Annotated in this window: 51 protein-coding genes, 1 other RNA gene and 1 pseudogene (1 of these 53 running past the window's edge); 26 read left to right on the forward strand and 27 right to left on the reverse strand. The window is 47.0% G+C overall.

Translation table 11 applies throughout. The annotated features are described in order from the left end of the window. Positions 1-149 precede the first annotated feature (149 nt). The 8 genes from HMPREF2700_RS10350 to bioH all read right to left on the reverse strand — a co-directional run bounded on the left by HMPREF2700_RS10350 (position 150) and on the right by bioH (position 11,869). Positions 150-944: a class I SAM-dependent methyltransferase gene (locus tag HMPREF2700_RS10350; protein WP_070591933.1), complete on the reverse strand. Its 795-nt coding sequence runs from the start codon at positions 942-944 to the stop codon at positions 150-152. 86 nt (positions 945-1,030) lie between these two features. Then, positions 1,031-1,618, reverse strand: a complete 588-nt coding sequence (locus HMPREF2700_RS10355; protein WP_283129708.1) for a 4Fe-4S single cluster domain-containing protein — start codon at positions 1,616-1,618, stop codon at positions 1,031-1,033. Continuing rightward, a complete protein-coding gene (locus tag HMPREF2700_RS10360; protein ID WP_070591934.1) occupies positions 1,615-3,450 on the reverse strand; it encodes an AAA family ATPase in 1,836 nt (611 codons plus the stop codon). Before HMPREF2700_RS10360 ends, HMPREF2700_RS10355 begins: the two co-directional genes overlap by 4 nt. A gap of 9 nt (positions 3,451-3,459) precedes the next feature. Beyond that, a complete protein-coding gene (locus tag HMPREF2700_RS10365) occupies positions 3,460-4,566 on the reverse strand; it encodes a coiled-coil domain-containing protein (RefSeq protein ID WP_070591936.1) in 1,107 nt (368 codons plus the stop codon). A gap of 39 nt (positions 4,567-4,605) precedes the next feature. Beyond that, positions 4,606-5,103 (reverse strand): PIN domain-containing protein, encoded by a 498-nt coding sequence (locus HMPREF2700_RS10370; RefSeq protein WP_070591937.1) that lies wholly within the window; start codon positions 5,101-5,103, stop codon positions 4,606-4,608. Then, positions 5,096-7,099, reverse strand: a complete 2,004-nt coding sequence (locus tag HMPREF2700_RS10375; RefSeq protein WP_070591938.1) for a PIN domain-containing protein — start codon at positions 7,097-7,099, stop codon at positions 5,096-5,098. Before HMPREF2700_RS10375 ends, HMPREF2700_RS10370 begins: the two co-directional genes overlap by 8 nt. Next, positions 7,099-11,031: a DEAD/DEAH box helicase gene (locus tag HMPREF2700_RS10380; protein WP_070591940.1), complete on the reverse strand. Its 3,933-nt coding sequence runs from the start codon at positions 11,029-11,031 to the stop codon at positions 7,099-7,101. The genes HMPREF2700_RS10375 and HMPREF2700_RS10380 overlap by 1 nt, the downstream gene beginning before the upstream one ends. A gap of 91 nt (positions 11,032-11,122) precedes the next feature. Further along, on the reverse strand, positions 11,123-11,869 hold the full coding sequence (gene bioH, locus HMPREF2700_RS10385; RefSeq protein ID WP_070591941.1) for a pimeloyl-ACP methyl ester esterase BioH: 747 nt from the start codon (positions 11,867-11,869) through the stop codon (positions 11,123-11,125). Between bioH and HMPREF2700_RS10390 the strand changes: the two genes are divergently transcribed. From HMPREF2700_RS10390 to rnpB, 7 genes are all read left to right on the forward strand, one after another. Then, a complete protein-coding gene (locus HMPREF2700_RS10390) occupies positions 11,868-12,584 on the forward strand; it encodes a ComF family protein (RefSeq protein ID WP_070591943.1) in 717 nt (238 codons plus the stop codon). The two genes, bioH and HMPREF2700_RS10390, sit on opposite strands and share 2 nt — an antisense overlap. A 64-nt stretch (positions 12,585-12,648) precedes the next feature. Next, on the forward strand, positions 12,649-13,113 hold the full coding sequence (gene trmL / locus HMPREF2700_RS10395; RefSeq protein ID WP_070461542.1) for a tRNA (uridine(34)/cytosine(34)/5-carboxymethylaminomethyluridine(34)-2'-O)-methyltransferase TrmL: 465 nt from the start codon (positions 12,649-12,651) through the stop codon (positions 13,111-13,113). A 48-nt stretch (positions 13,114-13,161) separates the two neighbouring features. Next, positions 13,162-13,881 carry a septal ring lytic transglycosylase RlpA family protein gene (locus tag HMPREF2700_RS10400; RefSeq protein WP_070591944.1) on the forward strand — a complete coding sequence of 240 codons (720 nt, stop codon included), beginning with the start codon at positions 13,162-13,164 and terminating at the stop codon, positions 13,879-13,881. Between the two features lie 98 nt (positions 13,882-13,979). Next, positions 13,980-14,564, forward strand: coding sequence for a Holliday junction branch migration protein RuvA (gene ruvA / locus HMPREF2700_RS10405; RefSeq protein WP_070591945.1), 585 nt, complete (start codon positions 13,980-13,982; stop codon positions 14,562-14,564). A gap of 13 nt (positions 14,565-14,577) precedes the next feature. Continuing rightward, positions 14,578-14,811 carry a methionine-binding protein gene (locus HMPREF2700_RS11565; RefSeq protein ID WP_083303990.1) on the forward strand — a complete coding sequence of 78 codons (234 nt, stop codon included), beginning with the start codon at positions 14,578-14,580 and terminating at the stop codon, positions 14,809-14,811. A gap of 54 nt (positions 14,812-14,865) precedes the next feature. Continuing rightward, complete coding sequence (locus tag HMPREF2700_RS10415; RefSeq protein WP_049322988.1) at positions 14,866-15,573, forward strand: hypothetical protein; 708 nt, start codon at positions 14,866-14,868, stop codon at positions 15,571-15,573. 53 nt (positions 15,574-15,626) lie between these two features. Continuing rightward, positions 15,627-15,988, forward strand: an RNA gene (gene rnpB, locus HMPREF2700_RS10420) — RNase P RNA component class A. Between the two features lie 107 nt (positions 15,989-16,095). Here the strand turns inward: rnpB and HMPREF2700_RS10425 are convergent. Next, positions 16,096-17,418: a murein transglycosylase A gene (locus HMPREF2700_RS10425; protein WP_070591949.1), complete on the reverse strand. Its 1,323-nt coding sequence runs from the start codon at positions 17,416-17,418 to the stop codon at positions 16,096-16,098. A gap of 89 nt (positions 17,419-17,507) precedes the next feature. Continuing rightward, on the reverse strand, positions 17,508-18,080 hold the full coding sequence (locus HMPREF2700_RS10430; protein WP_070591950.1) for an RDD family protein: 573 nt from the start codon (positions 18,078-18,080) through the stop codon (positions 17,508-17,510). Between the two features lie 243 nt (positions 18,081-18,323). Between HMPREF2700_RS10430 and asd the strand changes: the two genes are divergently transcribed. After that, positions 18,324-19,439: an aspartate-semialdehyde dehydrogenase gene (gene asd, locus HMPREF2700_RS10435; protein ID WP_070591953.1), complete on the forward strand. Its 1,116-nt coding sequence runs from the start codon at positions 18,324-18,326 to the stop codon at positions 19,437-19,439. An 88-nt stretch (positions 19,440-19,527) separates the two neighbouring features. Here the strand turns inward: asd and HMPREF2700_RS10440 are convergent, their stop codons facing one another. Further along, positions 19,528-20,325: a factor H-binding protein gene (locus tag HMPREF2700_RS10440; RefSeq protein WP_070591955.1), complete on the reverse strand. Its 798-nt coding sequence runs from the start codon at positions 20,323-20,325 to the stop codon at positions 19,528-19,530. A gap of 197 nt (positions 20,326-20,522) precedes the next feature. Here HMPREF2700_RS10440 and HMPREF2700_RS10445 point away from each other — a divergent pair, with 197 nt between their 5' ends. Continuing rightward, the gene (locus tag HMPREF2700_RS10445) at positions 20,523-21,005 is read left to right on the forward strand and encodes a dihydrofolate reductase (protein ID WP_070591957.1); all 483 of its coding nucleotides are present in this window, start codon (positions 20,523-20,525) and stop codon (positions 21,003-21,005) included. Between the two features lie 84 nt (positions 21,006-21,089). On the opposite strand, the gene HMPREF2700_RS10450 is transcribed toward HMPREF2700_RS10445, so the two are convergent. Beyond that, a complete protein-coding gene (locus HMPREF2700_RS10450; protein WP_003686685.1) occupies positions 21,090-21,356 on the reverse strand; it encodes a DUF3079 domain-containing protein in 267 nt (88 codons plus the stop codon). Between the two features lie 167 nt (positions 21,357-21,523). Here HMPREF2700_RS10450 and HMPREF2700_RS10455 point away from each other — a divergent pair, with 167 nt between their 5' ends. Further along, complete coding sequence (locus tag HMPREF2700_RS10455) at positions 21,524-21,979, forward strand: GNAT family N-acetyltransferase (protein ID WP_070591959.1); 456 nt, start codon at positions 21,524-21,526, stop codon at positions 21,977-21,979. A gap of 64 nt (positions 21,980-22,043) precedes the next feature. On the opposite strand, the gene dinG is transcribed toward HMPREF2700_RS10455, so the two are convergent. Beyond that, a complete protein-coding gene (gene dinG, locus HMPREF2700_RS10460) occupies positions 22,044-24,194 on the reverse strand; it encodes an ATP-dependent DNA helicase DinG (protein WP_070591960.1) in 2,151 nt (716 codons plus the stop codon). 88 nt (positions 24,195-24,282) lie between these two features. Between dinG and HMPREF2700_RS11850 the strand changes: the two genes are divergently transcribed. Then, positions 24,283-24,519 carry a hypothetical protein gene (locus HMPREF2700_RS11850; protein WP_168162746.1) on the forward strand — a complete coding sequence of 79 codons (237 nt, stop codon included), beginning with the start codon at positions 24,283-24,285 and terminating at the stop codon, positions 24,517-24,519. Between the two features lie 82 nt (positions 24,520-24,601). Here the strand turns inward: HMPREF2700_RS11850 and HMPREF2700_RS10470 are convergent. Further along, positions 24,602-24,772 (reverse strand): annotated as a pseudogene (locus HMPREF2700_RS10470) (IS5/IS1182 family transposase); the annotation flags it as partial. Between the two features lie 153 nt (positions 24,773-24,925). On the opposite strand from HMPREF2700_RS10470, the gene dcm reads away from it, so the two are divergent. Together dcm and HMPREF2700_RS10480 are read left to right on the forward strand one after the other, a co-directional pair. Continuing rightward, a complete protein-coding gene (gene dcm / locus HMPREF2700_RS10475) occupies positions 24,926-27,514 on the forward strand; it encodes a DNA (cytosine-5-)-methyltransferase (protein WP_083303991.1) in 2,589 nt (862 codons plus the stop codon). An 11-nt stretch (positions 27,515-27,525) separates the two neighbouring features. Further along, positions 27,526-28,686, forward strand: a complete 1,161-nt coding sequence (locus HMPREF2700_RS10480) for a restriction endonuclease (RefSeq protein WP_070591963.1) — start codon at positions 27,526-27,528, stop codon at positions 28,684-28,686. A 63-nt stretch (positions 28,687-28,749) separates the two neighbouring features. Here the strand turns inward: HMPREF2700_RS10480 and HMPREF2700_RS10485 are convergent, their stop codons facing one another. After that, on the reverse strand, positions 28,750-29,121 hold the full coding sequence (locus HMPREF2700_RS10485; RefSeq protein WP_002215695.1) for a hypothetical protein: 372 nt from the start codon (positions 29,119-29,121) through the stop codon (positions 28,750-28,752). Between the two features lie 538 nt (positions 29,122-29,659). Between HMPREF2700_RS10485 and HMPREF2700_RS10490 the strand changes: the two genes are divergently transcribed. Then, positions 29,660-30,610, forward strand: a complete 951-nt coding sequence (locus tag HMPREF2700_RS10490; protein ID WP_070591964.1) for a D-2-hydroxyacid dehydrogenase — start codon at positions 29,660-29,662, stop codon at positions 30,608-30,610. Positions 30,611-30,805: 195 nt separating this feature from the next. Here the strand turns inward: HMPREF2700_RS10490 and gnd are convergent, their stop codons facing one another. Continuing rightward, positions 30,806-32,254: a decarboxylating NADP(+)-dependent phosphogluconate dehydrogenase gene (gene gnd, locus HMPREF2700_RS10495; RefSeq protein ID WP_070591966.1), complete on the reverse strand. Its 1,449-nt coding sequence runs from the start codon at positions 32,252-32,254 to the stop codon at positions 30,806-30,808. Positions 32,255-32,736: 482 nt separating this feature from the next. Here gnd and ggt point away from each other — a divergent pair, with 482 nt between their 5' ends. Beyond that, positions 32,737-34,506, forward strand: a complete 1,770-nt coding sequence (gene ggt, locus HMPREF2700_RS10500; protein ID WP_070591967.1) for a gamma-glutamyltransferase — start codon at positions 32,737-32,739, stop codon at positions 34,504-34,506. A 236-nt stretch (positions 34,507-34,742) separates the two neighbouring features. Here ggt and lpxC read toward each other — a convergent pair whose 3' ends face one another. Then, complete coding sequence (lpxC, locus tag HMPREF2700_RS10505; protein WP_070591969.1) at positions 34,743-35,657, reverse strand: UDP-3-O-acyl-N-acetylglucosamine deacetylase; 915 nt, start codon at positions 35,655-35,657, stop codon at positions 34,743-34,745. A gap of 648 nt (positions 35,658-36,305) precedes the next feature. Between lpxC and gap the strand changes: the two genes are divergently transcribed. Further along, entirely contained in the window at positions 36,306-37,310 is a 1,005-nt protein-coding gene (gap, locus tag HMPREF2700_RS10510; RefSeq protein WP_070591971.1) for a type I glyceraldehyde-3-phosphate dehydrogenase, read from the forward strand. A 95-nt stretch (positions 37,311-37,405) separates the two neighbouring features. On the opposite strand, the gene tsaA is transcribed toward gap, so the two are convergent. Next, positions 37,406-38,080 (reverse strand): tRNA (N6-threonylcarbamoyladenosine(37)-N6)-methyltransferase TrmO, encoded by a 675-nt coding sequence (gene tsaA, locus HMPREF2700_RS10515; protein ID WP_070591973.1) that lies wholly within the window; start codon positions 38,078-38,080, stop codon positions 37,406-37,408. 170 nt (positions 38,081-38,250) lie between these two features. Between tsaA and HMPREF2700_RS10520 the strand changes: the two genes are divergently transcribed. From HMPREF2700_RS10520 to HMPREF2700_RS10540, 5 genes are all read left to right on the forward strand, one after another. Continuing rightward, positions 38,251-38,886 carry a nicotinamidase gene (locus HMPREF2700_RS10520; RefSeq protein WP_070591975.1) on the forward strand — a complete coding sequence of 212 codons (636 nt, stop codon included), beginning with the start codon at positions 38,251-38,253 and terminating at the stop codon, positions 38,884-38,886. Positions 38,887-38,933: 47 nt separating this feature from the next. Further along, the gene (gene waaC / locus HMPREF2700_RS10525) at positions 38,934-39,902 is read left to right on the forward strand and encodes a lipopolysaccharide heptosyltransferase I (RefSeq protein WP_070591977.1); all 969 of its coding nucleotides are present in this window, start codon (positions 38,934-38,936) and stop codon (positions 39,900-39,902) included. A gap of 186 nt (positions 39,903-40,088) precedes the next feature. After that, a complete protein-coding gene (locus HMPREF2700_RS10530) occupies positions 40,089-40,838 on the forward strand; it encodes an electron transfer flavoprotein subunit beta/FixA family protein (RefSeq protein ID WP_070591978.1) in 750 nt (249 codons plus the stop codon). A gap of 10 nt (positions 40,839-40,848) precedes the next feature. Further along, a complete protein-coding gene (locus HMPREF2700_RS10535) occupies positions 40,849-41,781 on the forward strand; it encodes an electron transfer flavoprotein subunit alpha/FixB family protein (RefSeq protein WP_070591980.1) in 933 nt (310 codons plus the stop codon). 61 nt (positions 41,782-41,842) lie between these two features. After that, positions 41,843-42,454: an IMPACT family protein gene (locus HMPREF2700_RS10540; protein WP_070591982.1), complete on the forward strand. Its 612-nt coding sequence runs from the start codon at positions 41,843-41,845 to the stop codon at positions 42,452-42,454. A gap of 54 nt (positions 42,455-42,508) precedes the next feature. Here the strand turns inward: HMPREF2700_RS10540 and HMPREF2700_RS10545 are convergent, their stop codons facing one another. Then, on the reverse strand, positions 42,509-42,820 hold the full coding sequence (locus tag HMPREF2700_RS10545; RefSeq protein ID WP_070591984.1) for a DUF4298 domain-containing protein: 312 nt from the start codon (positions 42,818-42,820) through the stop codon (positions 42,509-42,511). A 140-nt stretch (positions 42,821-42,960) separates the two neighbouring features. Here HMPREF2700_RS10545 and purD point away from each other — a divergent pair, with 140 nt between their 5' ends. Next, complete coding sequence (gene purD, locus HMPREF2700_RS10550; protein ID WP_070591985.1) at positions 42,961-44,232, forward strand: phosphoribosylamine--glycine ligase; 1,272 nt, start codon at positions 42,961-42,963, stop codon at positions 44,230-44,232. 71 nt (positions 44,233-44,303) lie between these two features. Then, positions 44,304-44,873: an L-threonylcarbamoyladenylate synthase gene (locus HMPREF2700_RS10555; RefSeq protein WP_070592022.1), complete on the forward strand. Its 570-nt coding sequence runs from the start codon at positions 44,304-44,306 to the stop codon at positions 44,871-44,873. 385 nt (positions 44,874-45,258) lie between these two features. Here the strand turns inward: HMPREF2700_RS10555 and HMPREF2700_RS10560 are convergent, their stop codons facing one another. Continuing rightward, positions 45,259-45,699 (reverse strand): surface-adhesin E family protein, encoded by a 441-nt coding sequence (locus tag HMPREF2700_RS10560; RefSeq protein ID WP_070591987.1) that lies wholly within the window; start codon positions 45,697-45,699, stop codon positions 45,259-45,261. 210 nt (positions 45,700-45,909) lie between these two features. On the opposite strand from HMPREF2700_RS10560, the gene purB reads away from it, so the two are divergent. After that, positions 45,910-47,280, forward strand: a complete 1,371-nt coding sequence (gene purB / locus HMPREF2700_RS10565) for an adenylosuccinate lyase (protein WP_070591989.1) — start codon at positions 45,910-45,912, stop codon at positions 47,278-47,280. A 131-nt stretch (positions 47,281-47,411) separates the two neighbouring features. On the opposite strand, the gene msrAB is transcribed toward purB, so the two are convergent. Continuing rightward, complete coding sequence (gene msrAB, locus HMPREF2700_RS10570) at positions 47,412-48,980, reverse strand: bifunctional peptide-methionine (S)-S-oxide reductase MsrA/peptide-methionine (R)-S-oxide reductase MsrB (RefSeq protein WP_070591991.1); 1,569 nt, start codon at positions 48,978-48,980, stop codon at positions 47,412-47,414. 145 nt (positions 48,981-49,125) lie between these two features. Here msrAB and ftsY point away from each other — a divergent pair, with 145 nt between their 5' ends. Beyond that, the gene (ftsY, locus tag HMPREF2700_RS10575; protein WP_070591992.1) at positions 49,126-50,658 is read left to right on the forward strand and encodes a signal recognition particle-docking protein FtsY; all 1,533 of its coding nucleotides are present in this window, start codon (positions 49,126-49,128) and stop codon (positions 50,656-50,658) included. 157 nt (positions 50,659-50,815) lie between these two features. Here the strand turns inward: ftsY and HMPREF2700_RS10580 are convergent, their stop codons facing one another. From HMPREF2700_RS10580 to HMPREF2700_RS10600, 5 genes are all read right to left on the reverse strand, one after another. After that, positions 50,816-51,712, reverse strand: a complete 897-nt coding sequence (locus tag HMPREF2700_RS10580) for a polyprenyl synthetase family protein (RefSeq protein WP_070591994.1) — start codon at positions 51,710-51,712, stop codon at positions 50,816-50,818. Continuing rightward, positions 51,696-51,923, reverse strand: coding sequence for an exodeoxyribonuclease VII small subunit (locus tag HMPREF2700_RS10585; RefSeq protein WP_070591996.1), 228 nt, complete (start codon positions 51,921-51,923; stop codon positions 51,696-51,698). Before HMPREF2700_RS10585 ends, HMPREF2700_RS10580 begins: the two co-directional genes overlap by 17 nt. Positions 51,924-52,058: 135 nt before the next feature. Further along, complete coding sequence (locus HMPREF2700_RS10590) at positions 52,059-53,915, reverse strand: ribonuclease catalytic domain-containing protein (RefSeq protein ID WP_070591998.1); 1,857 nt, start codon at positions 53,913-53,915, stop codon at positions 52,059-52,061. Positions 53,916-54,023: 108 nt separating this feature from the next. Then, entirely contained in the window at positions 54,024-54,944 is a 921-nt protein-coding gene (locus HMPREF2700_RS10595; protein WP_070591999.1) for a patatin-like phospholipase family protein, read from the reverse strand. 99 nt (positions 54,945-55,043) lie between these two features. Next, a complete protein-coding gene (locus HMPREF2700_RS10600; protein ID WP_070592001.1) occupies positions 55,044-55,661 on the reverse strand; it encodes a tellurite resistance TerB family protein in 618 nt (205 codons plus the stop codon). 150 nt (positions 55,662-55,811) lie between these two features. Between HMPREF2700_RS10600 and rsgA the strand changes: the two genes are divergently transcribed. Continuing rightward, complete coding sequence (gene rsgA / locus HMPREF2700_RS10605) at positions 55,812-56,678, forward strand: ribosome small subunit-dependent GTPase A (RefSeq protein ID WP_070592002.1); 867 nt, start codon at positions 55,812-55,814, stop codon at positions 56,676-56,678. 74 nt (positions 56,679-56,752) lie between these two features. On the opposite strand, the gene csm6 is transcribed toward rsgA, so the two are convergent. Beyond that, on the reverse strand, positions 56,753-57,671 hold the 3' portion of the coding sequence (csm6, locus tag HMPREF2700_RS10610) for a CRISPR-associated ring nuclease Csm6 (RefSeq protein WP_168162747.1). Its footprint extends 170 nt past the window's final position; 919 of the gene's 1,089 nt are visible here — the last part of the coding sequence; its start codon lies off the right edge, out of view — the gene reads right to left on this strand; it ends in the stop codon at positions 56,753-56,755.

Below are 57,671 nucleotides of genomic sequence, written 5' to 3' on the forward strand. Positions count from 1 at the left end.
GGGAATTTTGCAAAGGTCTCAGGCCGTCTGAAAACTTTTCAGACGGCCTTTTTCATACATGTCAAACAGCGTAGGCAATCGATACAAACGCCAAACCGCATTCCACAATACGCAATCGCGGTGTAAACCCTACCGGCACAACCGCCAAACTAGCCCTGCCGTTTCGGGAAAAACTGCACCACATTCTCCCCTTGCGGCAACACCAATTTCTTCACGGCATGACCGTACACGGTTTCAAGCGTGATGTTCAGACGGCCTTCGTTGGCAAAAATCTTATCCACACATTCCTTGGCCGCTTGCGGATTGCTGAACTTCAACGCATTCCACAATCCCAAGGTTTCCATGTCCTGCCAAAACGTCCCGGCTTTTTTATAGCTCAACTCAAGCTTGGCCGTGTCGGTCACCGGATCGTAAAAGCCGTTGTCGGCGAGCATATCGCCCAAGTCGTGCATATCAATCAGCGTGGGCGCTTCGCATTTAATGCCTTCATGGTTCAGACGGCCTGTCAGCTCGCTCAGGCTGTCGCGGCCAAAGTGCGTGAAAAACAATAATCCGTCGGTTTTCAAAGCAACGGCCCAGTTTTTCAATACCGGCAAAATATCGTCGGCGCGGCTGAGGCTGAGGTTGGCCCACAACATATCGGCGGATGCTTCGGGCAACGGCGCGGTCAGGGCTTGGCAATGCTGCGGAATGGTTTTCCCCGTCAGCTTCTGCCAGAAACCGCCTTTGCGCGCGGCGGCGGCGGTTTTTAAAAAATCGGCATTCGGATCGTATTCTTCAAACACGGCGTCGGGATAACGCGCGGCCAGCAGGCTGCGGCTGATGTCGGCATCGGCACCAATCAGCATGATGCGTTTGGGTGCATTACGGACCAGCTGCAGGCGCTCGTCGGTGTCTTGGGCGAGATGGCGGTGAATCTGCCAGCGTTTGTCTTGGGAGTTCATGTTTCAGACGACCTTTTTCTATTTATCATTTTATAGCATAAGTATTCGTATAATAAGTAAAAATATATTATTTTAATGCTGTTAAATTAATATGTATAAAATTTAATAGGTAATCCATTACTTTGAATATTATTACAACTATCCACTCTCCATTCATTAGTTACCGATAATTCTTGAGTCTCAATCCCATCTGAATAACGATTTGTCAAATAATAGAATTTTTGGTTTGTCGAACCCACCCAATTTCTTGTTGTTTCTATTTGTGTATTATCAAATTCTCCGTCGATCAATAGGTCTGTAGAGTTTAATAGTCTTTTGCTGCCTGAAAATTTATTTTCTGACAGTTCGGTATATTCGTAGCCGGAAAAAATCATTACGGACAGATTTAAATTATGAGCATACTCCGCAATGTCCGCCAAGCCTTCCGCTTGTAAAAAAGGCTCTCCACCAAGAAAGGTAAGACCTTCCAGTGGATATTTTTCTGTTGCGTTTTTAAGTAATTGGATGATTTCATTCGATCGCATAAGGTGGGCAGGTTTTATTTTCAGTAATTCACCATTGCAACAACCTTTGCACCGTTTCAGACATCCTTGAACCCAAATTACAAAACGCAGACCCGGTCCTTCGGCTTCAGTAGCTTCAACAATATGGGATATATTCAGCCAGTGCATCATTCCAACTCGAAATCAAAATATTTTCCTGCCTGCAAGACTTTTAATGTCCTGCCTTTTAATTTATGGGGCTGTTCTACTTGCTCAAAGAGAAATTCTGCCAGTGGGTCGAATAAATATTTTGTTAACACGTTTAATACGCCACGCCCTCCGTGTTGGTAATTTACTTGTTTGATTAATGCATTTAGTGCTTTATCCTCATTTTCAAATACCAGTTTTTCAAGCCCCCATTTTTCTTTCAGACGGCCTGTCAACGGTTTAAGTTTTGCGCGGGCTATATCTTTTAATACAGCATTATCCTGTATGAAGTTAAACGGGATAATGTTTGCATCGCCTATACGTCCTAATAATTCTGGGCGGTTTAGTTCGTCTCTAAAATGAGATTGCACTGCCTGCTTAAATTGTTCTGCAATATTTTCTTTATTATCTTCGTCAGGTCGAATATTAGTTGCACCGATATTGGAAGTGAAAACAATAAAGGTATCAGCAAAAGAAATGGTTTCGCCTTTGCCGTCGGTCAATCGGCCATCTTCTAATATTTGTAGAAATTTATCTAAAATCCGCGGATGGGCTTTTTCGATTTCATCGAACAAGAGCAGGGAAAATGGGCGTGTTTTCACTGCATTGGTCAATTGACCTCCTTCTTCAAAACCGACATATCCCGGCGGTGCGCCGACTAAGCGTTGATCGGCGTGTTCGTGATTAAATTCGGACATATCGAAGCGGATGCAGGCATCCTCATCACCAAATAGAAATTGTGCCAATGATTTTGCTAATTCGGTTTTGCCTACACCTGTCGGTCCGACAAAAAACAGCGAGCCTTTAGGCATACGGGCTTTAACTGAATGTTGCAACCCTGAAAGCCCGGTATAGGCCCGTATCAAAATCTTGTTTACGGCTCCAATTGCCGATTCTTGTCCTTTGACTCGCCTTTGCAGCGTGATTTGGGCATCTTTCAATCTTTGATAATTCAATTTTTCCCAAGGGGATTGGCGTTTACCATAACGGTACAGCGATACTAAATTCTGTATATTGATAGGTGCCTGCTGTTGTCTGGATAAGCGGACAAGGTTATCTATATCGCGTAAAGTCAGGGTGTCGGTCAACGTAACAAAATCTGCCAACGATTGACTTCCCGCACTCAAATTATCACTAACCTTCCACTGTGTTTGTCTTGCCAAAATAGCGGCTTCGCGTTCGGAAATATTAGGTAGGGGGATGGTTATTTCGGCAAATAAAGGATTGTTCAGATAAACGGATGGCGGTAAGGCGGTATTGCCCGAGCACAGAAAAACCAACAGGCTTTGCGGTTGGCCCATCGCTTCTGCGGTTGTTGTTTGTTCGGCATCCCGTAGGCCAGTAGCGATTTGTTGCAACCAAGCCCGTTCCGTTTCACTCAAGGCATTGATTTGCCCGAACAGATAATTTGACCAATCTACGATAAAGGCGGCTTTTTTCTGTGTTTTGGTCATGACTTGTTCAACGGTAGCAAAAAAATCCTGAGGCTGAATGGGAATGCATCCGGATATTGCTTTATTATCTTCACCGTCATCGTCAAAATCGTAAGCTTCACCGACTTCGGCCTGCATGCCGAGCCGGTTCAATCCATCCCATTCCTGAGAGGAAACACCTGATATCCCATTCAAACGGGAGTAAAATACAACCTGTTCGAAACCTTGTGCTTTTAAACTTTCTTCAATAATTCTGTTTATCGGCATTAATTTGTTATAACGGTTGAAACCTAAGTCAATGATGTTTCCGCTGATGATTAAAGCCCGACGTATCATGGATTGACGTTCAAAGTTTTCTAGCCATGTATTGATGTATTCGTTCATTTTTTTACCTTAGTGCGATTTTGCCGTATGTGTTGGATTGATGGGTTTGGCATCGGCATGTTCGTCATCCGGATTTTCCCAAAGAACACGTTCATCAGATAAATTTACACCATAAACTTCGGATAGTTTCGGTAATACTTTTTGCATATCTTCTTTACAGCGCTGCCCTTTATAGTTATCAAATTCATAGTGAACCGCACCATCTAAACGTACACGGAATTTTGCCCTGTTTCCTTGCGGACGGCTTGCTTGGATGACAACCACGCTGTCTTCGCCGACACCTTGTTTGATGGGGGTTAAGACAGTAAAACCGGCTTGCTTCAGCGATTGATATACGGCTTTGACCATTTCCTTACGGACTGCTTCGTTTTCAATCACCGTATCTTCGATTCGGTGGGCTTCTTGGATGATTTCTGTCAAATCTTTTTGATTTTCTTGCTCAATTTTTTGTTTTAACCGCTCGGATTCCGATTGTGGCAGATTGGCCGTTTCAATAAATCTTAAAAGATCGGACTTTTGTGTTTGTGCAACTTCGTCTTGTACGGTTTTAGCAAAATTTTTCCGAATTTCTTCGGCTTGTTGTTCTGCCGATTGTTTAATTTCGCGAATCGCCGATTTTATGTCAGCAATACTTAGATTTTCCTCCGTAATACGTTTTCGAAGTATTGCTAAAGGTTTGAATGCCAAATTTCGTGCCTGCTTATTTTCCCAATTACTTGTTTCCTGTATCCATACGTTTTTTATTTCAGCACGCAAACGTTCCACCGCACGTTCCGCCTCTTCACGCAACAGGCGTTGGTGTTCTTCCGCTACCCTTTTATTTTCCTGTGCTTCGTAACGTATGGCTTGTACAAGCTGACCAATAGCAAAACTGCGGTTACGTCCGTCATAAGCGTTCATATGCCGTACCCGTTGAATCTCAGTGCGTATGGTAGCGATGTTCTGCAAAGCAAATTCAGCCAGATCGCTGTTTTCCAAATCGTTTAGCTGCTGTTCGTAACGGCGCAGATAAATTTCCGTTGTTTGGCTGATTTCGGCTTCCCTTGCCTTGCGTGCGGCTTCGCGGATTTCCCGTTCGCGTTCCAATTGCCAAAGGTTTTCGCTGATTTGACTCATTTTATTCGTCTCCTAAATCGTTTTCAGACGACTTACGGTTCAGATGGTTTTAATGCCGACAGCCGTAGCGTGATTTTTAAGGTTTTTATCTTCCGTATAAAGCACAACATCATTCAACTTATATCGTGCGGCAACAGCCAGGATGGCTTGATCGTTTTGTCCGTTGCGGTTTTGCCCGTCTGCTTTTGCACCCATCAATGCCAAAATTTCCGGTTCGGCGGATTCCGTATGCTGCGCCAGTTTCAATTCTTCAATTTTGCGTATGGCTGCGCGTATTTCGGCGGCTTCCCGTTCCAGCCGCTCAACGCTTTTTTCCGCTTGGATTTTTTCCTTTTCCGCCTGTTGCCGCTTTAAATCCAAATCACGTTTTTCTTTTTCCAATCTGGCTTTTTGGTTTTGGACTTGCAGGATTTGCGCATTCAATTCATCGCGCTGTTTCTCCAATGCCAGCCTTGCGGGCGATTTTTCTACCGCCGGTTTGGCTTGTCCGTCAATTTGGTTTTGCTGTTTTTGGTTGTTGTTGTTCTTTTTAGCCATTTGGCCGCTCCTTGTCGTTTAATTGGGTCAATTGCGTTCTGACCGCATCTAACTCTGCTTTCAGACGGCCTAAACGGGCATCGCAATCTGCAATTTGTGCATCAATGTCGACTGAAACAATGGCTTCACATTGCTCGGTTTTTTCCACTAAGGTTTGTTTGGCGGTAGCTAAATCCCGTTTGAACTTCTCTTTTTGATAATCCAATTCGTTTAACACGGTTTGAGGAAGGATTACCGTGCCTTCCGTTTGGATTGCAGACAGCCTACCGGGACGGTTGCGGACAAAGTTGGTGTCCAATACGGCAAATTTTCGAGTTTCATCTAGGGGTTCGAAAAGTCGGAATACCGCTGTTTGCCATTGTTTTAGCTGCTCCGACAGTTTGGCAATGCCGTTTGAAGCGGAAATTGCAGGAAAAGTACGGTTGATTTCTTCGACGTTTTTCTGCCATAGACTGATTTTTTCCAGGCTATTCGGCTTGATGTCCTTTAATTCCAATGCGGTAGGATTCAGACGGCCTAATGCTTTGTGCAACGCCAGCAGTTCGGACAATTCGGGAATTTTATGCACTGTCGATTTTTCATTATTGACAGCCCAATCAAAGGCTTGCCGTTGCGCTTCTGCTGACAGTCGAGCCAAACCCAATTCCACTTTTGGAAAGTATTCTGTAAATTGTCTCAAGTCATCTTCATTGTTAAGCGGCTTGATCATTTCCGCCCAACCTTCGGGTTTAAACGGCTTGTTCCAAGTCTTTTTGATGAGTTCTGCAAAGTCAGATGCCTGAGTTATCGTCATCTCAGGTAACTTTTTCAGAATATCGGCTGCGGGGACAAAATTTGCCATAAATGCCAAAACTGCCATATTTGGCTGAGAAAGGGCGGGCAGGTCGGCAAGCCAATTTTCAGATTCTTGATATAAAATTTTTGCCGGTAACGGATACGGCTGATGATCGAAATAGCACTCGAGATAACCTGTTTCCTCCACAAAAAGCGTATTATCCGAAAAACGGAAAAATATGCGGGTCAGGCCGTCTGAATCTTTTAACAGGGCAGGAATGGAAAGATGTTTACCGTCTAATTTGGCTTCGGCAATATCGGCGAAGACAATCAGCGGCATTTTATCGTCAATTTCCTGATTTCCATTGAATTTGACTTCAACCGCATCGCCGATTTGACGTATATCGGATTCCTGATCCGCCAGAACTAATGACAGTAAGTCGTTTTCAGGGTAATACAAGAATGCCTCGCCTTGGAGTGCATTCTTAGCGTTGGAAATCATAGGCTTAAGCAAATGCTCTTTGATGACTTGCGGATCGCGCGTATTTATCCATTGGGAAAACAGCTTGTCTGAGCTGTCAATATTCAAATAACGGTTGCCATCCAGCGTGAGCTTGACAGGGACGATTTGCGGTAAAGATGTATCTTTATCGCACGCTACACTGATGCCGTCATGCTCCAATTCGGTTTCGGCATTAAACCATTTTTGATTTACGGACTCCTGTCCGCTCAACTCCAGCAACAAACCTTCATCAACAGGAAAAAGGAAACAATCCAGCCTAAAATCTGCATTGTTTACACTCTGCTTGGGGTTGCTAATATATTGATTCAATAAAGGATTAAACCAAAATATGGCATTTTCTGTTCTACGCCGTCCCGGCATTTTTTTATCACGGTAAAACTTTTTGCCATTGTCGGTCAGTTTTAAATCTGCTAGAGATAACTTGGCTAAATCATCTTCAGTATCGGGTAAATCAATATGTTCAATCAGTCCCGTATCATTAAGGTTTTCCAGCGTATAGCGGACAAAGGTGAAATCCAGCTTCAATACACGGGCAATTTGCGCCAAGCTGTTATTTGCCAATTGCGGAAAATCATTATGGGCAAGACCCATCAACAACTCGGCAAATACGGTCGGCGTACCAATTTTACGGTAGCGATACTCTGTATCCGCGCGGTAAATCGGATAGGAAAAGGTCTTTTTTGCCAGCAATTTATCCATTATCTACGCCCTTTTTGCTGAGGTTGTATGTTTGGCAGGATGGCGGAAAATTTTTTCGCATCGCAAATTCCGCCTGTTTCTGCCCAATGTTCTAAATATTTGAACATATTCTTATAAACCATTTTTTTATCATATCCTGCTTTATCCATTCGAGGCAGTTTGACTTCCCGGTTTTCCAGCATATTTCTTGCACCGAATATCAATAAAAGATTTTGTGCGCGAGACATTGCCACATTGATAAATTCAAAACGGGCGATGTTTGCTCTGCCGGCTCGGAATTTTTGTGTTCTATCACCACCATTGTTTTTTACCAGGCTTAGTAAAATAATCGGTTTTTCTTTGCCTTGATAGCGGATAACCGTATTGATTTCTACATCAATGGCGGAAAACGATAATTTATCTTTATTGATTTTTCGAATTTCATCACGAATGACGCGGCATTGAGGCTGGTAAAATGAAACGACACCTACTTTCATTTTGTTGTCCTTGCCATAACCCAATGTCTCAAGCTGGCGGTTCATATCCACCAATGTTTTGGCAATCATTCTTGCCTCTAATACGTTGATATTGCTTTGCCCGTCATTAATCGAAAAACGCTTTCCTTTTTCATCATCTGTCGTATCAATCCACAGCACATGGTCTTTTTGGGACAATAGTCCTTTAAACTCAATCCCATGAGGCCGCTTGGCATCCGGATTGCCGCAGGTCAATTGCCCTTCATAAAAGTAGTTGATCATCTTCATGATGTCAGGGTGCATGCGAAATTGAATATTTAAGCGTTCGCGTAAACTTTCCGGTGCCTTTTCAAACAATTCTTTAAACAGACTCGCCGTGACCATTTTTTCGAATTTATGCAGATTATCCTCGGTCAAATCCGTATCGGAATCTTGCTTGTTTTCCTGTGCTTCGTTTTGTTCGACTTCATCTTCAAATGTCAGTCCGTCGGCTTCATTGAATATCGGTGGCAATTGACGATGGTCACCCACCAAAATGGCTTTTTTGGCACGCATAAGAGGCAGCAACATTTCCAACGGTGTAGCTTTGGATACCTCGTCGATAATGACTACATCAAAACCGTCAAAATCATTATCGGTTAGTGTCCGCTCGTTTTCGTTGCAGGTAATGGCAACCAGATTGCAACTTTCCACAAATGGCTTTTCCAATTCGCTCCAATCTTTTTCCGCTCTTTTTTCCGGCTCTTTCAGGATTTCCTGCCAATGGGAGAATAAAGGCATAAAATCTTGGTTTTGTGTTTGCAGGGTTTGCAGTTCTCTTTCTAATAAGTTCAAACGGCTTTGCTGTGTGGCAAATTCTGCCAAAAAGTCTGCTTCGGCAGAAAACCCGCCATCGATAAGTATTTGTGCTGACTGTTGTTTTTTCAGACGACCTCGTTCGGTAATTTGATATTTAATCTCTTCTAGTGACTCAAGGTCAGCTTGCTTTTCCTGTATGGTTTTATCACTTGGCGGTTGCAAATCATAGCCTTGCAACTGATTGTTCAAATCCCAAACTGTGGCTTGTACCAATGTCTGATATTTCTGTTGGAATATGGTTAGATTTTGAACGCGCTGTATCAGCAGCGGTTTGAGTATTTCTGGATTATTTTGTGCGAAGCGTTCTGCATCATTAAAAATTTGGTAAGGTTCGAGATTTAGACCGTCCGACGGTTTCTCTTTCAAAAGGCGCAATGCTTTTCGTTTTTCTTTCCATAGGGCGGAAAGTTCATTGCTGTCGTCATTTTCCATTTGATCAGCGATTTCATCGATTTCCTGTTGTAACTGTTCTATTTCCAGCAGGGTTTTCGTATCTGCCCCCATTGTGCCATTGCCACCGTTCAATCGTGCTAAATCTGCTTCCATTTTCGGCAAAACTGCCTGAATACGCTGATAAAGTTGAATCAGTTTATAAAGAATGGCAGCTTGGTTTTCTCTTTCGGCAAGAAACCGCTCGTAAGAAAACTTTTGGCTGATATGCAGATGTTCAAGGTTAGTAAGGTGTTCTGCCAATGGATAAAGTGTTTCGGGTAAAACAAAATTGCTGTTACACAAGGCTTCACCGGAATTTTTCTCATTGAGTAAGCCGATAAGCTGTGCAATGTTTTCTATATCGCGGCTATGTCGTCTGAAAATATCCTGCTGTTCATCAAACTCAATTTTGGCTTGGATAAATGCCTGCTCTGCTTGTTTCAGACGACCTTGATTGGTACGGTATTCTGCACGAAGCTGTTGCAAATCATGTGCCACAAATTCAGCCTGTCGTACCCATTCGCGCAGTTTTTCAGTTTCACCCGACAACTCATTAAACGGTTGCAGGTATTCTTTGGCTACATAATTGCGCAACGATACATAATGTTTGCTCAATATACTTTCGCCGGTAAATTGTTTGCCTTCTTCCGTAATGCGGTTGGCACTTTTTGCCAAACGGACTGCCCTTAATTCAGGATGGTTTTGCAGGCGTGACAAAGCATTATCCAATGCGTCGTGAGCTTGGCTTGCAAGTAAGACCGTTTCTCCGCGCTTGGCAAATTGCAGGCAGGCCTCGGCGATGACCGTGGTTTTGCCGGTTCCCGGTGGCCCCTGAATCAAACAAATATCAGGTGCCGCCAGCATTTTTTGTACGGCAGATTTTTGTTTGTCATTCAGATTTTTATTTTCCCATTCGGTAATTTCGGGAATCTCGTTCGGCCGGTTGGCATTTTCAATATCAAACAGATAACTTGAAAGATACGGCGCATAACAACCTTCATTTTGTTGCAGGTTTTTTACCGCCCGGCGATGACGCTCAATCAACGCTAAATCACCGACTAAAGAAATAGACAAGAAACCGTTTTTGGGAAGATTTCGGAATAAATGATCAATTTTATCTTGGCGGGAATGTTGATTACCGTCCTGCTTATCTGAATTGGTATTATCTTCAAATTGGGAAATTTTGTTACTCAGCTCCTCGGAAATATCGACAAAAACATCGGCAAATACTGCCTTGCTGAAATCAAATTGATTTTTTTCCCTCGCATTTTCTTGTTGCAACGTTTTACGATAATCCTCACAAGCCTTCACCTTGGCTTTATCTGAATGGTTGAATTGGATAATTTTGACACCGTCTTTCGCAAGTTGCCCTAATTGTGAGAAAGCACTCTCCACACGCGAGGCGTCTTTTTGAGGTAGTAAAAAACGGAAGGGTTGATCGGAAGTTTCTCTTTTAAAAGTATGCAGGTTTTGACGGCTAAATGCGACACGTGCTTTTTTCAATACCTGTTCATCTTCCGCAATGACCAAAAAGTGTACCTGCCCTGTTTGTTCATTGAACTGCCAATTCAGGTATCGTAGCCCCTGAGTTTTGTGTTTGATTAACTTATTTTTAAAGGTCAAAAAGTCTAACCAACCTGACAAGCGTTCTTTAGTTTTAGCGGCATATGCCGGTAGGGATCTTGTAAAATCAGAGGAAAGCAAATTAGTTTGACTGCGAGGCGGATATGAATTTTCCTGTAACCGATAAAAATGAGTTTCAACTTGTTTTTCATAAGCAGTCGCATCCATTCCTCCATGTGTAAGAAATACTCGTTCAGGAATAAAAACAGGACTACCAGTTGCTGTCGGACAATATCCGATAACTGCTACCGCGATGTTATGAGGAATATGTTGATTGAAAACAGGATGGGAAGAAATTCGAATAGATAAAGAAATTTTTTTTTCCGAATTATCTTGCAAAGAAAGATTGGCAAAGTTAGCAACTATTGCTTCATCGGCTAAGAAGAAATCTTCGCAAAACTGTTTTGCAACAGTCTCATATTCTTCGCTTGAATATTGCGGAAATTGTGCTTTGTAGGAACGAAAAGCACGAGAAATGCTTTTCCCAAGCATTTCTTGTGTTACAGAATTTTTATGTTTTTGTTCGGTTTCGGGTAGGCGAAAATAAACAGTCTTTCCAGTCATGTTTAATAGTCCCTTTAAGATAAAATTTAAAGATAAAACTTATTAAATTGCAATGCAATTGTATTTTAATATTTTGTAATATAGATATTTTTCAGACAACCTTCTCAACAAAACCGCGGTAGGTTTCGGCAAATTCGTCGGCATGGCTTAAAAAGGGTGCGTGTGCGGCTTTGTCGATAAGGACCAGCTCGCTGTCGCTCAAATGGCGGTGCAAATATTCGCCCATGCGCGGCGGCGTGATCGCGTCTTTCCGTCCAAACACCAGCAATGACGGCGTTTGAATAAGCGGCAACAACGGACGCGCGTCGGCATGGTTGACGGCTTCAAGCGCGGCCTGTAAGGCGGAAGGCGTGCCGCAGCGCGCCAAATCGGGCAGCACCCGGTTTAAGATTTCGCCTGAATGCGGCGTGTGCAGCAGTTGCAGTTGTAGAAACTGTTTAATATGTTTGGCATAATCCTGCTGGAATGCGCCGACCATCTTGCCCAGGGCAGGTTGCGCCAAGCCTTCGGGATAATCCGTGTCGGCAGTCAATCGGGCAAAACTTGCCGTCAGGCAGAGCGATTGAATTTTGTCGGGATAAAGCGCGGTCAGATACAGGGCAACCAGTCCGCCCAGCGACCAGCCGAGAATGTGTGCCGGCGTGTCGATTTGTCCGGCGAAGGCTTCGGCAACGGCGGCAATATCAAACGGTTCGGCAAAAGGCGCATCGCCGTGTCCGGGCAAATCCAGCGCGCGAACGTCCCAATCGGCAGGCAGGCGCGGTATCAAATCGTCGAATACATGGCGGTTCGCCGCCCAACCGTGTATCAGATAAACTTTTTTGGCGGAGTGTGGCATGAATGTTCTTTCTTGGTGGCGCAGTTTGAAACAGCTCAATGCGCGACATTGCGTATTATGCCACGATTCCGTTTCAGACGGCCTTTGCCGAGGCTGCGCAAACGATTTGACGGAATATTTTATCGACGCGGCACAAAGCTGTCCTTTGTGTTTCCGCCATGTCGCAGGCGGGGCAGTGTGCGGCAGTTGTCAGAAAAAGCCGCCCGCATTTGATAGAATGTGGGCCTCGCTGTATTACGAACCGCCCGTCAGCAGCATGATACGCGAGCTGAAACACTTGGCTGACTTGGGCATGAGCCGGCCGTTGGCGGATTTAATGTGCCAAAACGCACCGGACTGGCTGGCGACGGAACACTTCGATTTCGTCCTGCCCATGCCTTTGAGCAAAGAGCGGCGGCTCAAGCGCGGATTCAACCAAAGTGAGGCGTTGACGGATATTTTGGCGAAACGCTACGGCTGGATGCTGCTGCCGCGCCACACAGTTTTCAGACGGCATGGCGAGCCGCAAAGTACGCTGAAAAGCGACGAACGTCTGCGAAATATCAAGAATGCATTTAAAATCCAAGCCGAATTGCCGAAGGCGTGTAATATTCTGTTAATTGATGATGTCTTCACCACCGGCTCGACTTTAAACGAATTGGCGAAAACGCTGAAAAAATCAGGCGCAGGTAAGATTTTTTGCTGGAGTTTGGCGCGGCCGCCAATGAAAAAATAGCTTAAAGTTTTTGACACCCATGGAACATTTCGGCATTATGCCACTCTATAAGTGATTGATTTATATGTTTACCATAGTTTTGTACCAACCCGAAATCCCGCCCAACACGGGCAATATCATCCGCCTGTGCGCCAATACCGGTGCTGATTTGCACTTGGTCAAGCCGCTTGGTTTCCCTCTGGATTCGTCCAAAATGAAGCGTGCGGGCTTGGATTATCACGAGTTTGCCAAACTAACGGTACATGAGAATTTCGATGATTGCCTCAAAGCACTTGAAGGCCGCCGCATTTTCGCGCTGACCACCAAAGGCTCCACCCGCCCCGACGAAGTTTCCTTCCGCGAAGGCGACGTGTTGCTGTTTGGTCCCGAAACGCGCGGCCTGCCTGCCGAAGTTCTCGACAGCCTGCCTGCCGGACAAAAAATCCGCCTGCCGATGATGCCCGACAGCAGGAGCATGAATCTTTCCAATACCGTCGCCGTCATTCTGTTTGAAGCATGGCGACAAAACGGTTTTGCCGGCGGCGTATAACAGGCCGTCTGAAACCGCTGCGTTATCAACTCAAGAACAGAACCCGTTTTGACTTTTACTAAAAAAACCCTCCTTTCCTTAGCTGCCGCCACCATCGGCGTCCTTTCCATCAATGCCGCCGTCGCCGACAGCGTGGTCCGAGTCGAAAAACTGCATCCTTCTGCCAACCGCAGTTACAAAGTTGCCGGCAAACGCTACACGCCGCTGACCAAAGTTTCCTATTTCAGCCAAACCGGCAAAGCCTCATGGTACGGTAGCCAATTCCACGGCCGTAAAACTTCCAGTGGCGAGCGTTACAATATGAACGCCCTCTCCGCCGCCCACAAAACCCTCCCTATTCCCAGCTACGCACGCGTGACCAATATGCAAAACGGCAAAAGCGTCATCGTCCGCGTCAACGACCGCGGCCCTTTCCATGGCAACCGCGTCATCGATGTTTCCAAAGCCGCCGCCCAACAATTGGGTTTCATCAACCAAGGCACAGCCAACGTCAAAGTTGAACAAATCATCCCCGGCCAAACCGCCGCTCAAACCATTATTACCCCAAACAACAAAGAATTTTTTGTTGATTTGAAATCCTTCGGTACCGAACGCGAAGCGCAAGCCTATTTGAACCAAACCGCACAAAGCCTGCCATCCGACAGCAAAATCACGCTTGAAAAACGCAACTACGAATACGTTGTCAAAATGGGTCCGTTCAGCAGCCAAGAACGTGCCGCCGAAGCAGGCGAACGCGCCCGTCATCTGAACCTGGCATCCGCCATCTGATTTCGTCCGCGTTACCGCTGAAGTTTGATACAATACAAGGCCGTCTGAAACCCGATTGCAAGGTTTCAGACGGCCTTTTTTAATCACAGGGGAACACCATGATCAGCAGGCTCACAGGAAAATTGATTGAGAAAAATCCGCCGCAGGTCGTTATCGACGTCAACGGCGTCGGTTATGAAGCCGACGTTTCCATGCAGACTTTCTACAACCTGCCCTCCGTTGGCGAAACCGTCCATCTCTACACCCAGCTTGTTGTCCGCGAAGACGCACATTTGCTGTTTGGTTTCGCCTCAGCCGAGGAACGCGCCACCTTCCGCCAACTGGTCAAAGTCAGCGGCATCGGTGCCAAAACCGCATTGGGCATTTTGTCGGCCATGAATGCCGACGAGCTGGCGCAAGCCATCGCCGAAGAAGACGTCAAACGCCTCTCCTCCGCCCCCGGCATCGGCAAGAAAACTGCCGAACGCATGGTGTTGGAACTGCGCGGCAAACTCGTATCTCATACCGTTTCAGACGGCCTTTTTGCGCCTGATGCCATTGCCGACGAAAGCCAAGACATCATCAACACCCTGCTTGCCCTCGGTTATAACGAACGCGAAGCCAAAGCCGCCACCAAAGGCATTCCCAAAGGCACGGAAGTCGGCGAAGGCGTACGCCTGGCCTTGAAAAACCTGCTCAAATAAGGCCGTCTGAAACATGAAGGCATTGGCCCTGAGCATCACCCTCTTTCTCAGTGCGTGCGTCTATACTGAGACTCCGTATGGGCGCACCGCCGTCTTGGACCTGCCCGTCCACTCGCAAACCACCGTCAACAAAACCGTGACCATCAACGCCCCGCCCGGGACGACCGTCATCTATCAAGACAGCGAACCCGTCCGCAATTACCCGGCCTATCCCATTTATCCCCGCCGGGTTTATCGTTATCGATAAACAACGCTGACCGTTTGAAACCATATATTCAGACAGCCTGTTGAAAGACCAACCATGAAATACATCCTTCCCCTGCTTTTACTCCTGAGCGCCTGCACACCGGACACTAAGACCACGGATGCCGCATCCGCCCCCAAAACACACGGCTTTGCACACCGCCTGACCGAAGGCGAAAAACTACTGACCCAAGCCCTCATCAAACAAGACCTCGCCGCCTACTTCAAACACGAAACCGGCGGCGCATTTGCCGAACAAGCCCCCTTATTCTCGGCCCAACAACTTGCCGAACAGAAAAACATCCCCAAAAACGATGCCATCGGCGTTTACGGCAAAATCATCAAAACCCAAGGCCGCACCGCCTGGCTGCAAACCGACAAGCAAACCCTCAAACTCGATTTGGCCGAACCGCTGCAAGAAGCGGAAGGCGAAGTTACCCTTGTCTGCCAACACGAAAACACCGCATTCCAAGACTGCCAAACAGAAGAAAACTTCGCCCGACGCTTTACCGAACAAATCTTCTCGGCGGTCGAGTCCGGACGCGTATCCGCCCAAACAGACGCACCGGCCGAAGAAATCATGGCCGGCCGCCTCATCCCGTTTTTAAGTGCCGCCAGCGACTTTACCGGTAACTTCAAAGCCTGCGCCACCACCATGACCGAATACTGCACCAGCCGCCTGGCACGCGAAATGCCCGAATCCGCAGTCCGCAAAAAAGCACAGGAATTGGGTTTGACCGAAATAGCATTTAAAAAGAAAAAATAAATATTTAGGCCGTCTGAACCCTATGGCGGCTGTGTTATAATCCGCACCTCATACAGGTCGGACAGACAGTCGCCGCGTATCGCGTAAGGCATACGGGGAGGAAAGTCCGGGCTCCACAGAGCAGAATGCCGGCTAACGGCCGGGCGCGGCAACGCGACGGAAAGTGGAACAGAAAGCAATACCGCCGATGATTGCCTTCGGGCAAAACAGGTAAGGGTGAAAAGGTGCGGTAAGAGCGCACCGTGCATTTGGTAACAAAGCGCAGCAGGCTAAACCCCATTCGGAGCAAGACCAAACAGAACGCGATGACGCTGCTCGCCGAGCGTTCGGGTAGGTTGCTTGAGCACACCAGCAATGATGTGCCTAGAGGAATGACTGTCCGCGACAGAACCCGGCTTACCGTCCGAGCTGTATGTCCCCATACCGCGGCAGGTTTTAAAAACCTGCCGCATTTTTATAGAAATAAAAAGGCCGTCTGAAACCTCAATCTTGGTTTCAGACGGCCTTTTTTTAAACCGCTGTTTATGGACGGTATTCCGGTTTCATGCCGTTAGGCAGAAGCTGCCATACATAGCCGGTGGTTTTCATTTTGCCGGCCACTTCGCCTGCTTCGTCGCCATAGCCCCAGAAATAATCCACACGGACCGCGCCTTTAATCGCGCTGCCGGTGTCTTGCGCCATAATCAGGCGGTTGAGGGCTTTTTTGGTGGTCGGGTGGGCAGTGGCGACAAATAATGGTGCGCCAAGCGTGATGTAGTGACGGTCGATGGCACCGGCGTATTCGCCCATCAACGGCGTACCCAATGCACCCACCGGGCCGGAATCACTGCTGCCGGTCAGTTCGCGGAAGAAGATGTAGCTGGGATTTTGTCCCAAAACTTCGGCGAGGCGGCCGGGGTTTTGTTTCATGTAGGCTTTGATGCCCTGCATGCTGGTTTGTGCGAGGGGGAGGTAGCCTTTGTCTGCCATGTAGCGTCCAATGGAGACGTAGGGGTGTTCGTTTTTGTCGGCGAATCCGACGCGGATGTATTTGCCGGACGGGGTTTTCAGACGACCTGAACCTTGGATGTGCATGAAGAAGAGTTCGACGGGGTCTTCTGCGTAACCGAGGATGGGGGCTTTACCGTTGAGCGCGCCGCCGTTGATTTGGTTGCGGGTGTAGTAAGGAACGAAACGGCTGCCTTCAAAACGGCCTTTCAGCGCAGTGCTGCGTGCTGTAATCGGGAATCTGGACAAGTCGGCCGTATATGTGCCGCTGTTGTCGATGACGCCGCTGTTTGGGCCGGTTTGGCGGATGCGGACGGTGGCTTTGCTGCCCCTCAAGTTTGCAGCCAATGGAACGGAAACAAAATCGTTCGGAATGCCGTAAATAGGGAAACGGGATTGGCTCGTGGATTTGTCGTCGCCGTGCAGGACCGGTTCGTAATAGCCGGTAATGGTGCCGGCAGGATTGCCGCCGTTATCGACGCGCCATGCGGTGAAATAGCGTTCAAAGAAGTGTTTGGCTTGGAAATGGTGCGCCGGCGTTTGCATGGCTTGGATACAAACGTCCTGCCAGCCTTGGCGGTTTTTAAGTTTTTCACAGCCTAAGCGGAAAGACTGCAGGCTTTTGGCGAAGTGTTGGGTGCTCCAGTGCGGCAGTTCGTTGTAGGAAACAACGGTGTAGTTTGCTCCTCCCCCGCTCACTGTCGTACCGATAGGGTCAGGCGTACCGGCAGGGCGGTCAGGGCCTTTGATAACGCTGGTGTCGGTTTCGGGAAGATTTTTAATGCTTTTGCTCGGACAGGCGGCAAGAATGGCCGCGGCAATGCTGACGAGCGTAATGCGGTACAGGTGTTTTTTCATGGAATCAATAACGTGTCGAAAGGCCGTCTGAAAAATAGCTTTCAGACGGCCTATGTTGGAAAGTGCTGATTTTAACACAAAAAAGCCATTTATCGGCGCGGCGGTAATTGGACGACAACCGTATCGGCCAGCATATCGTAGAGCGTGCGGCGGTCGCGTTTGACGGAGAAGAGCATGATGAAGTTGATGAAAGTCATAAGCAGAGAAACCAAATCTCCACCTGTTTCATTTACTGCCAACATTACTGCAATGACTATAATACCGACAATAAATGACCAAGCCACTTCGCGTATCAAAACCGTACCACCAAAACCCGGATTGCTCCCGTCACTTTTTAACACCCGTATGCCCATAATTTTTTTACCTAAAGACTGACCGTCCCGGCTCATGTAATACAGTTGGAAGATACCAAAAACCAAATAGACAGCCAAAGAAATAAAAAATGTTATGACAGCATATTCAGGGGTATTAGAAAGAGAAGATTCCGAAACCAATTCTTCGCTTTCATCAAAAGTGAAAACTACCATCACAATGAATGGTACCCATATCAAAACATTAAATAAATAATTCAACAAATATGCCGTAACCCTCGCCCCCGGCGAAGCAATATGGACATCTACTATTTCCGTTTTAGACAAATCCGACAAATTGATTTCGCTCATTTCATCTTCCTCTGTGCTATTTTAATGAGATGCAATTTCATTGCCATCTTAACCTATTTTTCCATCATTCTAAAAAATTTCGATAAAAACCTTTACATTTTCCGCAGACGGCGTTAAAACATTTGTTTTCCCCTTTTTTATAGTGGGTTAACAAAAATCTGAACAAAGTGGCAGGCGATGCCGTTCCGGTTTTTGTTAATGCACTATAAAACTTATCAGGATTTTCTTCTCAAGGAGTAGCACATGAAAGTAGGTTTTGTCGGCTGGCGCGGTATGGTCGGCTCTGTTTTGATGCAGCGTATGAAAGAAGAAAACGACTTCGCCCACATTCCCGAAGCGTTTTTCTTTACCACTTCCAATGTCGGCGGCGCTGCCCCTGATTTCGGTCAGGCAGCCAAAACATTGTTGGATGCCAACGATGTTGCCGAATTGGCAAAAATGGACATCATCGTTACCTGTCAGGGTGGCGATTACACCAAATCCGTCTTCCAACCCCTGCGCGACAGCGGCTGGAACGGCTACTGGGTTGACGCGGCTTCTTCCCTGCGCATGAAAGACGATGCGATTATCGTCCTCGACCCTGTCAACCGCAACGTCATCGACAACGGCCTCAAAAACGGCGTGAAAAACTACATCGGCGGCAACTGTACCGTTTCCCTGATGCTGATGGCTTTGGGCGGTTTGTTCCAAAACGATTTGGTCGAGTGGGCAACCAGCATGACCTATCAAGCCGCTTCCGGCGCGGGTGCGAAAAACATGCGCGAACTCATCAGCGGTATGGGTGCGATTCACGCCAAAGTGGCAGACGAGCTTGCCGATCCTTCCAGCGCGATTCTCGACATCGACCGCAAAGTGTCCGATTTCCTGCGTAGCGAAGACTATCCGAAAGCCAACTTCGGCGTACCGCTCGCCGGCAGCCTGATTCCGTGGATTGACGTGGACTTGGGCAACGGCCAGTCCAAAGAAGAATGGAAGGGCGGCGTGGAAACCAACAAAATCCTCGGCCGCAGCGACAATCCGACCGTAATCGACGGCTTGTGCGTGCGCATCGGCTCTATGCGCTGCCACAGCCAAGCCCTCACCCTGAAGCTGAAAAAAGACCTGCCTGTTTCTGAAATCGAAGCCATCTTGGCAGGTGCAAACAACTGGGTGAAAGTCATCCCTAACGAAAAAGAAGCCAGCATCCACGAGCTGACTCCTGCCAAAGTTACCGGTACGCTGTCTGTTCCTGTCGGCCGTATCCGCAAACTGGAGATGGGCGGCGAATACATCAGCGCGTTCACCGTCGGCGACCAACTCTTGTGGGGTGCTGCCGAGCCGTTGCGCCGCGTATTGCGCATTATCTTGGGCAGCCTGTAATTTAGGTTGGCATGAAAAAAGCAACGGTTTGAGCCGTTGCTTTTTTGTTACGAAAAGGCCGTCTGAACCTTTCAGACGGCCTTGTTACCTATTCTTTCTTACCGGCCAAACCGATTTCTTTGGTAGAGTCACCAACTTTGATTTGCGCTTTACCGGCAATTTCTTCAGCCTGCGGGCCGAAGAGTTTCAAATCATAACGGCCGTTTTCGATACCGTTCAAACTGGTTTTACCGCTGATGGCGGCTTTGCCATTGTTATTGGCAATACCTGCGGCAATCAGGTCGACATTATTGTGGGAAGCCATGCTGCTGATTTTGCCGTAACCTTGTTTTTTATCGAAATCGACGGTGTATTTCAGACGGCCGCTGCGGTCGTCGCCGTTAAACGCGATACCTGAATACTGATAGCTGCCTTGTTTGGGCAAATTGCGGTAAGCGGTTTCATCGCCTTGGACTTCGCCGACGGTAAATGTGTATGTATCGAGGTTTTGCAGCTTGCCTGCATCATCGGCTTTTTGTTTGGCGTAACGCGCGGCAACAGTAGAATAATTTTGTTTATACACTTGGAAGTCGCCTGTTTCCAAAGTGATGACTTGGCCGTTTACCTTGATTTTTTGGGCGTAGTCGTAAGAGGATACTTTATCGGTTTTCAAAAAGCCGGTATCGAGTTTGTCGCCCTTTTTCAGGGTTTGCGTTTTACCGTTGGCCGTCAGCTCCAACGTACCGTTTTCAGGGACGGATTCGTTCAATTCAACGGACAGCACGCCTTTCGGATGCGGATTGAGCGGTTCGGTCACGGCATTCGACAAACCGCTTGTTGCGCCGCCGCAGGCAGCCAGCATCAAAGACAGGGAAGCAGTTAAAGCAGAAATACGGAGGGTTCTCATCATTTTTTCCTTTCCTTTTTTATTTGGTATGATATTTATCATATACCTAGAAAAATAAACAATAAATGATTTTTGTCAAAATTAAGCATTTTAAATATCTATTTCATAAATATTGAAACATTTTTAGAATATCGGGCATTCAGTCCTTCCCGCCTCCCTTCCGCTATAATCATTTTATTTTGCAAACGGATTTCATCATGCCGAAAATCACCCTTATCGCCGCCTACGCCGCCCGCCGCTGTATCGGCATCAACAACACCATGCCTTGGCATTTGCCCGAGGATTTTGCCTTTTTCAAATCCTACACCACCGGCAAACCCGTCATTATGGGCCGCAAAACATGGGAATCGCTGCCGCGCAAACCGCTGCCCGGCCGTCAAAATATCGTCATCACCCGCCAAGATTATCAGGCCGAAGGTGCGCAAACGGCGGCTTCTTTGGAAGATGCGCTGGCTTTGTGTCAGGGGGCTGAAGAAGTCATCATCATGGGCGGCGCGCAAATTTATGCACAAGCCCTGCCGATTGCCACCGATTTGCGTTTGACCGAAGTCGGTTTGGATGTGGACGGTGATGCGTTTTTTCCTGAGTTTTCCACAGAAATATGGCAAGAAGCCTCTCGGGAAAACCATGTTTCCGCCAAAGGCATCGAATACGCGTTTGTGCATTATGTGAAGGTATAATCCGACAACGCAAAGGCCGTCTGAAACCCTGTTTTTCAGGTTTCAGACGGCCTTTTTTTATCTCGTTTGTTTACGGCATGCTGTTTAAGCCGTTTTGTTTTTCAAAGGCAACTTGATATGCGGTTTGGCCGGCTTGGGCGCTTCCTTCAGTCCAAGTTCGATTTGCTGCTCTTCGCTCAACAAATTGCTCCAGTCGCCTTTTTTATACCAGTCGCGGCCGTCCAACTCGATAGGATGTTGGATGCGCTCGCAACCGTTGCCGCATTGCAAATCGTCTTCTTTGCAGTATTTGTCGCAACCCCAGCAGATACGCTCGGGATTTTTCGGAAAAATGGGAAATTTCTTGGCCATGATGTTCTTCTTTTGTTTGTGTGCGGTACGGGCAGAATTATAAGTGATTTGAATGGGGCTGGCGGCGGGTTTATCGTGTTTTACGCTGATTTTTTAAGATGTGTTAACCTTTCAGACGGCCTATACTGTAAAAACTATCCCTATGCGGTACAACAAGAGGAGCCAATATGAACATATGCCGTCTGAAGCCTGAATTTGTTGAGCCTTTAGCCCTCGCACTGTTTGAGGAATGGCACGATTTTGCGCCATGGTCGTCTCTGGATAAAATCCGTGCGTACTATGCGCAGTGCCTCGATGGGGATAACTTGCCGCTGGCGTTTGCGGCTGTGGATAAGGAAGGGAGGCTGATGGGTTCAGCGGCATTGAAGCGGTTTGATATGGCGTGTTTTCCTGAATACGAATATTGGTTGGGCGATGTGTTCGTTTTGCCGCAATTTCGCGGTTTGGGCGTGGGCAGGCAGCTGGTTTCGTTTTGTCTGGATAAAGCACGCGAACTGGGTTTGCCGCATCTGTTTCTCTATACACCGGATGTGCAGGCCGTGTATGAAAAGTTCGGCTGGAAAGAAATCATGCAGACTTGGCACAACGGGGAAACCGTATCCGTCATGAAATTGGATTTATAGCTTGAAATAAATAAAAGGCCGTCTGAACATTTGGTTTCAGACGGCCTTTTTTAATTATCCACAACTACCCTATCCGTTTAAACGGCGGTAAACAGGCCAATAATTGCTGGCCGTAGCGTTGCGTTTTGACGCGGTTGTCGAGGATGGTGACGCGGCCGTAATCCTGTTCGGTACGGATAAGGCGGCCGACGGCTTGGATTAATTTGATGCTGGCTTCAGGCACCGTAATTTCGATAAAAGGATTGCCGCCGCGTTGTTCAATCCAACGGTTTTGGGTTTTCTCGATGGGATTGTCCGGCATGGCAAACGGTAGCTTGGCAATAATGACTTGCACGCAGGCCGTGCCGGGCAGGTCGAGGCCTTCGGCAAAACTGTCGAGGCCGAAAATAATGCTGGCTTTGCCTTCGGCAATGGCTTGATGGTGCCTTTGTAAAAGAACAGCCTTGGGCAACTCGCCCTGCACAAGCAGAAGCGGCAAATATTCGTCAGGCAGTCGTAAGGCGACATCCTGCATTTGCTTGCGCGAGGAAAACAACACCAGCGTGCCGATGGCTTCAACCGGCGAAACCAGCTTCGGCAACCATTCGACAATGGCGGCCGTATGCGCATCAGGGTCTTTGGGGCTGGCATGAACCGGCGGAATATACAGCTCGCCTTGCGTATCGAAATTAAACGGGCTTTCCAAAGCAAGCGTGGTAGTTTCGGGCAACCATAATAGGCCGGTTTGGCGCAAAATCAGGTTGAAGCTGCCGAGCGATTGCAGGGTGGCCGAAGTCAACACCGCGCCCGCCGCGCGCCGCCACAGGCTGTTGGCAAGGTGGGATGCGCTGCTGATGGGGCTGGCGTTGAAAATGTAGTCGTTTTTGTCGTCGGCACGGCGGGTTATCCATTTCGCCAACGGCTCTTCGCCTTCAATGGGAACGGTGGAGAGTAAATCCCAAACCGCACTGATTTGTTCGATACGGGCAATAAAAAGGCCGAACTCGCTGGTCAGGCGGTCGAGGAGCGCGCCGTCCTGCTCTTTTTCGCGGCGCGCGGCAGAAAGCGCATCGTTCAAGCCGACAACGTGCTTGAGCAGGCTGCGTGCAGCAATGGCCGTATTGGAAACTGTGGTTTCCAGGCCTTCGGGAATTTTGCCGTCTTCCCACAGCCAAGTCGGTTCGTTGTGTTTCCGCCTATCGTTTTCAGACGACCCCAAACTTAAAGACGGCTCTTCCGCCAAATGGAACTGCCATTCATGCAGGCTGTCGAGCAAAGATGTAGCAGCTTCGTCGGCGAGGTTGGCAAGTTCGGCTTTATCGGTAAGCGCGGCAATTTTGCCGGTAAGCTGCGGCAATTTTTCCAGCATCCAAACGGCAATATTCCATGAATGTTCGGCGGCAAAACGGCTGAGGGCTTTTTTGGGCAGGTGGTGCGCTTCGTCTATGCAATAGAAACTGTTTTCGGGCGCAGGCAGAATCACGCCGCCCCCCATGCTGATGTCGGCAAGCAGAAGATCATGGTTGGCAACGACGACATCGACGGTTTCCAAGACATCGCGCGCCAGGTAAAACGGACATTCCGCACGGTTGGGACAGGCGGATTTCAGGCAGCCGTGGCGGTCGTTGGTAACTTTGAGCCAAATCGCGTCATCGATTTTTTCCGGCCAAGCGTCGCGGTCACCATTAAAACGGCGGGCAGAAAATTCATCGGCAATGTTGCGCAGCAGGTTCAATTCTTCCGGCTTGGGTTTGCTGTCCCACAACACTTCCGTCGCTTCAAAACCAAGCAGGTTTTGCTGGGCGTTGTTTTGCGTCAGTTGATAGAGTTTGTAAGGGCAAAGATAACGGCCGCGCCCTTTGGCAAGCGCAAAGGTCAGCTCCAAACCGCTTTTTTCGACCAGAAACGGCAAATCGCGGTCAACCAACTGCTCCTGCAAGGCCACCGTCGCGCTGCTGACAATCAACCGTTTGCCGCGTGTTTGCGCCATAATGCCGCCGGCCAAAAGGTAGGCCAATGATTTACCCACGCCGGTCGGCCCTTCGATCACGGCAATGCTCTCGCCCTCGCGTTTGGGCGCTTCTTCGCCTTCTTCACGCGTCAACGTCCGCGAAAAAGCGTTGGCAATCGCCGCAATCATTTCCCGCTGCGAAGCACGCGGACGGAAACCGGGCAGGTTTTTGCCGATGTTTTGGTAATGGTCGCGGATGGCGTTTTTTTCTAAATCGGTGAGCATGGTGTTTTGTACGGCGGTAGAAGTGGGCTTATTTTAACATTGCACGGAAGCGGTACAATATCGTTGTCGGAATAGGGGAAGGTAAACCGTGTGGACGTGGTTGGTTTTTTGGTTGCAGCGTTTGAAATACCCGTTGTTGCTTTGGATTGCGGATATGCTGCTGTACCGGTTGTTGGGCGGTGCGGAAATCGAATGCAGCCGTTGCCCTGTGCCGCCAATGACGGATTGGCAGCATTTTTTGCTGGCGATGGGAACGGTGTCGGCTTGGGTGGCGGTGATTTGGGCATATCTGATTATTGAAAGTGAAAAAAGCGGAAGATATTGAGTCATTCGGACACAATGCCGTCTGAAACGGAAGTTCAGACGGCATTTGTTTTAGGTTGCCGTACCGCTTAGGGAATACCGGCGACAGGATAGGCGGGACGGCTGCGATGGCCTCTAAGGTAACGGGTTCTTTGACGATTCAGGTACTGTTCGATCAGCTGCCAATCAATCACTTGATCCAGCTTCAATAGTGGGAAGCGGTCGATGTGTTTGGCAATCATGGCTTGGGCGGTTTGCTGGAAGAAAGTGGTCATGAGAAATCCCCTAAATGTCTTGGTGGGGATTTAGGGGATTTTGCAAAGGTCTCAGGTTGGCGTTCAGACGGTGTTTCTATTAAAAACGTACCTCAAGTTTGAAACGCATTGCAAAAAACACCGCTGTATATCCGTTCAAACAGCACTTTTTTGATGAAAAATCAATATAGTAAATCATTGCATGGCGTGTTTTACCTTGCCTTCTATGATAAAATACACGCATTTTTTGCAGAGCAGTTGTTTCAACTCATCATAAATATGAACAAAAAACCCACCTACATCAGTTTATTTAGCAGTGCAGGCGTTGGTTGCTATGGTTTTAAAACCAATGGTTTTGAATGCGTAGCAACCAACGAACTTTTAGAAAAACGCCTAAAAATCCAAAAATATAATCAAAAATGCCGCTTTGATTCAGGTTATATTGCTGGCGATATTACCCTGCCTGAAACCCAAGCCAAACTGTTTGCCGAAATTCGACGCTGGAATACTGAAATTGATGTTGTGATTGCCACACCACCTTGCCAAGGAATGTCGGTTGCCAACCATAAAAAAAATAATGAAATGGCAAGAAATTCTTTGGTCGTGGAATCAATCAAAATCGTTCGGGAAGTTCAGCCCAAATTTTTTATTTTTGAAAACGTCAAAGCCTTTTTAAATACACCCTGCACCGATACCGATCATCAAGAAAAGCCGATTGAGGAAGCCATTTGGTCAAATTTGGGCGGACATTACAACATTCTATCCAACGTACTAAATTTTAAAGATTATGGTGCAAATTCCAGTCGTACCAGAACGCTGGTGATTGGCGTGCGAAAAGATATTCATCACATTACGCCGTACGATATTTTCCCCAAGCAAACACCGCCAAAAACCTTGCGTACATTGCTGGCTGACCTGCCGCCTTTAATGCAAATGGGCGAAATTAGCGATGATGATATTTACCATAGCTATCGCGAATTTGATCGCCGTATGTTGCCGTGGATTGCACAGCTTAAAGAAGGCGAGTCAGCTTTCCAAAATACTGATCCTGCACGCATTCCCCATCAAATTAAAAATGGTGAAATTATCTACAATCAAAACAAAAATGGAGACAAATACGCCCGTTGGTTTTTAGATCGTGAGGGTCCGTGCATCCATACCCGTAATGACATTTTAGCCAGCCAAAACACCATCCACCCCACTGAAAACCGTGTATTTTCCGTACGTGAACTCATGCGTATGATGTCAATTCCGCCATCATTTAAATGGACGGCACAAGATGAAAAACAGCTTAATGCACTGTCATTTGATGAGAAAAAAACCTTTTTGAAAAAAGAAGAGCTGAATATCCGCCATTGTATCGGTGAATCTGTGCCAACCGCTGTTTTGGCCAATGTCGCACAAAACATTCAGGCAGCCTTGCAACAGTCCGAACTGTCAATGACGGAAATTCAAAATTTAATCAAACGAGAAAATTTATCCCTTGCCGATAATCTCTACCGATTTATTGAGCAACATTTTGACGCATATCCATTCAGTCGGCTTTTGCAAATTGCTGAATACGCTAATGCTGCCCGTAGCGAAACGGCTGCTTATTTTACCCGTATTGATATTGCTTTCGGACTGGTTAATGCTCTTCCTGATTTCAAAAAGAAAAAAAACTTACGGATTTTAGAACCCTCTGTCGGCATTGGTAATTTCATTCCACTACTGGCAAAAAAATATGCAGACAAAGAAAAAGTTATTTTTGATTTGGTGGATATTGACTCAAACAGTTTAAATCTCCTGTCATTGCTGCTGAAAAAATTAAATTTAGGCAGTAAATTTGAGTTCAATATTATTCATCAGGATTTTTTAACCGCAACGCTGCCTGAAAACTATGATCTAGTCATCGGCAATCCACCATACGGCAAAGTTAAGGCAAGTGATAAAAATTTGGCACTATACCGTAAAAATGCTACCAATAAAGATACGCAAAATATTTTTTCATTTTTTATTGATAAGGCTCTGACGCTCAGTAAAACCGTGGCTTTGGTTGTTCCCAAAAGTGTGATTAACGCCCCCGAGTTTCAAATAACCCGACAACAACTTATCACAGCCAATATCAACCGCATTATTGATTACGGCGAGAAAGCATTTAAAGGCGTAAAAATAGAGACGATTGCCTTTATTGCCGATCAAACCGACAAAGACAATCAACATATTACGATAGAAAGCCATATCCAAGAAACGTTGATACAAAACTGTAAAAACTATTTTTTTTCTGATAATTTCCCTTATTGGTTGATTTATCGTAATAGTGAATTTGATCAAATTGCACAAAAATTGGAATTTAATGTATTTCAATCATTCCGAGATCGCCAAATTACCAAATCGCATACACAGAATAGTGGCAATGTTCGGGTTTTAAAATCCCGTAATATCGGTAACAACGAGATTATTGATATTGAGGGCTATGATAGTTATGTGGATTCAGTTGCCCCTTTTTCTGTCGGCAAATTTATTAACCGTAAAAATGTCGTGATGATTCCCAATCTGACTTACAAACCTCGGGCAGCATTTTTGCCTGAAAACAGTATTGCTGATGGCTCGGTTGCCCTACTGACAATGAAAAAACACGGAAAAATCCTAACCCAACGAGATCTCGCATACTATGCAACTCCCGAATTTGAGCAGTTTTACCGTGTTGCCCGTAATTATGGTTCTCGTTCAATGAATATAGACAATCATTCCGTGTTTTTTTTCGGATTGCTAAAAGATTAGAGGAGTAAAAAATGAATATGGAAAATTATTTTTCTAACTTAAATTTAGATATCAGAACACATAAACTCGGCACATTTACCGATCAAAAAGTAACCCCGGATGTATTATGTGCCGTAGCAGAATGTATCAGCGAATATGTTGAAAAGATTGGAGAAATATTTAGCATTAACGATATTCGTTATTCAGATTATGCCGAATATATCGCCACCGCCGTATTTAAAAAACCATCCATTGAAAATGCCGGTAGCGAATACAATAAATTTTTTTCACAACCGATTAAAATGCTGAGCTATTGTGGCGTATTAAGCGAAGAAAAGTTTTCTAGATACTATCGGTACGGCGTACAGAATAATAAAATCCTGCAATATATTGCCAATCGTGAAAGAAATGCCCTAAATTTCATCCAAGCATTTAGTGAAAAATTATTAAAAGACAGTGGTATTTATCCAAAATTTGCCGATTTTTTTGCCCAGCCTAATAAAAATACGTTTGAAAGTATGAAAACGGCGTTTACCGATCTTGTTATCCAAAACACACCCAAAAATACCGAAGTAGAAGTTCGCCGTATTTTTACCAAAATCATTAATCCATTGGCTTATAAACATAATACTTTTGGCACAAGAAAAGGGAGTATTTCCAATACCCCCATTACATTAGACGAGCTTTATTACAATCGCCTAAACTGGCGAGATAAAGGCAAAGAAAAATCGCTCACTCGCAAAGAAGCTCAAGCTCTATTTGCCGATAGTGCAAATGCCGCAAATTTGAATTATTTAGTTAATAAAGCCAAAAAATTTGTCAAAACGCTACACAAAACCAGCGAAGTTCAACGTTTTGATCCCACAGAAGCCAATCAGGCACATCATATTTTTATGGCAAGCGAATTTCCTGATTTAGCATCGCTGCCTGAAAATCTGATTTGCCTGACACCAAACCAGCATTTCAATTTGGCTCACCTAAGCAATAAAACCGCCGTTATTGACAAACATTACCAGCGTATTTGCCTGATGGCGAAATTGGACAGTATTGAGCAAGATAACCGTGCTAATACAGGCAATTACGATTACCATGAATTTATTCATGTACTCAATACAGGATTTAATACAGATCAGTTTGATGTTTCTATGAGTTACGAAACATTGAAGCATCGTATTTTAATGTTTGATTTTTAAATAAATATTTTAAAAATAAAAAACACGAATCTCATGAAGCAGATTCGTGTTTTAAATTAGAATTTACATATTCGCACCAGCATCAAATTCTGCATGAAATTGAGACGGAATATTTGCTTTTATTGTTGAAAGATTTTGTTTTCCACCAGAAACAAAACCTAACTGAGATAGCATTTCAAAAAGCTCATTACAATTTAGCCTATATGCAATATTACCTACGCCTGCCGTAAATTTAAATCCTAGTGGCACAAAAATATTTTGTGCTTTACTTGAGAAAAACTGTATACGTCCCTCATCACCCCAAGCACCTTGCACACTATTTTTTTCAAAAACCAAATTTACATCATTAGGATGATTTGCCAAATAGCCGATAAACTTGTAAAGGTCCTTTTCATCACAATTGATTTGATGATTTCGACCTAATGTAATATTCATTAATTATCTCCTTAATAAATTAATTTTAATGATATATTCCCCAAGATTTTCATCTTATCAGTATCTATTGCTGAATTATAAGAATTGAAACTCCTATGTCAACGTCCGACCAAAAAATTCTCCGAGCTTGTCGCTGATTTGGTTGACATATTCAGGTTGAGACCTTTGCAAAGTACCTCTCTTCACCTTTTCGCTGACAGTCGAAACCCAAACACAGGTTTTCGGCTGTTTTCGCCACAAATCACTCCTAATTCTACCTAAATACCCCCTTAATCCTCCCCGGATACCTGATAATCAGGCATCCAAGGGGGATTAGGGTAGAATCAGTGGATATTTGAAACAAAAACAGCCGAAAACCTGTGTTTGGGGTTTCGGCTGTTGGAAGGAAAGGAATTTTGCAAAGGTCTCATGCTGTTTTCCTAATACATTGATGTTTGAATCGCTATATAATAATTATTATCAACTAACGCGTATATTTTAAATCCTTTATTCTGATTTAGATTTTATAAATTGATATTTTATTTCTGATAGGAATTTTATGAACCCACTCCATATTGTCGTCCTCGACCGCGATACCCTCGTCAACCGCCCGTTTGATTTCGATTTTCCACATACATTGAGCAGCTACGGCACAACCGAAGCGCACGAAACGCTGGAGCGCATCCGCGGCGCAGACATTGTGATTACCAATAAAGTCGTGATTTCCGCCCAAGCATTTGCCAAAAATCCACAACTCAAGCTGGTTGCCGTTACCGCGACAGGCGTCAATAATGTGGACGTTGAAGCTGCCAAACAAAACGGCACAGCAGTGTGCAATATCCGCGCTTACGGCAATGAATCCGTGGCGGAACACGCGTTTATGATGATGATTACCCTGATGCGCAACCTGCCTGCCTACCAGCGCGACGTTGCGGCAGGCTTGTGGGAAAACTCGCCGTTTTTCTGCCATCTCGGCGCCCCGATGCGCGATTTAAACGGCAAAACGCTGGCGATTTTCGGACGCGGCAATATCGGTAAAACGCTGGCAACTTATGCTCAGGCTTTCAAAATGAATGTCGTGTTCGCCGAACATAAAAATGCCCAAAGCATCCGAGATGGCTATGTTTCCTTTGACGAAGCCATCCGCTCCGCCGATGTCGTGTCGCTTAATTGCCCGCTCACGCCGCAAACGGCCAATATGATAGGCGAAGCCGAATTGCAGCAAATGAAACCCGGCGCCATCCTCATCAACTGCGGACGCGGCGGCTTGGTTGATGAAGCCGCTTTGGTTGCAGCGTTGAAATACGGCCAAATCGGCGGGGCAGGTTTTGACGTATTGACACAAGAGCCGCCACGCGACGGCAACCCTCTGCTGAAAGCCCGACTGCCCAACCTCATCGTCACGCCACATATTGCATGGGCAAGCCAAGAGGCCGCCAACCGTCTGTTTGACATCCTTTTGGACAACATCAACCGCTTCGTGGCCGGCAATCCGCAAAATCTAGTTTAATCTATGGAAAACCTGTTGATAAGGTTGTGAACAATTTTAAAGGCCGTCTGAAATATTCAGACGGCCTTTATTAATATTTATTTATTTCATAAAGTTATCTATCAAATACTTTAAACCTTTTCATTCTTCATTGTGGATAACCCTATAAAAAGGCCGTCTGAAATACTCAGACGGCCTTTTGTTTGCTCTGGCAAATTAGATATCGTATGTGGTTGAAGCGGTATCGCCGCCCTTGCCTGTCCAGTTGGTATGGAAGAATTCGCCGCGCGGTTTGTCGGTACGCTCGTAAGTGTGTGCGCCGAAGTAGTCGCGTTGCGCTTGCAGCAGGTTGGCCGGCAGACGCTCGGAAGTGTAGCCGTCAAGGAAGGTAATGGCGGAAGCCATGCAAGGCATCGGAATACCGCACTCAATCGCTTTGGCCACCACTTTACGCCATGCAGGCAGACAGGTTTCCAATACGCCTTTGAAATAAGGATCGGAACCCAAGAATACCAAATCAGGATTGGCTTCGTATGCGTCGCGGATATTGCCCAAGAAGGCGCTGCGGATGATGCAGCCTTCGCGCCACAAGAGGGCAGTATTGCCGTAATTCAATGCCCAATCGTTATTTTCGCTAGCTTCGCGGATCAGCATAAAGCCTTGTGCATAAGAAATGATTTTGGATGCCAACAAGGCTTGGCGCAAAGCATCCACCCATGCGGCTTTGTCGCCTTCAATTGGGGTAATGGTTTTACCAAACAGGCTGTTTGCTTGGGCGCGTTGGTCTTTAAACGCAGACACGCAACGTGCAAACACGGCTTCGGAAATCAGGGTCAACGGGATACCCAAATCGAGGGCATTGATGCCGGTCCATTTACCTGTGCCCTTTTGACCTGCGGTATCAAGGATTTTTTCGACCAAAGGTTCACCGTTTTCATCTCTGTAACCCAAAATCGCGGCGGTAATTTCAACCAAATAAGAATCCAGTTCGGTTTTGTTCCACTCGTTGAAGATTTGGTGCATTTCGTCATAAGACAGGCCCAAACCGTCTTTCATGAATTGGTACGCTTCACAAATCAGCTGCATATCGCCGTATTCGATGCCGTTGTGCACCATTTTGACGAAGTGGCCCGCACCGTCACGGCCGACCCAGTCGCAGCAAGGCTCGCCTTGAGGCGTTTTGGCGGAGATGGCTTGGAAAATCGGCTTAACGGCAGGCCATGCGGCTTCATCGCCGCCGGGCATGATAGAAGGGCCGTGACGCGCACCTTCTTCGCCGCCGGATACGCCGGCACCGATAAAGCGGATGCCTTTTGCGGCTAGCTCATGTGTACGGCGGGTGGAATCAGGATAGTTGGCATTACCGCCGTCAATAATGATGTCGCCTTCGTCCAAAAGCGGAACGAGTTGCTCGATAAAATCGTCAACAACAGAACCAGCGCGAACCATCATCATGATTTTGCGCGGTTTTTCTAATTTATCAACCAGATCTTGCAGTGAATATGCGCCGATAATATTGGTATTTTTGGCTGCGCCGTTTAAAAAATCATCTACTTTGCTGGTCGTACGGTTGAATGCGACAACTTTAAAACCGTTGTCGTTCATGTTGAGAATCAGGTTCTGCCCCATCACGGCAAGGCCGATAACGCCAATGTCGCCTTTCATTTGGTGAAACTCCATTATTAATTAAATTTATCAAGCGTAACTCTAGCTGATTTACAACTTTTTAACAATCCTTAACTTTTTAATTTTTTGAAAAGATGCCTTTACGTTTCAGATGGCCTTTGCCTTTGGGAAAACAAACTATAAATTAGATTTTAAATAATAAATAGAAGATGATATTGAGTGCTGCCCCAGCGTGTTGATAAGTTTTATTACAAAATTTTTTCAAATACTTAGCTGATATTTTTTGATGAGGATAAAGTATGGTCAGCCTTGTTTGCAGATGTGGATAAATTTTTCCTTCTGCTTCATTCTGTGGGTAATTTTTTGCCTGTGCACAATCTTAGCTTGTTTTATACTTCTCCAATTGGAACTGATTGACTAGAGAAATAGTCAAATGGTTTTTTATTTCAAGCTATTTTCATATTTCCTTTTATTTAAGCCGGGAAAAGGCCGTCTGAAAATATTTCAATAAGGGTGTGTATATGAAGTTTTCCTTTAGTATTAATCTGTTATCCGTTTTGATTTTGGCCGCTTGTGCGCAACAGCCGGTTAAAAAGCCTCAAGTTGCCCTGCCCGCTGTATCTGTGGATAACCATGCGCCGGAGCAAGGGACGGGGCTGACGGAGCAGAAATTGATCCGCGCCAAACATTTTATGGCGGCGTCTGCCAATCCGTTGGCGACCGAAGCGGGTTACGAGATTTTGAAACGCGGCGGTAGCGCGATAGATGCGATGATTGCCATGCAGACAACTTTGGGATTGGTTGAGCCGCAATCTTCCGGATTGGGCGGTGGCGCGTTTTTAGTGTATTGGGACAATAAGGCGAAAAAGCTGACGACGTTTGATGCCCGTGAAACAGCGCCGAAAGCGGCAACACCGGAACTTTTCTTGGATGAAAACGGCAAACCGATGGGCTTTATGAAAGCGGTGGTCGGCGGCCGTTCGGTCGGTGTGCCGGGGATTCCGAAGCTGCTGGAAGATGTCCATAAGCGTTACGGCAAATTGCCGTGGGCAAGCCTGTTTGAGAAACCGATTACTTTGGCGGAACAAGGTTTTGCCGTTTCACCGCGCATGGCGAAATCCATCGAGCAAAATTTGGAGCCTTTGAAACGTTATCCGCAAACCGCCGCGTATTTCCTGCCCGACGGCAAGCCTTTGGCAGCGGGAACGGTGTTGAAAAACCCTGAATTTGCCCGCTCCGTACGCCTGTTGGCGGAAAAAGGCAGCGCGCCGTTTTATCAGGGGGCGCAGGCGCAGAATATTGTCCGTGCCGTTACCGGCGCTGTGGATAACCCCGGCAAAATCAGTATGGCGGATTTGAAAAACTACCGCGTTATCGAGCGCGAACCGGTTTGCGCGCCGTATCGCGAATATGAAGTCTGCGGCATGGGCGCGCCAAGTTCCGGCGCGATTGCTTTGGGCGAGATTTTAGGCGTCTTGCAAAATCAGGATATGAAGGCGTTGGGGTCGGAAAATATCCACAGTTGGCGCTGGATAGGCGATGCGTCGCGGATTGCTTTTGCCGACCGTGATTATTATGTCGGCGATCCTGCGTTTGTGAACGTTCCGACCCGAGCCATGATTTCTCAGGCTTATTTGAAACCGCGTGCCGAAGAAATCCGCAAAGCTGACAAGGCGTTGGAAAACATTCAGGCGGGCAAGTTTGGTAAGAAATACGCGCAGGGTATGGCGATCGAGCTGCCGTCTACCAGCCATTTGGTGGTTGTGGATAAAGACGGCAACGTCGTGTCAATGACGACTTCGATTGAAAATGCGTTCGGTTCGGGGCTGATGGCAAACGGCTATCTGCTCAACAATGAATTGACCGATTTTGCTTTCAATCCTGTCGGAGAAGACGGTAAAACGGTGGCAAACAGCGTGGCAGGCGGCAAACGGCCGCGTTCTTCGATGGCGCCGACCATTGTGATGAAAGACGGAAAACCTTATATGGCGGTCGGTTCGCCCGGCGGCAGCCGTATTATCGGTTTCGTCGCCAAAACGCTGGTGGCGCATATCGACTGGGGTATGGACATTCAGACGGCAATTTCACTGCCGAATATGCTCAATCGTGGCAGCCAGTATGAAATCGAGGAAAAAACTGCAGCGGCGGACAAAGCGGCAGCGTTGGAACAACTGGGCTACAAAGTCCAAATCCGCGATTTGAATTCCGGCGTACAAGGGATTGTAATTGGCAAAGACGGTTTGCTCGGCGGCGCCGACCCGCGTCGTGAAGGCAAAGTCATGGGCGATTGATATTGTCGGTTTGACATGCAAAGGCCGTCTGAAACCTAGTTGTTCAGACGGTCTTTTAGTTTGGGAAAATATATGGATAAGATGTGTATAAGAATAATGTTAAATTTTAATATTTTTATTTTTCAATAAGATAAAAGGGATGAATATGTGGATAATTACTTGTGGAAAACGACATGATTTAGGCCGTCTGAAAGGTTCAGACGGCCTTTTCATTGGACTGCTTTATCTATTTTCTATCAGGCTGCCGGCAGCTCGTGAAAAGCGGTGGGCAAGTCTTCGTCATCGGCAAACTCAACCCATTCGTAAGCGCTTTCATCTGCCAAAACGGCGCGCAACAGCGCATTATTGATGGCATGACCTGATTTGTAACCTTCAAATGCGCCGATAATCGGATGGCCGACAATGTACAAATCGCCAATCGCATCAAGGATTTTGTGGCGGACAAATTCATCGGGATAGCGCAAACCTTCCGGATTCAAGACATCCATATCGTCAATCACGATAGCATTGTTCAAATTGCCGCCCAGTCCGAGATTGTGGGCGCGCATCATTTCCACTTCGTGCATAAAGCCGAAGGTACGGGCGCGGGCAATCTCATCGATATAGGATTTTCCTGCAAAATCAATCTCAAAAGTAGGTGCGCTGCGGTTGAATACGGGATGGTCAAATTCGATGGTTAAAGTCACTTTAAAGCCGTCATAAGGCGTAAAGCGCACCCATTTTCCGGTTTCTTTGATTTCAACCGGTTTGAGGATTCTCAAAAAACGTTTTTGGGCTTTTTGATCCACCACGCCTGCATCTTGTAAAAGGTAAATAAACGGCAGGCTGGAGCCGTCCATAATCGGAATTTCAGGCGCGTTCAATTCAATCAAGGCATTGTCGATGCCGTAGGCAGACAGTGCCGACATAATGTGTTCAATCGTGCCGATGCGCACGCCTTTATCGGTAACGATGGTTGAAGAGAGGCGGGTATCGTTGATCAAATAAGGATTCAATTTGATTACTTCGCCCATTTCTCCACTTAAATCAGTACGGCGGAACGAAATACCGCTGTTTTCTTCGGCAGGATGCAAAGTCAGAGCGACCCTTTCGCCCGAATGCAGGCCGACGCCGGTAACGCTTACTGATTTGGCTAAAGTCCGTTGCAGCATAATTGCTTCCTTTTAAAAAGTCTGATGGATATGATACGTTAAAAAGGAAAAAACAAGCCATCATTTTTAATAGTATTTGCTAATATGGATATTTTGCGGGTGTGAATTTCAAAATTTTAATTATCCACAATAGTATGTGAAATTGAAGTGGGTAATTTGGGTTTTATCCACAGCTAAATAGGAAAACTAAGATTCTATCCTTTTTTATTCCGGCATTCAGTTGAGGTTGGCCTCAAAGATAAAAATTAATTATCAAATTGGTTTTAAAGAAAGTTATTCCGTTATCCACAGATAGTTTGGTTCTTCATCAAAATTATCATTTTAAAAATTAAAATATTATGATTTGAAAAAAATACTGAATTATCAACACAAAATCGGCAAAATATGGAGGAATAGAACTAAGCTTATGATTTCCATAAACTTATGAAACTTTTAAGATTGGAAAACAGTTTTTATGAAATAAAATATCAAAAGTCAGGACTGGTTCGATTTGTCTGATATTTTCCTACAAACAAGAATTTCATGTTTTCTTTATTTAAATCAAACAACTTAAAAGTAATTATCTGTAATCCTAGAAAGTAATTTTATTTCAGGATACAATGGACTTACTGAAAAATTTTTCCCATTCCATCTAATAGGAGTAGCAAAATGAGTATTAAAGTAGCGATTAATGGTTTTGGCCGCATCGGTCGTCTGGCATTGCGTCAAATTGAAAAAGCCCAAGGTATCGAAGTCGTTGCTGTTAACGACTTGACTCCTGCCGATATGCTGCTGCACCTCTTTAAATACGACAGTACTCAAGGCCGCTTTGAAGGCTCTGCCGAATTGAAAGATGATGCGATTGTTGTTAACGGCAAAGAAATCAAAGTATTTGCCAATCCTAATCCTGAAGAATTGCCTTGGGGCGAGCTGGGTGTGGACGTTGTTCTCGAATGTACCGGTTTCTTTACCAGCAAAACCAAAGCTGAAGCCCATATCCGTGCCGGTGCGCGCAAAGTTGTAATTTCCGCACCTGGCGGCAATGATGTGAAAACCGTTGTATACGGCGTAAACCAAGATATTTTGGACGGCAGTGAAACCGTTATCTCTGCCGCTTCTTGTACGACTAACTGTTTGGCCCCTATGGCTGCGGTATTGCAAAAAGAGTTCGGTATTGTTGAAGGCCTGATGACCACCATCCACGCTTATACCGGCGACCAAAACACCCTTGACGCGCCACACCGCAAAGGCGACTTCCGCCGTGCCCGTGCCGCTGCCTTGAATATCGTACCGAACAGCACCGGTGCCGCGAAAGCCATCGGCTTGGTTATTCCTGAGTTGAACGGCAAACTTGATGGTTCTGCCCAACGCGTTCCTGTTGCTACCGGCTCTTTGACCGAACTGGTTTCTGTTCTCGAACGTCCTGTTACCAAAGAAGAAATCAATGCAGCCATGAAGGCTGCTGCCAACGATGCTTTAGGCTACACTGAAGATCAAATCGTTTCTTCCGACGTCATCGGTATTGAATACGGCTCACTTTTCGATGCAACTCAAACCCGCGTGATGACAGTTGGCGACAAACAATTGGTGAAAACTGTTGCTTGGTACGACAATGAAATGTCTTACACTTGCCAATTGGTTCGTACCTTGGAATTCTTTGCCAGCAAAATCTAAAGGATAACAGGTTGAATCAATCAGTCTGTGAATAATTCAAAGGCCGTCTGAATATTTCAGACGGCCTTTTGTGTGTAGATAGATTCAATTTGCAATCAGGTTGTGGATAGTTTAATCACTGTGGCACATTTGTTTTCTATCCTAAACTGTACTTCATAATCCGCAATATTCATCACATAAATCCGTTCGGGAATATCTTGATAGGCAGGACGAGGATCTTGGGCGATGCTTTGCTCAATGAGATGTTTTTTTTCTGTGGATAAATGTTCCGCAAGCGTACTTTCTGCCCAGACAACGTTCAATTCTTCAGGTTTGCCGCTGACAAAGCCTGATGATGCGTCAGGTTTGGATTCGACAAAGGGGATGTAGGGTTTGATATCCACTATCGGAGTACCGTCCAACAGGTCTGCACCGCTGCAATAGATGCGGACAGGTTTTCCTGTTTCAATGCGTTCGAGTTTCAGCAGGGATAAACCGAGATGGTTGGGGCGGTGCGGGCTGCGCGTGGCAAATACGCCCATTTTTTGTTTGCCTCCAAGCCGTGGCGGACGCACCATTTGCGCCCAACCTTCATCCAATACGCCGTGAAAAATAAAGCTTATCCACACATAGTCGAAATCTTCCAAGCCCCGAACGCTGTCTGCGGTAAATTCAGGAGTGAGTTCAATGCAAATTTCTGCTGCAGGAACCAAACCGGGTTGGCGGGCAATGCCGAATTTTTGTTTGTAGGGAGAATGAACGGTTGCAATAGGCGTAATCGAATAGGACATAATTTGTGGATAAATATTCTGTGCAAACTGTCATCATATCACAGATGTTTTCCCACATTTTGCGGTAGTAATTTGTTATAATACAAAGCATTTATTCCAAATGTCCGTACATTGGCAATAAATGCTTAATTCGAATAATATAAAATAAAATCAATAGGTTATGTTAATCCATGATTGTTTCTATCGATGTAGATGCACAAAAAACGTTTACGCCTTTGTGCCCGAAAGAATTGCCCGTTGCCGAAGGTCATCTGATTGCGGATGAACTCAATGCCCAAGCTGCATTGGCAGATTTACGCGTAATGACGAAAGATGCGCATCATGCCGCGGCAAAATGGCTTGTGGATAATCCTGTTGATATGTTAAAACTGACGGGTTTACCCGATGCGGATTTGACTTGGGTATCGCATGCGATGGTTGGAACATATGGCTATGATTTGTTGGATGGCCTGCCTTTAGCCAAAGAATACGATTATTGCGTTTGGAAAGGCGTTGATCCTGAGTTACACCCTTACGGTGCATGTTTTCACGATATTGAAGAAAAGCTCAGTACAGGTTTGATAGAATGGTTGCGCTGTCAAAATGCAGATACAGTTATTGTCGGCGGTTTGGCAACGGATTATTGTGTGAAGACAACAGTTTTACAGTTGCTTAAAGGGGGTGCTTGGAAAGTCATTGTCAATCAGGCTGCTTGCCGTGGCATTGCTCCGAAAACGGTTGAATCTGCATGGCAGGAAATGCATTCTGCCGGGGCTATTATTTTAGAAAACGCCGAAGAAATAAGAAAATATATTAATAATCAATAAATTATATTTTTAAATTCTGTTGTTTCACGTGAAACATTTTCCAAAATATGAAGATTTTACTTGTCCGCTTGTCCAGTATGGGCGATTTAATTCATACGTTGCCCGCAGTTGAAGATTTGGCGCGACAATGTCCTGATGTGGAGCTCCATTGGCTGTGTGAGGCAGGGTTTGCAGATATCGCCCGCTTACATCCTTTTGTCAAAAAGGTTCATGTAATGAAATGGCGGCAGTGGCGCAAACAGCTTTTTCAGGCTGAAACATGGCGTGAAATAGGCCGTCTGAAAACGGATTTACAGGCTGAATCTTTTGATTTTATTTTAGATAGTCAAGGACTGATTAAAAGCGCATGCTTTGCCAAAATGGCGAAATCCCCTATTTACGGTTTGGATAAACACAGCGCGCGTGAAAGTTTGGCTGCCCTTGTGTACAGTAAAACATTTGCCGTACCGAAAGGCAAAAATGCGGTCTGGAGAAACCGTGAATTATTCGCCCAAGCATTTGGTTATACAATGCCTGAAACGCAGGTATTTGGTTTGTTGGTTCCTGAATCAGGCCGTCTGAAAAATTTGCAATCTCCCTATTACGTTGCTTTGCATGCAACCAGTCGCGACAGTAAATTATGGCCGGTAGAACACTGGCATGCATTATTGAAAAAGTTGAATGAAGAACAACAATGCAATGTGTATCTGCCATGGGGAAATGAAACCGAAAAAATGCGTGCGGAGCAGATTTCAAGCGATTTACCGTTCGCTTCGGTTTGCGACAAAATGAATTTATTACAGGCTGCATTTTTATTGAAAAACGCAGAGGGTATTATTGGTGTAGATACCGGACTACTGCATCTTGCCAATGCCTTGGAAAAGCCTGTTGTAGGAATTTATACAGACACCGATCCGGCCAAGACCGGCGTTCAAGTTTCGGCTTATGCAAAAAATTTAGGCGGTATTGCTCAAATTCCCAATGTTGACGAGGTTTATCAAACCTTGATGGATTGTATTGCAGCGTACGGTAAATAATTGCTGGAGGGGGTGGATTTATTTTCTGAGTAAATGCTTTAGAAATGATATAATTCCGCTCTATTTGCCAAGATTTATACAAATTTGGTTTTATCATGTTGGTGAAAGATCGAATTGGATTTTATATAAAGAATGTATCAAAAGCAGTATGCTTGATTTGATGGACATTCTTTTTAGGAGAATTGAATGAAAGCACTGGTCGCAGTAAAGCGCGTAGTGGACTACAACGTCAAAGTTCGTGTAAAAGCCGATGGTTCCGATGTGGATATCGGTAATGTCAAAATGTCGATGAACCCGTTTGATGAAATCGCGGTAGAAGAAGCTGTCCGTTTGAAAGAAGCCGGAAAAGTAAGCGAGATTGTTGCTGTTTCTCTTGGCGAGAAAAAATGCGAAGAAACGTTGCGTACTGCTTTGGCGATGGGTGCCGACCGTGCGGTTCATGTTGAGACTGATGCGAAGTTGGAGCCTTTGGCTGTTGCGAAATTGCTGAAAGCTGTTGCGGATAAAGAAAATCCGCAAATTTTATTGCTGGGCAAACAGGCAATTGACGATGACGCCAACCAAGTTGCCCAAATGCTGGCTGCGTTGTTAAATGCGGCTCAAGGTACTTTTGCATCAAAAGTGCAAATTGAAGGCGAAGAAGCATTGGTAACCCGTGAAATTGACGGCGGCGAAGAGACTGTTGTATTGAAGCTGCCTGCGGTCATCAGTGCAGATTTGCGTTTGAACGAACCACGCTTTGTCAAACTTCCTAATATCATGGCGGCAAAGAAAAAACCTTTGGAAAAATTGAGTCCTGCCGATTTGGCTGTGGATATTTCTCCGCGTTTGAATACCGTGAAATTTGCCGAACCTAAAGCACGTCAAGCCGGTGTGAAAGTGGCTGATGTTGTCGAGTTGGTTGAAAAGCTGAAAAACGAAGCCAAAGTGATCTAAGGAGTATGAAATGAGCGTATTGATTATTGCGGAACATAATAACCAACATTTGAATCCTGCCACTTTGCATGCGGTAACGGCTGCCGCCAAATTGGGTAATGTAGATTTATTGGTTGCCGGCAGCAATGCTGCTGCGGTGGTTGAAGAGGCAAAACAGGTTGCAGGCGTAGCGAAAGTTTTGGTAGCCGATGCGCCCTATTTCGCCGAAGGTTTGGCAGAAGAATTAGCGCCTTTGGTTGTTAAACTGGCTGCGGATTACCGCTATGTGGCTGCGACTGCAACTGCGTTTGGTAAAAATCTGTTGCCCCGAGTAGCCGCCCTGTTGGATGTGCCACAAGTTTCGGATTTAACCGAAGTTGTGGATAACTCGAAATTTGTCCGTCCGATTTATGCCGGTAATGCATTTGAAACCGTTCAATCCAATTCTGAAAAACTGGTGCTGACTTTCCGTGCAACCGCATTTGATGCTGCCGGACAAGGCGGTAATGCAGAAGTGGTCAATGTTGAGGCAACGCCTGCTCAAAACCTGAGCCGTTTCGTAAACCGTCAACTTTCTCAGTCTGACCGCCCTGAATTGACTCAGGCAAAAGTGATTGTTTCCGGTGGCCGTGCATTGGGCAGTGCTGAAAAATTCAATGAAGTGTTGACTCCTTTGGCGGATGCTTTGGGTGCAGCGATTGGTGCTTCCCGTGCGGCAGTGGATGCCGAGTATGCGCCAAACGATGCCCAAGTCGGACAAACCGGTAAAGTGGTTGCGCCGCAACTATACTTCGCTATCGGTATTTCTGGTGCTATCCAACACGTTGCCGGTATGCAGGACAGTAAAGTGATCGTTGCTATCAACAAAGATGCTGACGCTCCGATTTTCAATGTAGCAGATTATGGCTTGGTTGGTGATTTGTTTGAAGTTGTGCCTCAACTGACTGAAGCACTGAAAAAATAATGTTTCACGTGAAACGTTCAGACGGCCTTCGTTATATAAGGCCGTCTGAAAATATTTTGGCATGATTACGACCTATAAAACCATTACCACTCCAACACAGGCTGAATTTAAAGATAAAGGCAGTCGCTTCATTGCATACGCCTATCCGATTCGCACTTTGGCCGATGTGAAGAAATATCTCGACCCATTAAAGGAAGAGCATCACAAGGCGCGACATTGGTGTTACGCCTATCGATTGGGTGTGGATGGAATGCAGTTTCGCGCAAACGATGATGGAGAACCGTCCGGAAGCGCAGGCCGCCCTATTTTGGGGCAGATTGATTCTGTCGGTGTAACGGATGTGTTGGTTGTGGTTGTGCGTTATTTTGGTGGTACGCTATTGGGCGTTCCCGGTTTGATTCATGCGTATAAGGAATCAACGGCTCAGGCACTGGCAATAGCAGAAGTTGTTGAAAAGAATGTCGAAAAGACAGTTTGGTTGAAGTGTGAATATCCTGTTTTGAATGAGGCGATACGGATTGCCAAACAATATCAAGCCGATATTGTGGAACAGGATTTGCAGCTGGATTGTAAGTTGACAGTGAAAATAGCGTTGGCCGATTATGAAGCTTGTATTGCTGCTTGGAAAAATACGCGCCAGATTGGAGTAGATATTGAGAAGCCGTTTAAATAAAAGGTCGTCTGAACATATTTGAGAAATCAAAAGTTTCAGACGGCCTTTAATGTTTTAGCTTTGGTATCTGTCTAAAGCATTTACGCTTGAGCGCAGGTGTTCCCAAGCCAGTTGATGAAATTCCCCCAGTGCGTTCCATAGGGCATCTTCGCTCATAATGCTGTATTCGCCCTGTGTGCGCAAATCAACATCTGCCCCTTCTTCAATGGCTTGATGGCATGCTTGGTATTCGTTGGTATAGAAGTCATCCATGTCTTGCATGAGGCTTGCAGCATGTTTCCAGCGGGCGATATCTGCTTCCAGTTGCGGCAGTAATTCGCACCATTCGCGGTATTTGTTTTGAATTTCGTCAATACGTTTTTGCATGATTTGTCCTTTCGTTGTTTGAAATTAGAGTATGGTTGTCTTGGTGCGATATTATTCTTAATTTGAAACAGCTAGGCAAGATGGAACAATATTCCATCGATTGAATTTTATTTACAACATCTATTCTTCAAGGAGATGGTATGAAATTGCTCGTTATTGGTAATGGTGGACGTGAACACGCACTGGCTTGGAAATTGGCGCAGTCGTCTAAAGTAGAAACTGTCTTTGTTGCACCTGGTAATGCCGGAACGGCAATTGAGCCTAAACTGCAGAATGTAGCGTTGACGGCGCATCAAGATTTGATTGATTTTTGCCGTAATGAAAATATTGACTTTACCGTAGTCGGCCCTGAAGCTCCTTTGGCTGCCGGTGTGGTGAATGATTTCCGTGCTGCCGGATTGAAGATTTTTGGTCCGACTCAATACGCGGCTCAGCTGGAGAGTTCAAAAGATTTTGCTAAAGCATTTATGGCAAAATATAAGATTCCAACCGCGCAATACCAAACCTTTAAAAATGCCGATGCGGCACATGATTACGTCAACCAAAAAGGTGCGCCGATTGTTATTAAAGCGGATGGTTTGGCTGCCGGCAAAGGCGTGATTGTCGCCATGACTTTGGATGAAGCCCATGCCGCTATTGACGATATGTTGTTGGGTAACAAAATGGGCAATGCAGGCGCACGTGTTGTGATTGAAGATTTCCTGCAAGGCGAGGAAGCAAGCTTTATCGTTATGGTGGACGGCAATCATGTTTTGCCGATGGCAACCAGTCAAGACCATAAACGCCTGCTGGATGACGACAAAGGTCCTAATACCGGCGGTATGGGCGCGTACAGCCCTGCTCCGGTGGTAACGCCTGATGTGTACGAGTGCGCGATGAATGAAATTATTTTGCCGACTGTGGCCGGTATGAAAGCAGAAGGTCATGAATTTACCGGCTTTTTATACGCGGGCTTGATGATTGATAAAACCGGTGCGCCTTATACCATCGAATTTAACTGCCGTTTCGGTGACCCTGAAACCCAGCCGATTATGAGCCGTTTGGATAGTGATTTGGTGGATTTGGTTGAAGCGGCAATTGACGGCAAACTGGATAGTGTTACCGCCGAATGGAATCCGCAGACTGCAGTAGGCGTGGTATTGGCCGCACAAAATTATCCTGATTCTCCAAAAAAAGGCGATGTGATCTTTGGCTTGGATAAGGCCAATCAAATCGGTAAAGTTTTCCATGCCGGTACTGCAACGAATGAAAAAGGCGAAGTGGTAACCAACGGCGGCCGTGTATTGTGTGTAGTCGGTTTGGGCGATGATGTTGCACAAGCTAAAAGCAAGGCTTATGAGGCATTGGAAACAATCCGTTTTGACGGTATGCAATACCGTAAAGACATTGCCGATAAAGCCATCAACCGTTAATAATGAATAGAAATAGGCCGTCTGAACACAGATTGTCCGACAATCGCAGTTTCAGACGGCCTTGGTATATGATGATGTTCCCCAGAATTTTATCGGCTGCAGCCCAACGCAAGCTGCAGGCGCATCTTAAAAAAGGCGGTTTGGTCGCCTATCCTACCGAGTCTTGCTATGGCTTGGGCTGTGTCCCTACTTTGCCCAAAGCACTCAATCAACTGATTCATCTGAAAAAACGACCGCAACACAAAGGCATGATTGTCATTGGCCATAGCTTGGAACAGTTGCAACCTTTGCTGCAAAGGCCGTCTGAAAATATCCAAACCATGCTGCATGAAGCATGGCCGGCTCCGAAAACTTTTTTATTGCCGGTCGGCAAAAAAGTATTACCCTCATTGCGTGGGAAAGGACGCAGTAAATTGGCTGTCAGGGTTCCTGCGCACGCAGGTGCAAGACGTTTGTGTCAGGTTTTGGAAATGCCTTTAGTCTCTACTTCATGCAATCGTGCAGGCAAACGGGCGTGCAAAACAGAAAGGGAAGTCAGGAGACAGTTTGGCAGGAAAGTCTGGGTTGTAGGCGGATTGATAGGTAAGCAGAAAACGCCTAGCCAGATTATTGACGGAGAAACGGGGGCAAGGCTGCGTTAAAGAAGGGCTGTATTATCAAAGGAAAGGTATTTATTTGGAGAAGAAAATTTTTTCCAAAAGATTGGAATACCTTTGTGAAAAGTATTTAGCGCAGATCCAGTTTGATGCATAGCAGTCTGTAAATACAGCTCGATTAAGCAGATAGTAAGTCAGTAAATAGAGTAGAAAGCAGTATTTTGTGAAATGCTCTTGCAAAGAATGAAGCAAATTTTGAGCATAAATGAATCACTGTAATAAATCATTTTTGAATAAACAAATTTTGTGGATAAATTTGAAGATAAATTTCCATCAAAACATAAAAAGGCCGTATGAAACTTGATATTCAAAGCATTCAGACGGCCTTTTAAATATTTAAACTGTGGATAACTTTGTGAATAAGTGTGGATTAAAGCTTATGTCCGCACACAGTTTCGTATTGTTTTTCAGTAATCGTACCGCTCATGACGCTCATTGGGCGGATGCTGGTCGGCGTATAGCTTTGGTTGGAAATCACCCGGCCGTGTTCGTCCATCAGTTGCAGCGCTGCCAGGCGATAGGTTTTGTTTGAGCAATGAATTTCCCAGTTGCCGATGGCTGTTTTATAGGCCGGCGTATTGACGAAACGCTCTTCTTTCAGTTTGGAAACGGTTTTTTTATCGCGGAAAGTAACCAGTGCGCCATTTCTTTTAATGCTGCTTCTATCAATGGCCACTTTGATATTGCCTTCAGAGATGGTGCCGATATTGGTCCAGCTGCCGCCGCCGCTCGATGTGGTAGTTGTTTCACAGGCACTCAACATCAAAGCCGCAAATATGGTTGCAGCTAGGGAAAAACGTTTGATATTCATAAAACCTCATTATTTACAAAAAGTCAGCCGATATTATCCGTGAAGATGGCATATATCGTAAATCGATTTTGCAAAGTTGAACCTCTGAAAAGAATTTTATGAAAAATACGCTGAAAAGGCCGTCTGAAACCTGTCTTTCAGACGGCCTTGGAGTGTAAAATCATGTATAATTGCAAACAATTTGGTTTTCATCCCATAGGAAGATCCGACATGATTAACCCTATCGCTGCACTTTCCCCATTAGATGGCCGCTACTCCAAATCCGTTGAAGCATTGCGTCCGATTTTCTCCGAATACGGCCTGATGCGTGCGCGTGTCAAAGTTGAATTAAACTGGCTCAAAGCCCTTGCCGCCGAGCCTAAGATTGTAGAAGTTCCTGCTTTCAGCGATTTTACGCTTGCCGAAATCGACAAAGTGATCGAAAACTTCTCGCTTGAAGATGCCGCCGCCGTCAAAGCCATTGAGTTGACCACCAATCACGACGTCAAAGCCATCGAATATTGGCTGAAAGAACGCTTCTCCGGCGTGCCTGAAGTGGCTGCTGCCAGCGAGTTCATCCACTTTGCCTGCACCAGCGAAGACATCAACAACCTGTCCCACGCTTTAATGCTGCAAGAAGCACGTGAGGCTGTTTTGCTGCCGAAACTGACCGAAATCATCGAGAAGTTGACCGGCATGGCGCATGAGTTGGCTGCCGTCCCTATGATGAGCCGCACGCATGGCCAACCTGCTACGCCAAGCACATTGGGTAAAGAAATCGCCAATGTCGTGTACCGCCTGCAACGTCAGTTTAGAAACCTGCAAGCGCAAGAGTTCCTCGGCAAAATCAACGGCGCAGTCGGCAACTACAATGCCCATATGGTCGCTTATCCCGATGTGGATTGGGAAACCCATTGCCGCAACTTCGTTGAAATCAGTCTAGGCCTGACCTTCAACCCCTACACCATTCAAATCGAGCCGCATGACTATATGGCGGAATTCTTCCAAGCCATCAGCCGTGTTAATACGATTCTGATCGACTTTAACCGCGATGTTTGGGGCTATATTTCTTTGGGTTACTTTAAACAAAAAGTCAAAGCAGGCGAAGTCGGTTCTTCCACCATGCCGCACAAAGTCAATCCGATCGACTTTGAAAACTCCGAAGGCAACCTCGGTATGGCCAATGCCGTATTGGGCTTTTTGTCTGAAAAACTGCCGATTTCCCGTTGGCAGCGCGACCTGACCGACAGCACCGTATTGCGTAATATGGGCGTAGGTGTGGGCTATACCGTATTGGGCTTTGCCGCCCATCTGCGCGGTCTGAACAAGCTTGAGCCGAATCCTGCCGCCCTTGCTGCCGATTTGGACGCTACTTGGGAGCTGCTGGCCGAGCCGATCCAAACCGTAATGCGTCGTTACGGCGTGGCTAATCCTTACGAGAAGCTGAAAGACCTGACACGCGGTAAAGACGGCATTACGCCTGAAGTGTTGAAACTCTTTATCGAGTCGTTGGAAATTCCGGCAGAAGCCAAAGCCAAATTGCTTGAGCTGACCCCTGCGTTGTATGTGGGCAAAGCCGAAGAGTTGGCAAAACGAATTTAAAAGGTTTTTGCAGGGCGCACTTTCTTAGTTATTGAGATTTTTTGTATAGATAAGAAACCAACCCTTTGCATCCGACAAATTAAAAAGGCCCTCTGAAATCTCTTTCAGACGGCCTTTTTCGATTCAATCCGTTATTTCACTTTGTCTTTCAATGCGCCGTAGCCGGCTGCGTCCATTTCTTCTAAAGGAATGAATTTCAAACTTGCGCCGTTGATGCAATAGCGCAGGCCGCCTTTGTCTTTCGGGCCGTCGGCGAAGACGTGTCCCAAGTGTGAGTCGGCGGCATGGCTGCGCACTTCGGTGCGGCGCATGTTGTAGCTGAAATCGTCGTGTTCGGTAACGGCGGAGGCATTAATCGGGTGGGTGAAGCTCGGCCAGCCGCAGCCTGAATCGAATTTGTCGGCAGAGCTGAACAGGGGCTCGCCGCTGACGATGTCCACATAAATGCCGGGTTTGAACAAGTGGTCGTATTCATGACTGAAGGCGTATTCGGTCGCGCTTTTTTGGGTAACTTGGTATTGCTCTTCGGTCAGAATGCGTTTGAGTTCGGCAGCACTGGGTTTTTTATACGTTGCCGCGTCGAAGCCTTTGCCTTGCGGGGCGGCTTTGCTTTTGCCCGGCAGCGGTTCGTCGGCTTTGCGGATGTCGATGTGGCAGTAGCCGTTGGGGTTTTTAATCAGGTAGTCCTGATGGTATTCCTCGGCATCGTAGAAGTTTTTCAGCGGCTCGTTTTCGACGACGAGAGGCTGTTGGTATTTTTGCTGCTCGCGTTTGAGGGCGGCGGCGATGACGGCTTTTTCGGCGGGGTCGGTGTAGTACACGCCGCTGCGGTATTGCGTGCCGGTGTCGTTGCCTTGTTTGTTGAGGCTGGTCGGGTCAACGACGCGGAAATAGTATTGCAGGATGTCGTCGAGGCTGAGTTTGTCGGCATCGTAGGTGACTTTGACGGTTTCGGCATGGCCTGTATCGCGGTAGGAAACGTCTTCGTAGCTTGGGTTTTCCGTTTTGCCGTTGGCATAGCCGGATACTGCGTCAACCACGCCGTCTATGCGTTGGAAATAGGCTTCCAAGCCCCAGAAGCAGCCGCCGGCAAGATAGATGGTGCGCGTATTCATGATTGCTGAATCCTTTTTCTGTGTGTCGGGTTTGTAGAACGAATTTTTCAGACGGCCTAAATCGGCATTGGGATCGCGGATTAACGCCAATGCCTGCGCTTCGTTGATGCTGCCTTTGACGATGCGCTGCACGTCGCCGTCTTTGCCGATTAACGCCCACGAAGGGTAAACACTGATATTCAGGCTTTGGGCGATGGTGCCGCCGTTGTCTGTCACAACAGGCAGCTTAGGATAGTTCAAACCGGCATACCATTTTTGAAAGTCGCCGTCTTTTTTCTCGTGCAGAAAACCGGGCGAGGCGACGGTAATCAGGTTGGCAGAACCGAATTTTGCATCTTGTGCCCATTTTTCGGTTTGTCCCAATTCGGACAAACACAAAGGACACCAACTTGCCCAAAATTTAATCAGGGTGGGTTTGTCTTTTTTCAGAAAAACACTGGCAGGGCGGTTGTCAGGGGTTTTCAACGAGGACAATGCCTGCGGTATGGTTGCGGCTTCGGTATCCATCATTTTGGATGAGCAGGCGCCAAGCGCAAGCAGGCAGCCGAACTTGGTGCAAAGTGAAAATAATGTGCGGGGATTCATCTCTATGTTTCCTGTGTGGATGGTTTGTCTTGTTAGACGTTGGAAATGCCAAAACCTGACAACCTTGATTTTCAGACGACCTTGCCACGTAAAATACGCTACAATACTCCCTATTTCAAGTTTCTAAAATTAAAAGGAAAATTTAATGTTCAGCTTCTTCCGTCGCAAGAAAAAACAGGAAACTCCGGCTCCTGATGAGGCTCAAGTTCAGGAAACCGCAGCAAAAGTAGAATCTGAAGTTGCTCAAGTAGTTGAAAATATTAAAGAAGATGCCGAATCTTTAGCGGAAAACGTCAAAGGGCATGTTGAATCAGTTGTCGAATCGGCTGTTGAAACCGTTAGCGAAACCGTCGAGCAGGTTCGAGAAGCTTTAACCGAAACGCCGTCTGAAACAGTCGAAAAAGTAGAAGAACACGTTGAAGCGGCAAAAGAAGCGGTCGTTGAAACCGTCAGCGAGGCTGTTGAACAGGTTCAAGAAACCGTTGCCGAGATGCCGTCTGAAGTGGGCGAGGTCGCTGAGGAAGCAGTGGAACAGGCTGAAGCGGCAAAAGAAGCGGCTGTTGAAACCGTCGGCGAGGCTGTGGAACAGGTTCAAGAAACCGTTGCCGAGATGCCGTCTGAAGTGGCTGAAGCTGCTGAGGAAACAGCAGAACAGGCCGAAGCAGCAAAAGAAGAAGCTGTTGAAGCAATTAGCGAAGCTGTCGAGCAAGCTCAAGAAGCCGTTGCAGAAACACCGGCTGAAGCCCCTGCTCCGGTAGAAGAACACAAGCTCAGTTGGGCTGCGCGTTTGAAACAAGGCTTGACCAAATCACGCGACAAAATGGCAAAATCATTGGCAGGCGTGTTTGGTGGCGGACAAATCGACGAGGATTTGTACGAAGAGCTAGAAACCGTGCTGATTACCAGCGATATGGGCATGGAAGCCACCGAATACTTGATGAAAGACGTGCGCGACCGGGTCAGCCTCAAAGGCCTCAAAGACGGCAACGAATTGCGCGGTGCGCTGAAAGATGCGCTGTACGACTTGATTAAGCCTCTGGAGAAGCCTTTGGTCTTGCCGGAAACCAAGGAGCCTTTCGTGATTATGCTTGCCGGTATCAATGGCGCAGGCAAAACCACGTCTATCGGCAAACTCGCCAAATACTTCCAAGCGCAGGGCAAATCCGTGTTGTTGGCGGCAGGCGATACTTTCCGTGCCGCCGCGCGTGAGCAGCTTCAGGCTTGGGGCGAGCGCAACAATGTGACCGTGATTTCGCAAACCACAGGCGATTCCGCTGCCGTATGTTTTGATGCCGTCCAAGCCGCCAAAGCGCGCAGTATCGACATCGTGCTGGCCGATACAGCCGGCCGTCTGCCGACGCAGCTTCATTTGATGGAAGAAATTAAAAAAGTGAAGCGCGTGTTGCAAAAAGCCATGCCTGATGCGCCACATGAAATTATCGTCGTGCTTGATGCCAACATCGGTCAAAACGCCGTCAACCAAGTGAAAGCCTTTGACGAAGCGCTGGGTCTGACCGGTCTTATCGTGACCAAACTCGATGGTACAGCCAAAGGCGGTATTCTTGCCGCCCTTGCCTCTGACCGCCCTGTTCCTGTCCGCTACATTGGCGTAGGCGAAGGCATCGACGATTTGCGTCCGTTTAATGCTAAAGCGTTTGTAGATGCCCTATTGGATTAAACAGATAGGCTGAGGCTTTGTGAACGCTGTTTGCAGGGTGTTTCATACACTTTGAAGACTCTGTATTCGGGATGGGATACCTAAGCCAAACAGGCTGTTAAAAAGGCCGTCTGAAACCCAAAATCAGGTTTCAGACGGCCTTTGTTTATTTACAGGTTTAGTTTTTCCTTGCGGTAACAAACTCTGCCAGTTGGCGCAAGCGCAGGGCTTTGTCGCCGAATGGCTCGATCAGGGCAACGGCTTCTGCAATCAGCGTTTCTGCATAAGTACGCGCGGCGTGCAGGCCCATCAGTTTGACGTAGGTCGGTTTGTCGTTGTCCGAGTCTTTGCCGGCGGTTTTGCCCAAGGTGGCGGTATCGGCTTCGCAGTCCAATACATCGTCGATCACTTGGAAAGCCAAACCTAATTTGGCGGCGTAGTGATCTAAGGTTTGGATTTGATCCGGTGTTAAGTCTGGGCAGGAAAGTGCGCCTAAGGCCACGGCCGCGCGGATGAGTGCGCCGGTCTTGAGGCTGTGCATCTGTTCCAATTCGGCCTGATTCATGGCTTTGCCGACATTGGCAAGGTCGATGGCTTGTCCGCCCGCCATGCCGAGGCTGCCGGATGCTTGGGCCAGTGTGGACAACATGGCAAGCTGACGTTCGGCAGGCAGGCCGGTCGGACGGCTCAATACGTCGAAGGCTTGGGTTTGCAGCGCGTCGCCGACCAAGAGGGCGGTGGCTTCGTCGTATTGTACATGGCAGGTCGGTTTGCCGCGGCGCAGGCTGTCGTTGTCCATCGCCGGCATATCGTCGTGAACCAACGAATAGACGTGCACCATTTCGATGGCCGCCATCGCCTGCTCGACGGCATTTTGGTTTGCTTCGCCCAATTCGGACGCAGCAAGCACCAAGAGCGGGCGCAGCCGTTTGCCGCCGCCGAGGGTAACGTAACGCATGGCTTCATGCAGCGTGTGCGGCACTTGGCTTTCAGACGGCAAGAAATGTGCCAGCAGCAATTCGGTTTGCGCTTGGGCTTTTTGCTGCCATGTTTTGAGTTCATTTGCCGGGTTCAAGGTTCAACTCCTTCAGTTCGCCGGCATCCAAGACTTGCAGTTTCTGCTCGACTTCCGCCAATTTGGTTTGGCAGTATCTGACCAATTCGTTGCCTTCCTGATAGGCGGCCAAAGCGTCTTCCAGCGGCATTTCGCTGCTTTGCATGGCCTGGGTCAGGGTTTCGAGGCGGGATAAGGCTTCTTCAAAGGATTGGGGGGCGTTTTTTTTCATGGTTTGAAATGATGGGCAGAAAAGGGGAATTGTAGCATTTTTAGATGATGAAGGCCGTCTGAACGGGGATGAAAACGAAATCAAAGATTTCTGTTTCTGCGTTCAGACGGCCTTTTTTCAAACGGAATAACGTTATCAGCCCGGTAAAACGGCTTTTTGATAGTTGAGCGCGATAAACTGCTTCTCGGCATCCAATTCAGTGATTTTGAACAATGCCTGCGATTTAGGCAGCGCGTCAAACGGAATACCGGTCGCGCGCGTTACCAGCGGCAGGCCTTCAATGCGGACGAGGTCTTCTTTGAGGATGGTGGCCGTCAGCTCGCTCGTGCCTTGCTGTTGCAGGTATACGAGGCTCCAGTAGGCTTCCATTTGGCGTTGGAAGTCGGCGTAGGCTGTATAGGCGGCATCGAAGTCGCGCAGCGCGGCGAAAAGCTCGGCATCGCTGTTTTGATACAGTGGCTCGGCAGAGTCGTCGATCAGGCTGATCAGCTGCTTTTGGTTGATGTAGTCGGCGGCGCGGCGCAGCGGCGAGGTAAACCAGCCGTAATGTTGCACGCCCATGCCGATGTGCGGCTCGGATTTGGTGCTCATGCGCACTTTGCCTGCCGGTTGGACGCGGAAAAGGCCGGGCAGCTCGTTTTCGTCCAGCATTTGCGCCCAAGTGCTGTTGGCAAGAATCATCATCTCGCTGACCAGCGTATCAATGGGCGAACCGCGTTCGCGGCGGACGACGGATACGTTGCCTTCCTCATCCAATTCGATGCTGTAATCGTATTGCGGCGCGCGGTCGGGCTCGTATTTGCCGCGCGCTTTTTGCAGGGCGATGGCGAATTGATAGAACCAAATCAGGTCTTGATGGTGGGCAAACATCATTTCGCCTGCTTCGTCCAAGCCGGTTTCGGCGTTGAAATACGGCTCGATGGTTTGAATGCGCAGGTTTTCAGCGATGTTGACCGCTTCGATTTTGCAGGTTGGCGTGCCGACGTTGAACTCGTTGTCCACATCGAAATAAATGCTGATGGAAGGGCGGTATGCGCCTGCATCAAGGCTGAACGCGGCAATCCAGTTTTCGGGCAACATGGTGATTTTGCCGCCGGGGAAATAAACCGTGCTCAAGCGTTCCATGATGTTTTTTTCCATTTTGTCGCCTTGTTTGATGGCAAGCGACGGCGCGGCGATGTGGATACCGACGCGTTTCATGCCATTGCCCAAGTCGGTCAGGCTCAAGGCGTCATCGACTTCGGTGGTCGATTCGTCATCAATGGAAAAGGCGGTAACGTCAGCCTTAGGCAAGTCAGGCATTTCAGGAAGCGGAAGGTCGGGGAAGCCTGTTCCTTTTGGGAAATATTTGATTTCAAACCCGTCTTGCAGGTATTGGGGAATGGACGTAATGCCGCCTGTCTTTTTCGCCAGTTCGTAGGCGGAGATTTTCAGCTCATCGGCGGCTTTGGTAAAGGCTTTGTAGGTCAGCGACTGCTTGTCGGGAGCATGTAAGATGGTTTTCAAATCCGCCGCGATTTCAGACGGCATCTCGCCGCGTTTCAAGGCTTCCGCCCAAGCGTCGATTTGCGCGTCTTGCTGTTTTTTGCGTTCGATCGCTGCAAGCGCTTGTTTTAAGGTTTCTTCCGGCGCGGCTTTGAACACGCCTTTGGCTTTTTTGTAGAAATACATCGGCGCGGCGTAAAGCGCAATCAAAGTTGCCGCCAGCTCGGTTTTTGTCGGTGCATGGCCGTAATATTCTTCGGCGATGGCTTCGGCGGTAAATTCCTCTTCGCCGCATACTTCCCACAATAAATCGGTGTCGATGTCCGCCGCCTGTGCCTGCGCGTTCTCCAAAAATGCCGCCATATCGCCGTCAAACTCGGCAAAGACATTGTTTGCCTTCACTTTGGTGCGTTTGCCGTGTTGGGTATCGACTTGGTAGGTGGCGTCGTTTTTTTGGACAATAGAGGCAACTTTGAATTGGCCGGACTCTTCGTAAAAGATATTCATTTTTTTAGGATTTTATGATTTGTAGGAAACGCGTGATTTTAGCAGATTTGCACGAGAAAGGCCGTCTGAAAAACATACTTTCAGACGGCCTGTTCAAACGGCGGATGATTAATACTGGTATGCTGCCAGTTTGCGTTTGATTTCAGGCAGCGCGGCGCGAGCGGCCTGTTCGCCCAATTGGATGGCGCGTTGTTTTTGGTCGAAGCCACCAACCGAACCCAGCTCCAAAACCTGCGGTTTGATGACCACATTGGCTTGGCCCAATTCTTGGCGCAACGCAGTTTGACTCATTACGTTGAAGGTTTGGTCAAGATAGGAGAACATGCCTTGGCTGACATTTTTGGCCGGACGGGCGGAAATATCGACGGCAATGATGAAGTTTGCACCCAGTTTTTTCGCCGCGCTGACCGGTACGGGCTGCGACAGGCCGCCGTCTACATATTTGCGGTTGCCGATAACGACAGGCTGGAACACGTTCGGAATCGAAGCGGAAGCGCGGACGGCCTGTCCGGCATTGCCGACGTTGAACACCACCGGTTTGCCGCTTTCAAAATCGGTCGCAACGGCGGCAAATTTGATGGGGAATTGCTGCATCGGACGGTTGCCGACTTTGCGGTTGATGTAGTTTTGCAGTTTTTCGCCTTTGATGAAGCCGCTGGTGGACAAGGTCAAATCCACCAAATCGGTTTTACCCAAAATTTCCGCTTCCAATTCGAGGCGGTCGGGCGACATTCCCGAAGCGTACATACTGCCGACAATCGAGCCAGCGGATGTACCGGTAACGATTTTGACCGGAATATTGTTTTCTTTCAAAACCTTAATAATACCGATATGGGCAAAACCTTTGGACGCGCCGCCGCCCAAAGCCAGCGCAACCGTGGCTTTCGGTTTGGGTGCAGGACGTGAAACCGTATTTTGACCCTGCGTAGAAGGTTTGGATTGCGGCGCGTTGCCGCTCGGACAGGCAGCCAATACCAAGACGGACGAAGCGGCTAAAAACGTTTTGAATGTGGAAAAAAGTTTATTCATGTTCAGACAGCCTTTAATATGTCGAAAGGGTTATTTTACTCTGAAATTAAGTCGAAAGGCCGTCTGAAATCAAGTTTCAGACGGCCTTTTAAATCAAGCTTAAGCCAATTCGAGCTGTTTTTCCAAGCTTTCGACCAGTTGGTCGTCCAAATTCAAAGCTTGGGACAAACGGCTCAGGAACACGATTTCCTTGCGCGACAAGTCTGCGCAGACCAATCGGGCCGCCAGATAAGTTTCAGCTGCCAAAGCCTCGTCGCTGCCGACAGAAGCGGCAATTTGCTCGATAGAGGCCGGTTGCGCATATTCAGTCTGCAACCATGCCGCCGTTTCCGCGTCGCTGCCGCTTTCACGCTCAATCGCCGCACGTTCCGTATCGTCAATCAGGCCGTCTGAAGCCGCCGCCGCAATCATCGTTTGCAAAATCACACGGCTGTGGTTTTCTCCAATCAGGCCGGCAGGTTGGAACGCACTTTGCGGCAATTCTTCCTGTTGGCGGTTTTGTTTCCAGTTTTGATAGCCTTTATAAGCCAGAAAACCCAAAGCAGCGACCGAGCCGGCCTTGACCAGCTTCTTCGTGTTTTTCTTTTTCAACAGCATCGATGCCAAAGCACCCGTCAGTGCGCCGCCGCCGAAAGAATTGAGTGGGCTGTCCGCCACCGCTTTGCTACCTTTTTGAGCCGCACCCAAAACCTGATTGAGCAACTGACTGAAATCCATAAAAAATCTCCTGAAAACAAATACATTGCAAATATAGGGCAGAAACACCAAAAAACCAAGCCAAAGAAAGTTAAAAGGTGCAAACAAGTTTTCAGACGGCCATAGCCGACTTTCGGTACAATCACACCATTCCAAACAATAAACCCCATCATGACCGATACCGCCCAAATCATTACCAGCTATGGCCGCCGCTATATTGTCCGCACCTCCGACGGCCAAACATATGACGCCACCACCCGCAAAAAACGCGTTGATTTTGCCTGCGGCGACCAAGTCCGCATCAGCCCCATCAACGGCGAACAAGTCGTGATTGAAGACTACCTCCCGCGCGAAAGCCTGCTCTACCGCCAAGACGCGTGGAAAACCAAACTGATTGCCGCCAACGTTACTCAACTGCTCATCGTAACCGCCGCCAGCCCCTCACCCAGCGAAGCCCTGTTGCAACGCGCCCTCCTCGCGGCAGAAGCGGCCGGCATCGACGCCGTTATCGTCCTCAACAAAGCCGACCTCCCCGAAACCGCCCAATGGCGCGAAAAACTCAAATTCTACGAAAACCTCGGCTACTCCGTGGTCGAAACCAACGCATTGGAAAACGCCGACATCCTGCGTCCCATTTTAGAAGGACAAACCAACATCCTGCTCGGACAAAGCGGCATGGGCAAGTCCACCCTGACTAACGCCCTACTCGGCAACCAAGCCGCCCGAACCGGCGACATTTCCACCGCGCTCGACTCCGGCAAACACACCACCACCCACGCCCAACTGTACGATTTAAACGCAGAGACCCGACTCATCGATTCCCCCGGCCTGCAAGAATTCGGCTTGCACCATCTCCAAGCTGCCGATTTATTGCAATACTTTCCCGACCTGCACCACCTCATCGGCCAGTGCCGTTTCCACAACTGCACCCACCGTGCCGAACCCGGCTGCGCTGTCAAAGCCGCTGCCGAATCAGGCGAAGCCAAACCCGAGCGCATCGAATTTCTGCAACGCGTTACCGATGAATTGTTGAGATAAAGTTTTAACGGAAATAAGTGTTTGGATAAATAAAAAGGCCGTCTGAAAATTTCAGACGGCCTTTGCTTGGGCTATCATTTGTTTTGAATATCGATAGAAGATGGCTCTAGAGGCAAATAATACAGCTTATTACGTTTTCCCTCCGCATGGATGGTAAATTGTTTGCCGTATTCCCCCATAACCTTGCGGAATTTCTTCGCAATATTTGAGCGGTCTTCGCCGAATCGAGCCCAAAAGAACGAGCCTAATTTCACGCCATCGTCTTCCAACCATTTTTCCAATGTAATCTCATCAGATTTTTTGCGGCGATTTTTATAGTTTGCCCAAACCAAGCATGCCAATTCTTCCTCTTCTTCCTGCTTGATTTTCCGGCCGTCTATGCACAGTTGCGCCATTGTCAGATAGACGGAAAATTCTCGAGGAGTCAGATTTTCCACGCAAACCGTACCAAAGTGGATGTGCCCTTTTTCCACATCAATAACAACCTGCGTATCATCCAACATTTCTTGTATACACATCACAGCTTGAGAAAAAGTTTGTCCTTCCGTCAGCGTCCAATCCACTTTTCCGCCACCCATGCGGACAAACGGAATTTCTGCCAACATGACTTGTGCCTTAGATGCATTCATCATCCCATGCTTGCTCGTGTTTAAAAACAGCTCATTTTTAGGCGGATAGAAAAATTCCGGATGCGTTTCAAAAGCCTCTTCCACCAAAACATGGGACATCTTGTCCTGTTTTCTGCCAAAAAGCGACAAAGCATAGCCGATATAAAACCCCATAGATTTTCGTCCGCCTGCAATTGAAATATGCAACTCCGTATTCTTATCGGCACACAAATCCCGAATCCATCGCACAATCATATCTGCTGCCGCATTATTTTGTTCCGGCGTACGAATATCTTCCAAAGAGCCATCCTCATCGCGGATAATCTCAATAGAATGCTCATCAAAGTGAATATCCGGCAAATCATATTCCTGACGCAGCCGTCTG

The sequence above is a fragment of the Neisseria sp. HMSC068C04 genome (genome assembly GCF_001810105.1).
GTDB lineage: Bacteria > Pseudomonadota > Gammaproteobacteria > Burkholderiales > Neisseriaceae > Neisseria > Neisseria flavescens_B.

Excerpts from the sequence above, each read along its gene's own strand:
- msrAB (WP_070591991.1), bottom strand. The coding sequence starts at position 48,980 with ATGAATCCCCGCACATTATTTTCACTTTGCACCAAGTTCGGCTGCCTG.
- rsgA (WP_070592002.1), top strand. The coding sequence starts at position 55,812 with ATGACCGATACCGCCCAAATCATTACCAGCTATGGCCGCCGCTATATT.
- HMPREF2700_RS10380 (WP_070591940.1), bottom strand. The coding sequence starts at position 11,031 with ATGACTGGAAAGACTGTTTATTTTCGCCTACCCGAAACCGAACAAAAA.
- HMPREF2700_RS10540 (WP_070591982.1), top strand. The coding sequence starts at position 41,843 with ATGATTACGACCTATAAAACCATTACCACTCCAACACAGGCTGAATTT.
- HMPREF2700_RS10585 (WP_070591996.1), bottom strand. The coding sequence starts at position 51,923 with ATGAAAAAAAACGCCCCCCAATCCTTTGAAGAAGCCTTATCCCGCCTC.
- purB (WP_070591989.1), top strand. The coding sequence starts at position 45,910 with ATGATTAACCCTATCGCTGCACTTTCCCCATTAGATGGCCGCTACTCC.
- lpxC (WP_070591969.1), bottom strand. The coding sequence starts at position 35,657 with ATGCTGCAACGGACTTTAGCCAAATCAGTAAGCGTTACCGGCGTCGGC.
- HMPREF2700_RS10370 (WP_070591937.1), bottom strand. The coding sequence starts at position 5,103 with ATGGCTAAAAAGAACAACAACAACCAAAAACAGCAAAACCAAATTGAC.
- HMPREF2700_RS10450 (WP_003686685.1), bottom strand. The coding sequence starts at position 21,356 with ATGGCCAAGAAATTTCCCATTTTTCCGAAAAATCCCGAGCGTATCTGC.
- HMPREF2700_RS10375 (WP_070591938.1), bottom strand. The coding sequence starts at position 7,099 with ATGGATAAATTGCTGGCAAAAAAGACCTTTTCCTATCCGATTTACCGC.
- HMPREF2700_RS10600 (WP_070592001.1), bottom strand. The coding sequence starts at position 55,661 with ATGGATTTCAGTCAGTTGCTCAATCAGGTTTTGGGTGCGGCTCAAAAA.
- HMPREF2700_RS10530 (WP_070591978.1), top strand. The coding sequence starts at position 40,089 with ATGAAAGCACTGGTCGCAGTAAAGCGCGTAGTGGACTACAACGTCAAA.
- HMPREF2700_RS10360 (WP_070591934.1), bottom strand. The coding sequence starts at position 3,450 with ATGAACGAATACATCAATACATGGCTAGAAAACTTTGAACGTCAATCC.
- waaC (WP_070591977.1), top strand. The coding sequence starts at position 38,934 with ATGAAGATTTTACTTGTCCGCTTGTCCAGTATGGGCGATTTAATTCAT.
- dcm (WP_083303991.1), top strand. The coding sequence starts at position 24,926 with ATGAAAAATCAATATAGTAAATCATTGCATGGCGTGTTTTACCTTGCC.
- HMPREF2700_RS10390 (WP_070591943.1), top strand. The coding sequence starts at position 11,868 with ATGAATGTTCTTTCTTGGTGGCGCAGTTTGAAACAGCTCAATGCGCGA.
- ftsY (WP_070591992.1), top strand. The coding sequence starts at position 49,126 with ATGTTCAGCTTCTTCCGTCGCAAGAAAAAACAGGAAACTCCGGCTCCT.
- HMPREF2700_RS10545 (WP_070591984.1), bottom strand. The coding sequence starts at position 42,820 with ATGCAAAAACGTATTGACGAAATTCAAAACAAATACCGCGAATGGTGC.
- HMPREF2700_RS10415 (WP_049322988.1), top strand. The coding sequence starts at position 14,866 with ATGAAATACATCCTTCCCCTGCTTTTACTCCTGAGCGCCTGCACACCG.
- HMPREF2700_RS10455 (WP_070591959.1), top strand. The coding sequence starts at position 21,524 with ATGAACATATGCCGTCTGAAGCCTGAATTTGTTGAGCCTTTAGCCCTC.
- HMPREF2700_RS10555 (WP_070592022.1), top strand. The coding sequence starts at position 44,304 with ATGATGTTCCCCAGAATTTTATCGGCTGCAGCCCAACGCAAGCTGCAG.
- HMPREF2700_RS10480 (WP_070591963.1), top strand. The coding sequence starts at position 27,526 with ATGAATATGGAAAATTATTTTTCTAACTTAAATTTAGATATCAGAACA.
- HMPREF2700_RS10520 (WP_070591975.1), top strand. The coding sequence starts at position 38,251 with ATGATTGTTTCTATCGATGTAGATGCACAAAAAACGTTTACGCCTTTG.
- HMPREF2700_RS10355 (WP_283129708.1), bottom strand. The coding sequence starts at position 1,618 with ATGATGCACTGGCTGAATATATCCCATATTGTTGAAGCTACTGAAGCC.
- ruvA (WP_070591945.1), top strand. The coding sequence starts at position 13,980 with ATGATCAGCAGGCTCACAGGAAAATTGATTGAGAAAAATCCGCCGCAG.
- purD (WP_070591985.1), top strand. The coding sequence starts at position 42,961 with ATGAAATTGCTCGTTATTGGTAATGGTGGACGTGAACACGCACTGGCT.
- HMPREF2700_RS10490 (WP_070591964.1), top strand. The coding sequence starts at position 29,660 with ATGAACCCACTCCATATTGTCGTCCTCGACCGCGATACCCTCGTCAAC.
- HMPREF2700_RS10485 (WP_002215695.1), bottom strand. The coding sequence starts at position 29,121 with ATGAATATTACATTAGGTCGAAATCATCAAATCAATTGTGATGAAAAG.
- HMPREF2700_RS10440 (WP_070591955.1), bottom strand. The coding sequence starts at position 20,325 with ATGAGAACCCTCCGTATTTCTGCTTTAACTGCTTCCCTGTCTTTGATG.
- bioH (WP_070591941.1), bottom strand. The coding sequence starts at position 11,869 with ATGCCACACTCCGCCAAAAAAGTTTATCTGATACACGGTTGGGCGGCG.
- HMPREF2700_RS10445 (WP_070591957.1), top strand. The coding sequence starts at position 20,523 with ATGCCGAAAATCACCCTTATCGCCGCCTACGCCGCCCGCCGCTGTATC.
- HMPREF2700_RS10430 (WP_070591950.1), bottom strand. The coding sequence starts at position 18,080 with ATGAGCGAAATCAATTTGTCGGATTTGTCTAAAACGGAAATAGTAGAT.
- HMPREF2700_RS10365 (WP_070591936.1), bottom strand. The coding sequence starts at position 4,566 with ATGAGTCAAATCAGCGAAAACCTTTGGCAATTGGAACGCGAACGGGAA.
- dinG (WP_070591960.1), bottom strand. The coding sequence starts at position 24,194 with ATGCTCACCGATTTAGAAAAAAACGCCATCCGCGACCATTACCAAAAC.
- HMPREF2700_RS10535 (WP_070591980.1), top strand. The coding sequence starts at position 40,849 with ATGAGCGTATTGATTATTGCGGAACATAATAACCAACATTTGAATCCT.
- tsaA (WP_070591973.1), bottom strand. The coding sequence starts at position 38,080 with ATGTCCTATTCGATTACGCCTATTGCAACCGTTCATTCTCCCTACAAA.
- gap (WP_070591971.1), top strand. The coding sequence starts at position 36,306 with ATGAGTATTAAAGTAGCGATTAATGGTTTTGGCCGCATCGGTCGTCTG.
- HMPREF2700_RS10595 (WP_070591999.1), bottom strand. The coding sequence starts at position 54,944 with ATGAATAAACTTTTTTCCACATTCAAAACGTTTTTAGCCGCTTCGTCC.
- ggt (WP_070591967.1), top strand. The coding sequence starts at position 32,737 with ATGAAGTTTTCCTTTAGTATTAATCTGTTATCCGTTTTGATTTTGGCC.
- HMPREF2700_RS10590 (WP_070591998.1), bottom strand. The coding sequence starts at position 53,915 with ATGAATATCTTTTACGAAGAGTCCGGCCAATTCAAAGTTGCCTCTATT.
- asd (WP_070591953.1), top strand. The coding sequence starts at position 18,324 with ATGAAAGTAGGTTTTGTCGGCTGGCGCGGTATGGTCGGCTCTGTTTTG.
- HMPREF2700_RS11565 (WP_083303990.1), top strand. The coding sequence starts at position 14,578 with ATGAAGGCATTGGCCCTGAGCATCACCCTCTTTCTCAGTGCGTGCGTC.
- trmL (WP_070461542.1), top strand. The coding sequence starts at position 12,649 with ATGTTTACCATAGTTTTGTACCAACCCGAAATCCCGCCCAACACGGGC.
- HMPREF2700_RS10560 (WP_070591987.1), bottom strand. The coding sequence starts at position 45,699 with ATGAATATCAAACGTTTTTCCCTAGCTGCAACCATATTTGCGGCTTTG.
- gnd (WP_070591966.1), bottom strand. The coding sequence starts at position 32,254 with ATGAAAGGCGACATTGGCGTTATCGGCCTTGCCGTGATGGGGCAGAAC.
- HMPREF2700_RS10350 (WP_070591933.1), bottom strand. The coding sequence starts at position 944 with ATGAACTCCCAAGACAAACGCTGGCAGATTCACCGCCATCTCGCCCAA.
- HMPREF2700_RS10425 (WP_070591949.1), bottom strand. The coding sequence starts at position 17,418 with ATGAAAAAACACCTGTACCGCATTACGCTCGTCAGCATTGCCGCGGCC.